Source organism: Leclercia barmai (genome assembly GCF_049312895.1).
Lineage (GTDB): Bacteria > Pseudomonadota > Gammaproteobacteria > Enterobacterales > Enterobacteriaceae > Enterobacter > Enterobacter barmai.
The window spans coordinates 459,523-516,314 of the sequence record NZ_JBMNWZ010000003.1 but is presented as its reverse complement, the minus strand read 5'-3'; the positions used below and the strand labels follow the sequence as shown (position 1 = coordinate 516,314).

The following is a 56,792-nucleotide window of genomic DNA, read 5'->3' as shown; positions in this document are numbered from 1 at the left end:
CTTATCGTTATATTTAAATGATTTATCTTTTATAGAGACAATGGTTTTGTAAAGTGCTACATCTTGCTGACCTGCACCCATGTTGACATTAGTATATTCCTGCAATTCCTGACGCGATGCTGGGACTGTTGAAATCGAGGCTATAGTGCCCGCGAACTGACCGAATTTATCTGATGGAAAAGCATCATAACGAATATTAATAGGGTCACCTACCTTCACATAAGGAATGCTGTTGTTAGGCAACCAGAGGATCAGAAAATATTCCACGTTTCCGGTTGGCTTTATTTGTGCGAGACTGCTACCACGGTCGACCATCTGGCCCGCAGTCACAGCCATGGATTCGATTTGCCCTGCGGCAGTGGCTTTAATAATGGCGTTGCCATTGGCATCATTCTCAACGAGTTGGTTTTTATAATCGTTAATCTGGTTTTTCTGACCAGAAACTTGATTGTCGAAATCAGCAGCTTTGACCATAAGATCGCTTTTTAGCTGCGTTTGTTGTGTTTCTAACTGCATTCTTTGACTTGTCAGGGACTGATAAGAGCTCTGCTGCTGAAAATAAAGTGAATGCTGATAGTTATACTGATCTTTGGTGATCAAGCCTTGCTTTAAATATCTATCGTAACTGGAAAGATTTTCTCGCATCTTTTTTAATCCAGTTTGTGTGTTGCTTAGCATGTGCTTAGTTTCATTCAAAGAATCTTCTACGCTACGTAATTGATTCTTCAATGCTTGAAGCGTCTCTGTTTTGTTATGCGATATTTTTTTAATTATTTCATTTGAGTTGTTGATTTTTTCATTGATTACCTCACCCACTTTGTCACTGACATTTCCATAAATTGTATGGCGAGAGATATCCAGTTCATACAGAGGTGTTCCCTTCGTCACCATGTCACCAGTTTTAACCAACTGGTTAACGATGAATCCCTGCTGAGGGGCAAAGACGTTGATAGAGTGGGGGAGTGTAACCACTTCACCAAAGACATTAATCCGTTGGGTGTAACGACAGAAAATAAGTGCAGATATCATTATGACTAAAAATGAAAATGCCAGAAAAGTCACCAGCCACGCAGGTATTCCAGCCAGCAGCAATGCTTTTCCCTTCCAGTGATATTTCTTATATTCGATCGCTTCCTTGCGATAGATACTTCTGGTCATGGTATTTACTTCACATCTGAGTTGAAGAGAAAAAGCTCTGTTCAGAACTTAAATGATGAGGCCGCGCATGTTCACCAGACTACAAATGCATCGTAGAAGCTAATGGCAACATGTGGGCAACAATCGTACCGCCCATGAGAAGGGATGCATCATTCGTGATCAATACTAATAATTCTTTCATGTCTCTTTCCTTGAGGACTGTTGAACTTCCATTGTATTAAAAGTTGGAGGCCTTTTCTTGTATGAAAACTAAATTAAGAATGAAGCTTCTGTAATTTATTATTCGGTGTAAATATTTATGTGCTATAACTAAATGAATTTATAAAAAATAAGGAGAAAATGTTTTTAAAAGTTATGTACTTTAGCGAGGGTTGGCATTTGTTACAAACTAATCTTGCAATTTTAAGGTTTTTAATAATAAAAATGTTTTGGGGGGTATGGTATATTTCCTTTCAATATGTTCATTAAAATTTGATAAATGAAGCACTATCCTTAACTTTATTTAAAATTATAATGTTTATCTGGTGAAAAAGAAGGCCCGTTTCCGAGCCTTAATTATTAAATCGACAGACGATTACCAGAATACCAGTGAACCGTTGAAGCCTGAATACAGTACATCACCAGCAATCTGAGCAACATAGTCAAAGCCGCCAAAGACACCAGCAGTCACACCACCAACAAATCCAGCTACGCCACCTACGATAGCGCCACCCAGGGATCCAATCAGACCAAAGCCAAGCAGGCCGCCGCCGTTATCCGCAATTGCTGCACCCGTAGCCATACCGCCTAAGGTACCGCCAACGCCGCCTACAATGGCACCTGCAACGAGCTGGAAGGCATCAGTCGCAAGTGAAGTAATGGTGCTCTGGGTAGAGCTGAAATCCCAGACATAACCAGTGCCCCACTGTGGAGGAGTGGCTGCGCCGGATACATGATTCATTTCTAATACGGTTAATTCTTTCATTTCTATTTCCTTAATAAATAACTTCCCTTTTTTATGAGTAGGAAGGTGGCTCATTTATACCCAGAAGTTAATTTAAAATGATTAATTTCTGGATGAACTTCTTCAGGTCCGAGGCAATAGTTATTTTGCTGATCGTTTCCTGTGTCTGTAATATGATGATAATTTAATTGTTCACATATTAAATTGCAATCCAAGATAATGGATTTAATATTTAAGAAAATCTAATGTGATGATCTTTGCTTTTTCTATTTTTGAAATGAATATAATTTTTTACTTAAGTTGGTATGTCGCCGCTTCAAATTTTATGTCTGATACACTGTTCGCTGATTGACTTTCTAATTTATGATAAAGTCATACTTATCATTAGGCGCCTGTACCCTTTCCTGCTCTATAAAAAAGGCCCTGAACAGGGCCATTTTTATAGAGCAGGAAAATGATTACAAAAGCACCAGAACAGCAGAGAAACTTTGACGCCTAATACAATACATCGCTTGCAACTTGGGCAACATAATCAAATCCATCAAAGATGTCAGCAGTCGTGCCGCCAACACATTAACAATTGTTCTTATAATCCTGGAAGGCATCAGTCTCGAGTGAAGCAAAGGGTTCAGGACAGAGCTGAAATCCTAGACATAACTAGTACCCTTATACTGAAGGAGTTGCTGCACCGAATTCGTGATTCATTTACGATACTATTAATACTTTAAGTTTATTAATTTAGTAAATATACAGTTTGCATTTCCAACAGCTTAAAAATAAATCATTAATCTAATGAATTTTATTAAAATCAAAACACGCTATCAAATGATAGCGAGAATATGCTTGAGATAACCTAGTGTTTAGCTCCTTAGTTAAATTTTAAATTCGGTTTCATTATTTTTATGCAGTAAGATAGAGCGTTACTCAATGTTTGTATATTGATTGTTATTCTAGTAATTTCAGAAAAGCTCCCTGGAGAGCTTCTCTTTGTTAGAAATCAGTCTTGGTTAATCGTGATCGTCATAGCTGTGTTTGCTGTGCCTGGATTGATGTTTCCGACAGTTGTCGAGGCCTTATATCGAGCAGTCATAGGAATAATAATTTGATCATTAATTACATTTGCAGATGTATAGGTGTAATCATGGGCGAACTGCAGGAGACTATTCTTGGCGTCCCTGACTTCGACCCCAACGTATGCTGCTGCGTCTGCGACTGTTGAGTCGATATCCATAAAACCATCTGTATTGCCGGACGTCATCCTGTCATAGCTAATACGAATTGGCGAGTCGCCCGGAATGCCATCCGGACAATTAATTGTAATTTTAAATGTCTTCACGGGACCATAACCTGAACTATCAAAATCGCTTTTACTCAGAGAGCCCATCGGAATTATCTGGTCACGTTTTGCGTTATCGATAGTGCAGCTTTTTATAGTCCAACCTCCATTGGGGACACTGGTAATAACGATTTCATAAATTTTCGATGCACCTACAGATGTAGTTCGTGAGTTAACTTTTGCGGTCATTAATGTGCCAGTTTTAAATTTTCCTTTATTAGCTGAACTGATTTCTCCGGTTTTTATCAATTCAATTGTCACTGTATTATTTGCAGTCCCACCGTTCCACGTACCTGGTGCCGGTGATTGGGAATATGGTGCCCATTGATCACGAAAGACTACATCTTTTACACGTATTCCGATACCGGTTAACCCTGTTTCATATACTCCAGAAATGGCTGACTGAGTACTAAAAGTGCTGCCCATCTCGCTGGCATAATAGAGTGCCTGAGTACCGCAATTATAAGAGGCTGGATAAGTTCTCGTATTTACCAACTGCGAGTGTAGCACGCTGCCCACCGGAACTGTGGGATCAATTTTTAAGGAACTAATTACAGTATTAACTTTTTGATAGGCCACTGTGCAATCTGCGGCCATTGCTTTAAAGCTCACCGCAGCCAAAGTATACAGAAATAATAATTGCGGTAATAATGAACGAAATTTTTTTTTCATACTAAATATCCTTTTATCGCACAAAATTTAGCGACATTCTGCTTGTGACTGTATAATCCCAGCTTTTTTCTGAGCATTGGCTAATGAATATCTCGCTGAGCAAATCTGATTATCTTTCTTGCCCCATTGTACTTTTAAAATACCGGTGGTATCTAAGCCAGTCAGATATACCATACCGTTGTCGTTGACAATGCTGCTATAATTTTTTTGCACTTCATCAGTAACCGTCGCTCCGAACGGAATAACTTTACCAAGCGGATCGGTCAGGCGAATAATTGCGCGTTGACCAATATTTCCTTTGAACTCAGCCCTGGTGATTGCTCCTCTGGTTGGAACAACCTTTTGAGTTGTAATATCCATATCAAGATTCTCGGCAAAAGATTCGCTATCGAGCATTACCTCGTTATAGCGATAAGGTGAGCTGAACGGAATAATTGCATAGCCACGATAATCAGTTTTAACTCCGGTTTCATTCAGAATAACGGTATCTGCAACGCCCGGTGCTTTGACCAAAGTCGCAGTTTCGCCCATTTGTTGACCTAGCGTTACACCATCACGATGAACCAGAACACTTCCTGCTGCGCCATAATTTATACGCTGAGCATTATGATCATAATCATAGCTGCTAAATACCTGGCCATAAGTACCATCATAATTTACACCGGCACTACCGCTACTATACTGGCGATTGTCATAGGCTTCTTGCACATTCCAGCTTAGATTGTTTTGTTCTAATGCAGTCCCGTTTAGGCCGACAGAGTTCGTTACAGAGCCAGGGTTTGAATTATTCATGGAGTAGGTTAACCATGTGTTAGGGAGTAAAGCATTGAAGGGTACGCTAAGTGTTAGCGACAAGAGCTTTTCACTGTCATAATCGCGAGTAGAACCACTATTGATTTGTGAAGAACGGTTGTATGAATAATTTACAGAGTAGTTAATCCATTTCCATGTATTGTTATAGCCTACTATCAGAGACGTATTACGGCGTTTTTCATTCCAGTAATCTTCAATGACGCCACTCATGGTTAACGAGCCATACGCATTGCCCAAGTTCTGGCTAATAGTGGCTTCTGTTCGGTTACGTACACGGTAGTAATTATAATCACCGGTACTGTTACGATAGCTTTCTAATACATCCCCCATAGTATTATAGCCAGATGTAGAATAACGATAACCTGCAATAGAGAAGTTCGTGCCTATATTGGTCAAGTTTTTACTATAACGAATACGCCAGGATTGCCCGGAGGTTTTATCTCTGTTTTTCAGTGTTGACCAGGCTTGAATTACGTCAACAGATAATGCACCCAGTCTGCCCATGTTTTGGCCCCAGCCAAATGCCAGAGATTGGAATTTAGATGCTGTCTGGAAACCACCAAATAGCGTGACGCCTAAAGGTAAGCCATAGCTAGCGGTGCCTTGCGTAAACAATGTGTCATCTACATTATTGTTATAGGAGCGATAACGACCAGATGTCACCCCATATTTCAGGCTTCCTTCCCTGCGCAAAATGGGAAGAGAGGCATAAGGTACTATAAACTCTTGTCTGCTTCCGTCGGATTCTTCAACTGTGACCTGTAAATCACCGCTCCCGCCAGTTGAATACATATCCGAGATTTCGAAGGGTCCCGGACGCACGTACGATTGATAGATCAAATATCCGTTTTGCTTGATCAAAACTTTGGCGTTAGTTTTTGCGATCCCTCTGACGACAGGGGCATATCCTTGCATACTTTCAGCATCCATCTGATCATCAGTTGCAAGTTGCACTCCGGTATAAGGAACACTATCAAACACATCCCCAAGAGAGTTGCTTTCACCAAGTGTCAACACGCTTTTTATTGCTTGTATATTGCGTTCGGCATACGTATAAACTGCATCCCAATTACCTGAACTTGAAGATTGATCCGCTCTATTCCATGTTGTGTAATTTCGTATGCGCCATGCCCCTACGTTGAAGCCAGGTCTGAGATTGAGATTATAGTTCTCAGTATCATTACCTTGAGATCGGCGCGCGAAACTGTTTGATGCGTTGAACTGGTAGTTCATCAACAGGGCAGTTATACCATTATCGAATTTTTCGGGAGGTACGTAACCACGAATAACTGGGCTTAGGGCTGCTTGAGGCAAGTTAAACTGCAGTGTCTGCGTTGGGAAAATGAAGTCGAAAGTTGCATCAGGAATAGCTGAAATATCAGCGCATCCTTTTTCACTTGTGGACAGCTCAGGGAAGGATTCGGTGCGAACACCAAAAGCTTTGAAGTCTTGTACAGAAAAACAAGGTTTGAGTTTGTTGTTTTTATCAACTGTATTATTAAGTTTGAATTCAACATCACGCGTATCAATAAACGTATCGTTTATCAAAATATCGACGCGGTAGACACCGGGAGACTGTGAGTTTTCATTTTCGAAAGCCGAAAGGTTAGGCGCAGTGTGTGAGCCGTTAATACCATTCAGAAATGCTGGGTTGAAGAAATCGCGGGCGATTGCCTTCGAATGATAACAGGAGTAACACAGGCTGATAAATGCAAGCGAGAAAGCAGTATATTTGAAGTGTGAGGCCATTTTATTGTCCCTGTTGATAGCCATAAGCTATTTATTCCTTCCAGCAGTGCTGATGAAATAATGACTTATATGTTATATTTATGTTCCGGGCCTATCCCGCCCTGATCATTAATAATTTTCCACTCAATAGTTCCCCCTGTTACGCCAATAGGGAGTGAGTATTCAGCGCTTGAAAAAGGAGCAAGGAGAACAGGATCTTTTACACTGATGTTATTGACTTTGATTACTGAAAAATTCATGTAATAGCCAGTTGGATTGGTAACTTTAAGCTTGTTTCCAACTCGTTGCCAGGTGAGTTTACCCGTGACGTCTTCAGGAACATCGTCCACCAAGGCTTTTGGACGGAAGAACAATTTCATCCGATTTCGAACAGCGATTTGAAGCGTGTTTTTGGAGGTATCAGAACTTGCCGAAGGTATAGAGGTGACGTTAAAGTAAAAAACCGATTCACGATCAGCAGGCATATTGTCATTAGCCATAAAAATGCGCAGAACGCTTTTCTGTTGACCATCCAGACGAAAAAGTGGTGGTGTTACCATAAAGAAGCTTTCAGAATCTTCGATACTACCTTTTTCAATAAATGTTTTAATTAAATAGGGCGTGGTTTCTTTATTTTCCACTGTAATATTAATTTCCTTTTTACCCTCTGGATAAATAAGGCGAGTTCCACCAATTAATACGCCTGCATTAACAGTTGTCATAAAAATTTGAGAAACCAGTAGTGAGACAGCAAGTAGTGTAAAGGTGCGCATAATTAACTCTATTCAAAAAGGAAATGCTCCCCTGAAAGGGAGCATCGAATTACATAACTATTATTAATAGTTGATGGTGAAGGTCGCGCTTGAGTTAGCGGTACCTGCAACGATAGTTGATTCACGCTGGATATAAGCCGCTTTGAAATTAAGTTCGGTAGAGCTACCTGTGCCAACATTCAGGGTAAATGGTTCTGATGCTTCACCCAGTTTCAGGGCAGTGCCGCTTGGGTTAGACAGCAGGATCGCAACGCCTGATGCAGTTGATGCAGGATCCAGTGCCAGGTAGCTGTTGTCGCCTTTATAATAAGCACCATCAAATTTCAGGGATGCGGTGGTTGGGGTACCTGCCGGGCACTCGGTCAGGTAGATTTTAACGTTAGTTGAACCGGCTCCTTCTGCAGCAGTTGAACCAACCCCGGAGAAACTGCTTGATGGTACAGTACCCAGATTAACAGTTTCGTTGCTACCGCCGGTAACAGAACCAATGTGTGTCTGGCATGAAGCATCGGTGATAGTACCGTTGAATTTAACTGTGCCGTCTGCCGCTGCTGCCTGGCTAGAGATGATAGTAGCAACTACGAAAGTCGCCAGGAGTTTGATATTTTTTTTCATTTTTAAATCCATATATTTAGTTAATATAGCTTTGTCCTGAATAGACACTATGAAAATGATTGTCGATAGTCCATATATTAACGTTTTCCGTTATAAGATGGGCGCTGTCTAAATCCTCATTACATAGGGGCTATTTATTGTGTTGCTTTCATACATACATTTAGAGGACGCATTCTCCTGCCAGTTCCTGCCAGAAGCACATATAAAAGGCCATATATGTCATGCCCCCTTTCTCGTAGAAAGAACACCGAGGAATATACAAAATGTAAGTTATGAACACATGTGATTTTTTTTGAAATGTTAACATGTAATGCTCGAGGGATGAGTTCATCATCAAAAGTTGATCGTTCATTTGGGTATCATAAAGTATGAATTAGTATCTTTTATAAGGAATGAGCCTTGTGATATCTTGTAGGGCGGAACAGGAATGCCTCCATTGCATATCGACATTGTTTTATTATATGTGATTGAAAATATGGATTTTTTTAGTCCTTTTGATACATAAACTTATATCTAATCTTTGAATTAAATAAAAGTAAAGGAATACGCGGGGTCTAATATGGAATACGGAAATTATATTATTAATGATGAAATCATTTTCAAGGTGAATGAAGGAATTTTGCTACGATTGTCTGGTGAGGGTGATTGCGTGATTCTTAATTCTCCTACCGCACGATGTTTGCAGTTGCTACTGGAGAGTAAAGGTGAGATTATTTCACGTGATGTGTTTTTAGACATAGTATGGAGAAAAAGAGGAATTGTTGTTTCACAAAACACTTTTTACCAGAACATTTCCTTGCTACGCAAATCGCTGAAAGCAGCTGGGCTAACAAAAGAAATTATCAAAACCGAAAGGCGTAAAGGTTTCTCGCTTGCAGCAGAAACATCCGTATCACTTATTGTTGATGATGCTTCAATAAACTTAAAGAGTAATTTAAATATTGATTTAAAAAATTTAACAGATGCTTCAATTCAAAATGGTGAGGGTACCATTAATACGACAGAAAGTAATAAGAAAAATCAGGGGCTTTTCGTTTTAAAAATTCCTTTTTCAGGTGTCCTGTTAATTGCTCTATTAATTGTCATAGAGGTTATTATACTTTCCAGAAGATTACTGGAGTTTGTTCGGTAATATTACCGTTGTTTTCACTTATTAGTAAAATAACTAATAAGTGATGGCATATGATTAAAAGACAGACTGTTTTATTCTTCTGTTTATATTAAAAAGTCTGCCGGTTGATACCAGCAGGCTTTTGTTAGCATTGCTTTAAACCTAAATCTAGCGGTGTTTTGCTCGGCTCCCCGCCAATTTCACGTGCCAGCTTCGGCACCATGTAACCGGATACCAGAGTCAACAGTTCGCGCATAATGGCGCGAGCTTCATCATCACCCACCATAAAGTGCGCAGCACCCTGTACTTTATCCAGCACGTGGATGTAGTAGGGCATTACTCCGGCATCAAACAGCGCATTACTCAGATCGGCTAACGTCGCGGCATTGTCATTCACCCTACGCAGCAGGACGCTTTGGTTGAGCAGGGTCACGCCGGCCCGGCGCAGACGACCCATTGCGTCCCGGAACGTCTCGTCAATCTCGTTGGCATGGTTGATATGGTTCACTAATAAGATCTGTAACGACGAACGTTCAAATCGCTGGGTCAGCTCATCGGTAATACGCGCTGGGATAACAATCGGTAAACGGCTATGAATTCGTAACCGTTTAATATGCGGGATCGCTTCCAGCTCTGTAATCAGCCAGTCCAGTTCGTGATCTTTCGCCATCAATGGATCGCCACCGGAGAAGATGATCTCATCCAGCTCAGGATGGGAGGCAATGTAATCAAGCGCCGTCTGCCAGTTACGTTTGTTGCCCTGATTATCGGCGTAGGGGAAGTGGCGACGGAAACAGTACCGGCAATTTACCGCACAACCGCCTTTAACCAGCAGCAGGGCGCGATTTCGGTACTTGTGCAGTAAACCGGGCACCACGCTGTTCTGCTCTTCAAGGGGATCGGTGCTGAAACCGGGGGCGGCGATAAACTCTTCCTGCGAAGTAAGCACCTGTTTTAAGAGTGGATCCTCAGGATTACCTTTCTCCATACGTGCAACAAAAGCACGTGGAACACGCAGCGCAAAGAGGCGCTTCGCTTCTCGTCCGGCAAGGAGTTTTTCGTCAGCGTCTACATTTAAGAGACGCAGCAGTTCATCCGGACTGGTGATTACATCTGCAAGTTGCAATAACCAATCTTCTCTGGATGGGGTGTTTAGGGTTACAATATGCGCCATTTTGTGGCTTAGCTACCAGTTAACAATTTCAGAGGGCCTTATGGCGACTTACTATAGCAACGATTTTCGTGCCGGTCTTAAAATCATGATGGACGGCGAACCGTACGCGGTTGAAGCCAGTGAATTCGTGAAACCAGGTAAAGGCCAGGCTTTCGCACGCGTTAAGCTGCGCCGCCTGCTGACCGGTACCCGTGTTGAAAAAACCTTCAAATCCACCGACTCCGCTGAAGGCGCAGACGTAGTGGATATGAACCTCACCTACCTGTACAACGACGGTGAGTTCTATCACTTCATGAACAACTCTACTTTCGAACAGCTCTCCGCTGATGAGAAAGCGGTCGGTGACAGCGCTAAATGGCTGCTGGATCAGGCTGAATGCATCGTGACGCTGTGGAACGGCCAGCCTATCGCTGTGACCCCGCCAAACTTCGTTGAGCTGGAAATCGTTGAAACCGATCCAGGTCTGAAAGGTGATACCGCAGGTACTGGCGGCAAGCCAGCTAAGCTGTCTACCGGTGCAGTGGTTAAAGTTCCACTGTTCGTACAGACTGGCGAAGTGATCAAAGTAGACACCCGCTCTGGTGAATACGTTTCTCGCGTGAAGTAATTCATCTCGGGATGCAGGGCGCAGCAGTTTTGCTGCGCCTTTCCAACCTTAAAAAGGTTCATGGACGATGCAGCGCACAATCAAAATTGTTCTGATGATGGTGATTGCCAGCACAATGCTTTCCGGATGCAACACGGCCCGTGGCGTTGGGGAAGACATTAAAAGCCTGGGCAGTGCTATTTCGCACGCCGCCTCCTGATACTTTCTACTTTTCTTAAAAATTCTTCCTTTTCCGTCATCTGACGAAATCCTGTCCTATGCTTATGTGGCTGTACACAATAACTTTGGCTAAAAAAGGAAGACATTATGCTTAAGAAAACATTTGTAGCGATCTTTTCTGTCCTCGTGCTTTCTTCAGTTTTAACCGCCTGTAACACCACCCGTGGTGTTGGTGAGGATATCTCTCAGGGTGGTAGCGCAATCTCTGGCGCAGCAACTAAAGCACAGAACTAAAGCACAGGCATAATTTTGGGCGGTACGGTGCTAAATATCGAGTCGCCGTACCCTCAGTTTTGCTCATCACGGTAGCGACAGAAACGGCGAGTACCGCGTATCCATGTGCAATTTCATCCTGATATTGCGCTTGTAGGTATAAACCGTTTTTCCATGAATACTCAGCTTGCTGGCAATTTTCTGGTTGCTGGCTCCATCCATCCACAGCGTTAACACTTTTTCCTCCTGACGCGTCAATAATGGCGTAGCGACAGGCCCGGATTCACTACCCTCATGTGCTGCCAGCGCCTCATTAATCACTTTTGCAAGCGCCTCCAGCGGGGTCGTTTTAGGTAACGATGCGCATAAAGGAAATGTACCCGTGAAGGCTGACATTTCAGGCGTCTCATCTGTGTGAAGCAAAATGAAAGGCACGGTTTCGCTGGCGTTCATCACTGAAGAGAGTTGATAGATATCGGAGGCGAACCCCTGAAAATCTGCGATAACTAACGCTGGTTTCCACTGCAGGATATGCTCTCTGGCAAGAAAGAGGTTATTAAGGCCTGTCACCAACACAGGTGAAGGAAACAGCCCTGAATGATTGATCCACATTTCCAGGCCCATGCGGGTGTAATGACACCGGTCAATCAAGAGAATTTTGAACATGTTATTTCGCAATCGGCAAAGTGTAGTCGCTTCCTGCTATCAGGAAGTGCCTCATCATAAAGAAGTCGGATGAGTAATAAATGACTGAATTTCGCTTCGAATTGCGCCTATTTCTGGGCTTCAATGCCCCAATTGCTACCTTAAACAAACAAGTTGAAAAAAGAGTTCATGCTCTTCACAATAAGTAATTCATATATCTTGCAGGACGACCTGTAAGCATTTCTCTCACCGGGGACGGCCCCAGACTGTTATTTAAGTTAAGGAGCCTGATATGTCCTGGATCATTCTTTTTATTGCCGGTTTACTCGAAGTGGTATGGGCCATCGGCCTGAAATATACCCACGGGTTTACGCGTCTTACGCCCAGCATCATTACCGTTTCCGCCATGATTGTAAGCATTGTGCTGCTCTCGTGGGCGATGCGTTCGCTGCCTGTAGGAACGGCTTATGCCGTTTGGACGGGGATTGGTGCGGTAGGCGCAGCCATTACCGGCATTTTACTGCTGGGCGAATCTGCAAGCCTGGCGCGTATTGCCAGTCTCGCGTTGATTGTTGCCGGTATTATCGGGCTGAAGCTCAGCACCCATTAATGGGTCTGCTCAACCCAGATGAGTTTGCTGACATCAAATCCCTGACGCGTTGCAGAATTCAGTAACGTCTGTTTCATCTCATCTGAAATCGTCGGTGTGCGGGAGAGGATCCACAGGTAATCGCGATCCGGCCCGCACACCAGCGCATGGCGGTAATCTTTATCCAGCCCAATCACGTTATAGCTGCCATAAAAGGGGCCAATGAAAGAGACTTTCAGCGCTGCAGTATCAGACGCGCCGGTAAAGTACGCTTTTCCCGTCACCTTTTGCCACATGCCACGTTCAGGATTATAACCCCGGTTGATAACCTGAATGCCGCCGTCGTTCATCTGGCTGTAATTCGCCGTCACTTTTTCCAGACCACGCTCAAAACGGTGGTCAAAGCGGGCAATTTCATACCATGTGCCCAGATATCGCTGGACGTCAAAGGGATGGACAACCGTCACGCCCCGGGGTGGGGTAGGGGAGCTGCAGGCAACAACCAGAAACGCAACGGTAACTGCGGCGATGACAGGCAGGATGCGCATAGGATTATCCTTACAGGATTTTTGTTAAGTGTAGAACCTGTCAGGAATTTTGCTCTCCCACCGGTGGGCGGGAGAGCGAGGAAGCATTACATAAAGACTACGGCAACCAGCGTAACCACGCTCAGGATAGCCGCCAGACCGTAGAACACCCATTTACCGTTAGGAACGTGGATCTTCAGGTCATGCATGGCGTGATGAATACGGTGCAAACCACACCACAGCGGCAGAACAATCATCAGGAATATGAATACCCTGCCAATAAAGCTGTGGGCAAAGGCCAGCACCCGCTCGTAGCTCAGCGCATCCCCGGGATAGAGCCCCAGCGGCAGCATAATGCCCACCAGCAGAATGATGACCGGCGCGATAATGGCGCACCACATGCCGCCAGCCCCAAAGAGACCCCAGAAGACCGGCTCATCGGAACGTTTTGGATTTGGATTAATCACAATGGTCTCCTTACCAGAACAGGGCTACGCCGAGAATTACCACGGTTACCACCGCAGTCACCACCCAGAGTCCTTTGATAATTGGCTCTGGCCCAAGTTTTTCGTTTTTCACGATAATATTTGCTGCTTTTGGCGCGAGTTCAAACCAGGTTTTGGTATGCAACAGCGCCGCTGCCAGCACGATGATGTTCAGGATCACCACAATCGGGTTCTGCAGGAACCCGACAAAACCGGCCCAGGTTTCAGGGCCGTGTTTGAGGGCAAACAGGCCGTACATCAGTTCAATACTGAACCACACCGCCGGTACTGCCGTGCCTTCACGCAGCATATAGAAGCGATAAAACGGCAGATTTTTCCACCAGGTGGACGGCATCGGCCGCACATAGGCTTTGCGTTTAGTCGTCATCATGCACTCCTTAGCGTGGTTTCAGGGTGGCGATAAGAAAGTCTTTCGAGCTTTCCACTTTACCCTGCTGGATCGCGGCGGCCGGGTCGACGTGCTTCGGACAGACTTCCGAGCAGTAGCCGACAAAGGTACAGGTCCATACGCCGTTCTGACCGTTCAGCTGCGCCATACGTTCTTTCTTACCGTGATCGCGGCTGTCTTCGTTGTAGCGATGCGCCAGGGTAATGGCTGCCGGGCCGATAAACTCCGGATTCAGACCAAACTGTGGGCAGGCGGCATAGCACAGGCCGCAGTTAATACAGCCGGAGAACTGGTGATACTTGGCCATCTGCGCCGGGGTCTGCTTGTTAGGCCCTTGATCCGGCGTGCGCGGGTTACCAATGATGTACGGCTTAATGGCTTCCAGACTTTCGATAAAGTGGGTCATGTCGACCACCAGATCGCGCTCAATTGGGAAATTGGCCAGGGCTTCGACTTTCATCCCCTTCGGGTATTCACGCAGGAAGGTTTTACAGGCCAGTTTAGGCACCTTGTTGACCATCATCCCGCAGGAGCCGCAGATCGCCATACGGCAGGACCAGCGGTAGCTCAGGTCCGGTGCCAGGTTGTCTTTGATGTAGCCCAGCGCATCCAGCAGGGAGGTCTGCTCATCGTAAGGGACTTCATAGAAAGTGCTGTGCGGCGCGCTGTCCACTTCCGGGTTATAGCGCACCACTTCAACTTTCAGAGTTTGCATCTCAGCCATTCGCCGTCTCCTTCTTATCGGCTGCTTCCGCTTCTGCACCGTAAACGCGTTTCGCCGGTGGCAGCGTAGTGATCTTCACGTCGCTGTAGTCCAGACGGGTAGAGCCGTCCGCGTCGCGATAAGCGAGGGTATGCTTGAGGAAGTTAACGTCGTCACGCTCCGTGCAGCCTTCGTCCAGACGCTGGTGCGCACCGCGTGATTCTTTACGCGCCATGGCGGAGTGCGCCATACATTCGGCAACGTTCAGACCGTGTCCCAGCTCAATGGTGTAGAGCAGATCGGTGTTGAACACGCTGGAGGTGTCGCTCACCCGCACGCGTTTGAAGCGCTCCTGCAGCTCGGCCAGTTTATCGATGGTTTTCTGCATCAGCTCCGGCGTACGGTAAATCCCGCAGCCTTCTTCCATGGAAAGACCCATCTCATCACGGATCTTCGCCCAGTTTTCACTGCCTTCCTGATTAACCAGTTTTTTCAGGCGCTGCTCGACATCTGCTGCCTGCGCATCGAGCGCGGCATCGTTCGCTACCCCGGCAGTCGCGGCGCGCGCCATGGCCTGCTCACCGGCCAGACGACCAAATACCACCAGTTCCGCGAGCGAGTTTGAACCCAGGCGGTTAGCCCCGTGCAGGCCGACGGAGGAACATTCGCCCACCGCAAACAGGCCCTGAATTCGGGTTTCACACTGCTGATCCGTTTCGATACCGCCCATGGTGTAGTGCGCGGTTGGGCGTACAGGAATTGGCTCTTTAACCGGGTCGACGCCGACATAGGCCCTGGACAGCTCGCAGATGAACGGCAGACGCTCAAGCAGCTTTTTCTCACCCAGGTGACGCAGATCGAGGTAGACCACATCGCCGCGTGGAGTTGGGATAGTGTTGCCTTTGCGCCACTCATGCCAGAAGGCCTGAGAGACTTTATCGCGCGGGCCAAGCTCCATGTATTTGTTCTTCGGCTCGCCGAGCGGGGTTTCCGGGCCCATGCCGTAATCCTGCAGATAGCGGTAGCCGTCTTTATTGACCAGAATACCGCCTTCACCGCGGCAGCCTTCGGTCATCAGAATGCCGGAACCCGGCAGACCGGTTGGGTGATACTGCACAAACTCCATATCGCGCAGCGGTACGCCGTGGCTGAGCGCCATGCCCATTCCGTCGCCCGTTACGATGCCGCCGTTGGTGTTATAACGATAAACGCGACCCGCACCGCCCGTTGCCATTACCACCGCATTGGCGCGGATCTGGACCAGCGTACCTTCCATCATGTTCATTGCCACCAGGCCGCGAGCCTGACCGTCATCAACCAGAATGTCGAGGACGAAGTGCTCGTCGAAGCGCTGGATCTGGGGGAACTGCAGTGAAGTCTGGAACAGGGTGTGGAGCATATGGAAGCCGGTCTTATCGGCGGCAAACCAGGTACGCTCAATCTTCATACCGCCGAAGCGACGCACGTTGACGCTGCCGTCATCCCGGCGGCTCCACGGGCAACCCCACTGCTCCAGCTGGGTCATTTCCGTCGGGCAATGGTGGACGAAATAATCGACGACATCCTGTTCGCACAGCCAGTCACCGCCGGCCACTGTGTCGTGAAAGTGATAATCAAAGCTGTCATGATCCTGCGCAACGGCGGCGGATCCCCCCTCAGCGGCAACCGTATGGCTGCGCATAGGGTATACTTTTGAAATCAGGGCGATTTTAGCGTTTGGATTAGCCTGGGCTGCAGCTATTGCTGCGCGTAATCCCGCTCCGCCAGCGCCAATTATGGCAAGATCGGCTTGAAAGGTATGCACGACATTCCTCCAGATTTTTGATATTTCGCATCGTAACGACCTAAGGTAGTGCACGGCCCGGGAGGGCGAATGCGAAAGCGATTCCACTGCTCCTTTATGGGTAACGCAGTATAGCCGCAGGGAAAGAAGGGAAATTTGACGTGTTCGATTTTTTTGCGGTTATTTCTCTGGATTTATCACCGCAATTGATGAATTGCGTCACGTAATTATTGTCGGTTATGAAAACCCCAAAATTCACTGTGCAAAATTTGTCTCCGCCATGGGTTACGAGTAGACTTCGTCCCCTTGTCTGAAATCGGAGAAATTCTCATGAGCGAAACGGCCACCTGGCAGCCGAGCGCATCCATCCCCAATCTGTTAAAACGCGCAGCAATTATGGCGGAGATCCGCCGCTTCTTTGCCGACCGCGGTGTGCTGGAGGTGGAAACGCCCTGCATGAGTCAGGCGACGGTGACCGACATTCATCTGGTGCCGTTTGAAACCCGTTTTGTTGGCCCTGGTCACTCCCAGGGGATGAATCTCTACCTGATGACCAGCCCGGAATACCACATGAAGCGCCTGCTGGCAGCGGGGTGTGGACCGGTTTATCAGCTGTGCCGCAGCTTCCGTAATGAAGAGATGGGACGCCATCACAATCCGGAATTCACCATGCTGGAGTGGTACCGCCCGCATTATGATATGTATCGCCTGATGAACGAGGTGGACGATCTGCTGCAGCAGGTGCTGGAGTGCCCGGAAGCCGAGACGCTCTCTTATCAGCAGGCTTTCCAGCGCTATCTGGAGATTGATCCGCTCTCTGCGGACAAAACCCAGCTGCGTGAAGCGGCAGCGAAGCTGGATCTCAGCAATATTGCCGATACCGAAGAAGATCGCGACACGCTGCTGACGATGCTCTTTACCTTTGGCGTTGAGCCGCAGATTGGCAAAGATCGCCCGACCTTCGTCTATCACTTCCCGGCAAGTCAGGCGTCACTGGCGCAGATCAGCACGGAAGACCACCGCGTGGCGGAGCGTTTCGAGGTTTACTTTAAAGGTATTGAACTGGCGAATGGTTTCCATGAGCTGACCGATGCCCGTGAACAGCAGCAGCGTTTCGATCAGGATAACCGCAAGCGTGCCGCGCGCGGCCTGCCGCAGCAGCCAATCGACCACAATTTGCTGGGCGCGTTAAAAGCCGGCCTGCCGGACTGCTCCGGCGTGGCGCTGGGTGTCGATCGTCTGGTGATGCTGGCGCTGGGCGCCGAGCAGCTGGGTGATGTGATTGCGTTTACTGTAGATCGCGCCTGACGGTTTTTTTGCCCGGCGGCGCTGCGCTTGCACGGGCCTACTATTTTCGTAGGCCGGGTAAGCGAGGCGCCACCCGGCATTTGCACTACAAACTCCCCGCCGGGCGCGCCTTCGCTGCTGACGTCAAGGTTCTTCCCGTCTTACGTCCGTCCAGACTTTCCAGACGCATCTGGAACGGTGGGAACGGCAAATCAATACCGTGTTCACGGAAGCCCGCCAGAATCAGCTGGTGGATTTCATGACGCAGCGGCATACGATGCCCCATTTCCGCAGCATAAATACGCAGTTCGAAAATCTGGATACCCTGCTGTAAATCTACCAGGAAAACTTCCGGCTCTGGGGTGCTGATCACCAGCGAGCAGCGCTCGGCTGCCGTGTAAAGGATCTGCGTCACCTCTTCGCTGTTGGCATCCGACGGGGCAGGTACGGTCAGGACCACACGCGTGACGGAGTCGGACAGCGACCAGTTAATAAACTGCTCGGTGATAAACGCCTTGTTAGGGACGATGATCTCTTTACGGTCCCAGTCACTAATGGTGGTGGCACGGGTGTTGATTTTGGAGATGCTCCCGGTCAGATCGCGGATCGTCACGGTATCGCCGATACGGATCGGCTTTTCAAACAGGATAATCAGGCCAGAGATAAAGTTGGCGAAGATCTCCTGCAGCCCAAACCCGAGCCCGACACCCAGTGCGGCAACCAGCCACTGCAGCTTCGACCACTCAATCCCGATCATCGAGAAGCCCACCAGCCCGCCAAACAGCATCAGCAGGTATTTGGTGATGGTGGTGATGGCGTATCCGGTTCCGGGGGTTAAATCCAGGTGCTGCAACAGGGCCAGCTCCAGCAGCGCCGGGAAGTTACGGATCAGCTGAGTAGTGATGATGAACACCAGAATCGCAATCAGTACGGCCCCGAGCGTAATAGGTTCCAGGCTCTCCACGCCCTGTACCGTCGAGGTCACATCCCAGAGGGTGATGTTCTCGAGGAAGCCAAACGCCGAGTGAATTTCCGACCACAGCACGATAACGGAGAGCAGGGCGACCAGCATCAGGATGGAGCGCACCAGGCGCAGTGACTGGGTACTGATGGCATCCAGATCCAGCTCGGTTTCATCGACCTCTATCGCCCCTTCGGTGCTGAGCGTATGGGCTGGCTCTTCTTCACCGCGCGCACGCTGGGCGAGAATTTCGGCCCGGCGGTTCTTGGCCCGGTCAAAGGCCAGACGACGGCGCTGAATCAGCATCCAGCGGCGAATGACGTGATAGACCACCAGCAGCAGGAACCAGATCGCCACCGATGTCTCGAGGCGCGCCAGCAGCGCCTGGGCGGTGGCCAGATAGCCGACGGCTGCCGCGAGAATCGCCGCCAGCGGGGCGCTGAGCAGCAGGTTCCACAGCATACGGTTAAGCATGTTATCGCCGCTGCCCTCTTTGTCGAGGTAGAGCGGGATCCCGGCCTTCTTCAGGCTCAGCGTCACCACCGCCAGCGCACCGCAAATCAGCATAAAGCAGAGGCGACCGAGCGAGCCGGAAAACTCCCGGTCGTTCAGGTTATCGAACATGATCAGCGCCATAATCAGCGGCACGATAAGCCCGATGCTCATCAGGTAGTAGCGCATGGCTCGCGCCACGCGATTACGCGGCCAGCCAAAGTGGGCGACGAACAGCCCGTTAGGACGGGCGAAGGTGGCACAGATCATCACCACCCACAGCAGCGGCACGGTGGCCGTCACCCCGGCGCCAATGGCCACCGCCAGCGGATAAGGCCAGGCTTCGCGCAGGCCATAACCCAGCGTCATCCACAGTACCGGCAGCGGGGAAGCGACCAGAATCGACCAGAAGACCGTGCGCAGCGTGAGCCAGAAATGATCCTGCGTCACTTTGCCGACGCGCGCGCTGGAGCGATCCAGGAAGCGGGTGAAGTGGCGGCGCGAGTAAATGCTGAATCCCACCAGAATCAGCGCCCCCAGCAGCGGGAAAATCGTCTCCTTGCTGGTGAGCATCATGACGCTGGCTTTGCCGAGCTGGCTGAAGGTATCAAGCGAAATTAAGCGCCGCAGATCCTGAACAATATCAATCGGCCAGGAGAAGGAGACCGGCCGTACGTCCGAGGTCCAGAACAGATAGCGGTGCGTCGCCTCGTTGACCTCTTTTAACGCATCTTCCAGCTGGCTGTTAGAAACTTTCAGTTTGGTCAGCTCAAGAAGCAGGGTATCGCCGCCCTGCAGCAGAGAGTTCAGCAGCTCGCGCTGCGTTCGTAACTGGGCTTCCAGGATCCGGTTTTGCTCGGCGGTCAGCGGTTTGCCGTCCGGCTGGTGGACTTGTCGCAGCTGAGGCTGCTTGTTGAGCAAATCTTCAAAATGCAGACGCTGGACGCGAAGCTGCGCCATTTCGGTGTCGAGCTGCTGGGGTTTAGGCATCTCGGGCAGACGAGCCACCTGTGCGCGCAGGGCTTCGCCGAGCAGATTCGACGAACCCAGCCACTGGGACTGTTCGCGCAGGGTGTTCAGCGCCTGACGCACCTGCAGGGTCTGATTCGTGGCCTGGCGTTGCTGCGAGGCCACCAGATCCATGCGCTGCGCCTGCTGGTTCAGCGCGGCCGAAAGCTCACGGTTAACCTTGAATTGCTCAACGATGCCGGCCGGCAGGTTCTCGCTGTTTTCCGCCAGCAACTCGGTGCTTTCCAGCGCCCGTTCTGCTTCGCGCTGGCGCTGGCTGTTCAATTGATTGCGCAGCGCCTGGAGATAAGCATCCAGCTGTTCACCCTGCTTCTTCGCCAGCTCAGAGCGCATTCGCGCCAGCTCCTGACGGTTGTTGGCCGACAGTTGCGCCAGCTCCAGCTCATCCACAAGGGCTTTTAACCTGGCGGATTCCGCCTGCATGCCGAGACTCTGCGCCTGGTTAAGAGGCGTATTGCCGGTTTGCGCCCCGGCCCGGCGTTCTACCTCATTAAGCTGACGGCGGGCATCGGTTTGCTGCTGGGGCAGCTGGCTCAGAGAGTCGGCGATATCACGGGCACGTTCCTGCTCCTGCTGCGCCTGGCGGGTTTTTTCCAGTAACTGGCTGCTGACCTGCAGGATCTCCTGATTGAGTGCGTCTGAGGTCAGGCCCGCAGGCACCTGGCGCGGCTCTTCACGAATATCGCTAAGCTGCGTGCGCAGGGTCTGTGAAAGTTTGGGGAAATTATCGATAACTTGCTGATACTGCGTGGCGCGCTCAAGGGAGCCTTTCCGCTCCTCAAGGGCGTTCAGCGCAGCCTGGAGCGCCTCGACGGCTTCCGGCTGGGCGGGTTTTGCCGCCTTCGCCTGCTCCAGTTCTTGGGTGATTTGTTTGGTATCGGGGGCCGTCGCTGCGTACGCCCCCATGCTGAGGCACCAGGCCATCAGAAAAGTGATAATCAGGCGCACGTCAGTTTACCTTTACTTAGCTTTCGTCTTTCTTGTCGTCAACCAGCGGGCTGGCGTCGAGTTCGGCGGCAATTTCTTCTTCTGACAGCGGCGCAGGCTCTGCATCCGGTGTGACGAAGGGCTCTGTCGATACCGCCAGCGGCTGGCCGAGTTTGGTCACGGAGAGGCTTTCGAGCTGCTCTGCCAGCTGCACTTTACCCGGGGCAAATAGGTTGATAACGGTGGAGCCGAGCTTGAAGCGTCCCATCTCCTGGCCTTTCAGTAGCGCCACGGATCCTTCGCTTTCGCCCGCAGGCCACGTCCAGCGTTTGATGACCCCTTCACGCGGTGGCGTAATGGTGCCAGCCCAGACCGTTTCAATGCTACCAACAATGGTCGCACCCACCAGAATCTGCGCCATCGGGCCAAACTCGGTATCGAACAGGCAGATAACGCGCTCGTTACGGGCGAACAGGTTCGGTACGTTTTGCGCCGTCAGGTGGTTAACCGAGAACAGGTCGCCCGGCACGTAGATCATCTCGCGCAGGATGCCGTTGCACGGCATATGCACGCGGTGATAGTCGCGCGGCGACAGGTAGGTGGTGGCAAACGTACCGTTGCGGAACAGATCCGCCATTATGTAGTTACCGGCCAGCAGGGCCTCGAGGCTGTAGTTGTGGCCTTTAGCCTGCAAAATCTTGTCGTTTTCGATAGCGCCCAGCTGGCTGATCACGCCGTCGGCAGGCATCACCAGCACGTTCGGGTCAGTATTCAGGGGACGCACTTCGTCGCGCAGTGGGCGGACAAAGAAATCATTGAAGGTGCGGTAGCTGGCAGTATCCGGCTTCTGCGCTTCCTTCATATCGACCTTGTAGTATTTCACGAACAGATCGATTACCAGCTTCGTCAGCCAGCCCGCTCGTTTGCTCGCGCCCCAGCCCGCCAGGCGAGTGAGCCACAGTTTCGGCAGAATGTATTGAAGCGAAAGTTTAAATGAGTTTAACAAGGTAGCCTCCAGGCCATTGTTTTGTCGTTCCTGATCCGGCCGTCAGACAGCCGGAACCTGAAAAAAGGGGACGATTTTAGCGACGCTTAGCTTAGTTGTCAGTCATCAGATTCAGAAAAGCTTTTACGCGTTTTTACCTGCGCCATGCTTTCTAGAATATGGTGATAATTCGCAAAGCGGGTTTCCGCAATTTCACCGTTTTCAACCGCGGCACGAATGGCGCAGCCGGGGTCGTTATCATGCTTACAGTCGCGGTATTTACACGCGCCTAGATAGTCGAGGAATTCGACAAAGCCGTTAAAGATTTGATCGGGTTCGAGATGCCACAGACCAAATTCACGCACCCCAGGGGAGTCGATCACATCCCCGCCGTGCGGGAAATGATACAAACGTGAGGCGGTAGTAGTGTGCTGACCCAGACCCGAGTTATCAGAAACGTCGTTAGTCAGGATCTCTTGCTGCAAGCCGAGCAGGTTGTTCAGCAGGCTGGATTTACCCACCCCGGACTGGCCGGCAAAAATGCTGATGCGGTCGGTCAACGCCTCTTCGAGCGGCGTCAGCCCATCCTGCGTACGGCTTGAAACCATCAGCACGCGGTAGCCAATCTTGCGATAGATATCCATCTGCTCGTTAACGAAGCTCATGCCGTCGTCGTCGAGTAAATCAATCTTGTTCAGCACGATCAACGGTTCTACCTGCAGAGTTTCACAGGCGACGAGATAACGGTCGATAATGTTCAGCGACAGTTCCGGCAAAATGGCAGAGACAATCACGATCTGATTGATATTGGCGGCAATCGGTTTTACGCCGTCGTAGAAGTCAGGGCGCGTTAATACCGACGTGCGCTCATGCACGGCTTCCACGATCCCTTTCACCGCTACGCCTTCTGCGGCAGCTTTGCCCGGACGCCATACCACGCGGTCACCGGTGACCAGCGAGCGGATGGTGCGGCGAATGTTACAGCGGTGAACGTCGCCATCGGCAGACTCCACGTCGGCATGCATACCGAAGCGGCTAATCACGACGCCTTCCGCGGGCTCGCCAAACAGGTTGTCGTCGTAGTCGACCTTCTCCGAAGTGGTTTTAAGGCGGCGCTGATGGTTGGCTTTTACGCGGCGCTGCTGCCCTTTGGAGAGTTTATTTTTACTCAATCGTGCTGGCTCCTGGTCGCCCATATTGGGCAAAACCTCTATGATACACACTAATTAATACTAGTTAACCTGCCACGGCCGGTTATGCGAGAAGGGTGGAAAATAACATGAGTGCAGATGAAAACAATCTGATTTGGATCGATCTGGAGATGACCGGGCTGGATCCCGAGCGCGATAGCATTATCGAGATCGCCACGCTGGTGACCGACGCGAACCTGAATATCCTGGCAGAAGGGCCAACCATTGCCGTACACCAGTCTGACGAACAGCTGGCGCTGATGGATGACTGGAACGTGCGCACCCACACCGGCAGCGGGCTGGTGGATCGCGTGAAAGCCAGTACCCAGGGCGACCGCGAAGCTGAGCTGGCGACAATCGAATTTCTGAAGCAGTGGGTGCCGCAGGGCAAGTCGCCGATTTGTGGCAACAGCATCGGCCAGGATCGCCGCTTCCTGTTTAAGTACATGCCGGAGCTGGAGGCTTATTTCCATTACCGTTATCTTGATGTCAGCACCCTGAAAGAGCTGGCGCGTCGCTGGAAACCAGAAATCCTCGACGGCTTTAAGAAGCAGGGCACCCATCAGGCCATGGACGACATCCGTGAGTCAGTGGCGGAACTGGCTTACTACCGCGAACATTTTATTAATTTATAAGCACTCTTCCCGGCAGCGCTGCGTCTGCCGGGGTATTGCGCTCTAAATCTGTACAATGTGATGAATATTGCAGCGCTTGAACTAAATTTATAAAAAAACGCTTTTGAGGGGGTTGCAGGAGGAAAGATTTCTCGTATAATGCGCCTCCCGTAACGACAGAGAATTCATCGTTACGACAGCACAGATTTTGCGGGAATAGCTCAGTTGGTAGAGCACGACCTTGCCAAGGTCGGGGTCGCGAGTTCGAGTCTCGTTTCCCGCTCCAAATCTGTTTGCTGCGCAGTAAGACCACCAATCGCAGGATTTCGAGTTGCAACAAGGCGGCTTGAAAGACGAAGATTAAGCGGGAATAGCTCAGTTGGTAGAGCACGACCTTGCCAAGGTCGGGGTCGCGAGTTCGAGTCTCGTTTCCCGCTCCAAATTTTATCTCCTCCTCCAGATATCCACAGCGGAAAGCCCCGCCAGGGATGATTTGTTTCATTTCTGACAAACTCTTCTTAACAGACTTATCCACAGCTTTGTCTTTTTCTGACGATTACTCAATTACTTCGCCTGATGAATAGTAACTTTATAATTGCTTGAAAATTATAAATAAAATTTCATTTCAAATTGTTAAGCCGATCACTTGACCTGTAGCCGCACCCAGAGTACTTCTGGCTTTTAATTTTTATTCACAGCCTGTGGAAACATCATGCATCGCGCGGCAGCCCTTTTTCGATCACGCGTACCAGCCTGATTTTCTGCGGTAATTGCACCTCCACCACACAGGCGTTTCGCTTGTCTATTTGCTGCGCAACCGCCCACTCTATGTGCTCATCGAGAAGTGGGTGCTCACCCCGGCGACTTTCCAGCGCCTGAATATTGGCCTCATCCCAGGGGGCATTTCCCAGCGCAACGGCGACATTACGCAGCCAGCGCAGGTGACCAATACGGCGAATCGCCGATCCTTCTGTCACTTTCAGGAACCAGGCTTCGCTCCAGGCGAACAGTTCGATCAGCGGAGGCGCGTGCAATGCCTTGCGGGGGCTGAAGTCGTCCTCTTCCGTTAACTGCGAGTAACGGTTCCACGGGCAGATCAGCTGGCAGTCATCGCAGCCGTAGATGCGATTGCCGATTAAGGGACGAAACTCTTCCGGGATGGCCCCTTCAAGTTCAATGGTCAGGTACGAGATGCAGCGGCGGGCATCGACGGTATACGGCTCGACAATGGCCCCGGTGGGGCAGATAGTCATACAGGCCACGCAGCGGCCGCAGCCTTCTTCGACCGGTTTATCCACCGGTAAAGGGATATCAACCAGCAACTCGCCAAGGAAGAAGAAAGAGCCGGCGTCGCGGCTGAGGATAAGTGAGTGCTTACCTGTCCAGCCGAGCCCGGCTTTTTCAGCCAGCGGGCGCTCGAGAACAGGCGCAGAATCGACAAAGGGTCTAAAATTCAGCGTGGCGCACTGCTCCTGAATCCTTTCCCCAAGCTTTTTGAGTCGGTTACGCAAAAGTTTATGATAATCACGCCCCAGGGCATAACGGCTGACATAGCCCAGCGACGGATTTTTCAGCGTACTGGCAAAAGCAGCCCCGGTGGGAAGGTAGTTCATACGCACGCTGATCACGCGCAGGGTTCCCGGCAAGAGTTCATGCGGGCGGGCGCGCATCATGCCGTGGCGCGCCATCCACTCCATCTCGCCGTGGTATTGATTATCCAGCCATGCCTGCAGCTTTGGCTCGCTGGCAGAGAGATCGGTATCGGTGATACCCACGTGTTGAAAACCAAGCTCAGCGCCCCACTGTTTAATGTTTTGCGCTAACTGATTGAGATCGAGGGGCTGTGACATGACGGACCATACTGTGAAGAAAAACCCTGCAAGTATACCACACTCTGTCTGGCCCGCGGATGACCTGCGGCGCGCCGAAAAAGAGGCGGCAGACAGTCTCGGCATAACCCTTTACGAACTGATGCAGCGCGCGGGCGAGGCGGCTTTCACCGTTGCCCGCACGGCATACCCGCAGTCCCGCCACTGGCTGATCCTGTGCGGTCATGGCAATAACGGCGGCGATGGCTATGTGGTTGCCCGCCTGGCGCTTGCCGCAGGCATTACCGTCACGCTGCTGGCGCTGGAAAGCGACAAACCCCTTCCGGAAGAGGCAACCAACGCGCGGCAAGCCTGGCTGGACGCGGCGGGAATGATCCATGCCGCGGATACGCCCTGGCCGGAAGGTATCGACCTGATCGTCGACGGCCTGCTGGGAACCGGTTTACACAGCGCACCTCGCGATGAGGTCGCCGGATTAATCACCCATGCAAACCAACATAAAGCGCCCATCGTGGCGCTGGATATTCCCTCCGGGCTGGTTGCCCAGACGGGCACCACGCCGGGGGCGGTCATTCAAGCCGACCATACGTTGACCTTTATCGCCCTTAAACCCGGCCTGCTGACCGGTAAAGCGCGCGATGTGGTCGGGATGTTGCATCATAACGCTCTGGGACTGGAGGGCTGGCTCGCCGGGCAGGAGACGGGTATTACGCGCTTTGATGCCTCGCATCTGGCGCAGTGGCTGCCGCCGCGCCGTCCCACATCCCATAAGGGCGATCACGGCAGGCTGGTAATTATCGGCGGCGACCACGGCACTGCGGGCGCTATCCGCATGACTGGCGAAGCGGCGCTGCGTACGGGGGCGGGGCTGGTGCGCGTGCTGACGCGCAGCGAAAATATCGCGCCGATCGTCACCGCCCGGCCTGAACTTATGGTGCATGAACTGACGCCAGAGGCGCTGGACGACAGCCTGGATTGGGCCGATGTGGTGGTGATTGGACCTGGTCTGGGGCAGGAGTCATGGGGGAAAGAGGCATTACGCAAGGTCGGGAATTTCCGGCATGCGATGCTGTGGGACGCTGACGCGCTGAACCTTCTGGCAATCAACCCGGATAAACGTCACAATCGCATCCTGACGCCGCACCCCGGCGAAGCCGCGCGGCTGCTTAACTGCAGCGTTGCAGAAATTGAAAGCGATCGCTTACATTCTGCCCAGCGTCTGGTAAAACATTACGGTGGTGTTGTGGTTCTGAAAGGCGCCGGTACCGTCGTCGCCAGCGAGAGCGGAGTGGCAGGCATCGTGGATGTCGGCAATGCCGGAATGGCGAGCGGCGGAATGGGCGACGTGCTCTCGGGTATTATCGGAGCGTTGCTCGGACAGAAACTGGCGCTTTATGATGCCGCCTGCGCAGGCTGCGTCGCGCATGGTGCAGCTGCCGACAGGCTGGCTGACCAGTACGGCACGCGCGGCATGCTGGCAACCGATCTTTTTGACGCGCTGCGGCGTGTCGTTAACCCAAGAATAATTGACGTAGAAAATGATTAATCGAGTGATCCCTTTACCCGACGAACAGGCAACTTTAGATCTCGGCCAGCGCGTGGCGCAGGCCTGCGAGGGCGCAACCGTCATCTATCTGTATGGCGATCTTGGTGCGGGTAAGACCACCTTTAGCCGGGGCTTCTTGCAGGCGCTGGGGCATCAGGGAAATGTGAAAAGCCCAACCTACACGCTGGTTGAGCCCTACACCCTGGAAAACCTGATGGTGTACCACTTCGATCTCTATCGCCTTGCCGATCCTGAAGAGCTGGAATTTATGGGGATCCGTGACTACTTCGCCAACGATGCCATTTGCCTCGTGGAGTGGCCGCAGCAGGGTACCGGCGTCTTGCCTGAACCCGACGTTGAAATTCACCTGGAGTATCAGGCGCAAGGGCGTGAGGCCCGCGTGACTGCTGTCTCTGCATCAGGAAAATCGATACTGGCGCGTTTAGCCGGTTAAGTTAAGAGATAACGGGATGATTAATCGCGTTAAAAGTTGGTTGATAGCAGCAACGGTGCTGTTTTGTGCACAGGCCGGGGCGGCAACATTGTCCGATATTCAGGTTTCCAACGGAGACAATCAGGCCCGGATCACCTTCAGCTTTATGGGCGATCCTGAGTATGCGTTTTCGCAGGTCGATAAGCGCAGCGTTGCGCTGGATATCAAACAGACCGGCGTCATCAAAGGGCTGCCGCTCCAGTTCAGCGGCAATAACCTGGTGCAAAGCATCCGTTCAGGTACGCCAAAAGACGCGCAGTCCCTGCGTCTGGTGGTCGATTTAACCCAAAACGGCAAGACCCGGGCGGTGAAGCAGCAGAACGGTGCGAACTACATGGTGGTCTTTACCATCAATGCCGATGCGCCACCGCCGCCTCCTCCGCCACCGGTGGTGGTGAAGCGTATGGAGGAGCCTGTCGTTGCGCCGCGCCCTTCAGAGCCAGCGCGAAATCCGTTTAAATCCGGCAGCGATCGTATTACCAGCGTCACCAGCAGCAACACGGTGACCCGTCCGGCAGCGCAGGCGCGCCGTCAGGTAAACGGCGATAAAGTCATTATTGCGATTGATGCCGGACACGGTGGCGATGATCCTGGCGCCATCGGGCCGGGTGGTACGCGTGAGAAGAACGTGACCATTGCCATTGCCCGTAAGCTGCGGACCTTGCTGAACGACGACCCGATGTTTAAAGGCGTGTTAACCCGTGACGGCGATTATTTTATCTCGGTCATGGGCCGCTCAGACGTGGCGCGCCAGCAGAACGCTAATTTCCTCGTCTCTGTGCACGCCGATGCCGCTCCCAACCGCAACGCGACGGGGGCATCCGTATGGGTGCTTTCCAACCGTCGTGCTAACAGCGAAATGGCAAACTGGCTTGAGGAACATGAAAAGCAATCCGAGCTGTTAGGCGGGGCTGGTGACGTACTGGCGAACAGCCAGTCGGATCCCTACCTGAGCCAGGCGGTGCTGGATTTACAGTTCGGCCATTCCCAGCGCGTCGGGTATGATGTGGCGACTAACGTCCTGAGCCAGCTGCAAAGCGTGGGTTCCCTGCATAAGCGCCGTCCGGAACATGCCAGCCTGGGCGTGCTGCGCTCGCCGGATATTCCGTCCATCCTCGTGGAGACGGGCTTTATCAGTAATAACGGTGAAGAGCGCCTGCTGGCCAGCGACAGCTATCAGCAGCAGATTGCCGAAGCGATTTACAAGGGCCTGCGTAAGTACTTTGATGCGCATCCGCTCCAGTCTGCACCACAGGGTGGCGCGGAGCAGACCGCCATGTTACCGGGCGAGTCGTCCTCGACCCATTAAGGAGATTTCATGCCGATTCAGGTTCTGCCGCCGCAGCTTGCGAACCAAATCGCCGCCGGTGAGGTGGTGGAACGTCCTGCGTCGGTCGTGAAAGAGCTGGTGGAAAACAGTCTCGATGCGGGCGCGACCCGCATCGATATTGATATCGAACGCGGCGGTGCGAAACTCATTCGAATTCGCGATAACGGCTGCGGTATTAAAAAAGAGGAGCTGGCACTGGCGCTGGCTCGCCACGCCACCAGTAAAATTGCCTCCCTCGACGACCTTGAAGCCATCATCAGCCTCGGTTTTCGCGGCGAAGCGCTGGCCAGTATTAGCTCTGTCTCCCGCCTGACGCTCACCTCCCGCACCGCTGAACAGCAGGAAGCCTGGCAGGCTTACGCCGAAGGGCGGGATATGGACGTGACGGTGAAACCTGCCGCGCACCCGGTGGGTACAACGCTGGAAGTGCTGGATCTCTTCTATAACACTCCCGCCCGGCGCAAGTTTATGCGCACCGAGAAAACCGAATTCGGCCATATCGACGAGATCATTCGCCGTATCGCCCTGGCGCGCTTCGATGTCACCATCAATTTGAGCCACAACGGCAAGGTGATGCGTCAGTACCGCGCCGTGGCGCAGGGCGGGCAGAAAGAGCGTCGGCTTGGCGCCATCTGCGGAACCCCGTTCCTGGAACAGGCGCTGGCCATTGAGTGGCAGCATGGCGATCTGACCCTGCGCGGCTGGGTAGCGGATCCGAAAGCGAACAGTTCCGCATTTGCCGAGATCCAGTATTGCTACGTGAACGGCCGCATGATGCGTGACCGTCTCATCAACCATGCGATCCGCCAGGCGTGCGAGGATAAACTGGGCGCCGGCGAGCAGCCCGCTTTTGTGCTGTATCTGGAGATCGACCCGCATCAGGTGGACGTCAACGTCCATCCGGCGAAACATGAAGTGCGTTTTCATCAGTCGCGGCTGGTACATGACTTTATCTATCAGGGCGTGCTGAGCGTATTGCAGCAGCAGGCCGAGCCGGGCCTGCCGTTGAGCGAAGAGGTGCCTGCTCCACGTCCGATCCCGGAGAACCGTGTTGCGGCGGGCAGAAATCAGTTTGCTGAACCCGCGGTGGCGCGGGAACCTGCCGCCCCGCGTTTTTCGTCTGGCGGCTCAGCCCCCCGGGCGTCTGGCGCGAATTATCCTCATGCCCAGCCGGGCTACCAGAAGCAGGCGGGAGCGGTATATCGCACCTTGCTCGACACTCCGGCTCCGGCGCAAAAAGCGGATGAGGTCGTCCCCACGACGCCAGCGCTGGCGAGCCATAGCCAGAGTTTTGGCCGGGTGCTGACCATCGTCGCGCCCGATGCGGCGCTGCTGGAGCGTGACGGTCAGCTGGCGCTGCTCTCCCTGCCGGTCGCGGAACGCTGGCTGAAACAGGCGCAGCTGGCGCCTGGTCCGCATCAGGCCTGTGCACAGCCGTTGCTGATCCCGGTGCGGATAAAAATCTCACCGCAGGAGACGCAGGTTGTGCAGCGTCATCAGGCTGCCCTTGCTGAAATGGGTATTGAAATGGTGCAGGAGTCGCATCATGTCACGCTTCGTGCCGTGCCTTTACCCTTACGCCAACAAAATTTACAAAACTTGATTCCTGAACTGATAGGCTACCTGGCGCAGCAGACAACGTTTGATGCCGCCAATACCGCGCAGTGGATCGCCCGCCAGCTGGCAAGCGACCACCCGACGTGGAGCATGGCGCAGGCTATCACCGTGCTGGCAGAGGTCGAACGTCTCTGTCCGCATCTGGTGAAAGCGCCGCCGGGTGGTTTGTTGCAACTTATAGATTTACAACCGGCAAAGACCGCCCTGAAAAATGAGTGACTTGAGTAATACCAGCCTGCCAAAGGCGATATTTTTGATGGGGCCAACGGCCTCGGGCAAAACTGCGTTAGCCATTGAGTTACGTAAAGTTTTGCCAGTAGAGTTGATTAGCGTTGATTCCGCCCTTATTTATCAGGGGATGGATATTGGTACGGCTAAGCCTAACGCAGACGAGTTACGCGCGGCACCGCACCGATTACTGGACATTCTCGACCCGGCGCAGGCTTATTCGGCGGCTGATTTTCGTCGCGATGCGCTGGCGCATATGGCTGAGATCACAGCAGCAGGACGTATCCCGCTGCTGGTGGGCGGAACAATGCTGTATTTCAAAGCCTTACTGGAAGGGCTGTCACCGTTACCTTCGGCCGATCCCGCAGTAAGAGCAAAGATTGAGCATCAGGCAGCAGAGCAGGGGTGGGGTGCGCTGCATGAGCAACTGGCAGAGATCGATCCGGTTGCTGCAGCACGTATTCATCCAAATGATCCGCAAAGGCTTTCCCGGGCACTGGAAGTTTTTTTCATTTCGGGTAAAACTTTAACGGAACTGACGCAAACGTCAGGAGAGGCTCTGCCGTATCAGGTGCATCAGTTCGCCATCGCCCCGGCGAGCCGTGAACTGCTCCATCAGCGAATTGAGCAGCGTTTTCATCAGATGTTGGCTTCAGATTTTGAAGCAGAAGTGCGGGCGCTATTTGCCCGTGGAGATTTGCATACGGACATGCCTTCCATTCGTTGTGTGGGTTATCGCCAGATGTGGTCATACATTGAAGGTGAAATATCACATGATGAAATGGTTTATCGAGGTATTTGCGCCACGAGACAGTTGGCGAAGCGCCAGATAACCTGGTTGCGCGGTTGGGACGGGGTTCACTGGTTAGACAGTGAAAAGCCGCAACAGGCGTTACACGATGTATTACAGGTTGTTGGTGATATCGCAGACTGAATGTGTACAATTAAGCCGTATCGTGCGCAATTTTTCAGAATCGCAAGGTTCTAAGTACAAAACAAGCATATAAGGAAAAGATAGAATGGCTAAGGGGCAATCTTTACAAGATCCGTTCTTGAACGCACTGCGTCGGGAACGTGTTCCAGTTTCTATTTATTTGGTGAATGGTATTAAGCTGCAAGGTCAGATTGAATCTTTCGATCAGTTCGTGATCCTGTTGAAAAACACGGTCAGCCAGATGGTCTACAAGCACGCGATTTCTACTGTTGTTCCGTCTCGCCCGGTATCTCATCACAGCAATAACGCTGGCGGCGGCTCCAGTAACTACCATCACGGCAGCAACGCACAGGGCTCTTCAGCGCCTGCGCAGGACAGCGAAGAAACCGAATAAGGTTACTGGCTGTTATTTCCATATCGGGGAGCCAGGTTTTCTGCGTTCCCCGCTGATCTTTTTTGAGGGGTTTACGCTTGTTTGACCGTTACGATGCCGGTGAGCAGGCGGTGCTGGTACACATCTATTTTTCGCAAGACAAAGATATGGAAGATCTCCAGGAGTTTGAATCTCTGGTCTCTTCCGCCGGTGTCGAAGCAATGCAGGTGATTACCGGTAGCCGTAAAGCGCCGCACCCAAAGTATTTTGTTGGTGAAGGTAAAGCAGTAGAGATTGCGGATGCCGTTAAAGCGACTGGCGCATCAGTCGTGCTGTTCGATCACGCTCTGACACCGGCCCAGGAACGCAACCTGGAACGTCTGTGCGAATGCCGGGTTATCGATCGGACGGGTTTGATTTTAGACATTTTTGCCCAACGTGCACGTACCCATGAAGGGAAACTGCAGGTTGAGCTGGCGCAGCTGCGCCATCTGGCGACGCGCCTGGTGCGTGGCTGGACACACCTTGAACGACAAAAGGGCGGGATTGGTTTGCGCGGCCCGGGTGAAACCCAGCTCGAAACCGACCGTCGCTTGCTGCGTGGCCGTATTACCCAGATCCTCTCACGACTGGAAAAAGTTGAGAAGCAACGCGAGCAGGGGCGCCGCTCCCGACAGAAAGCTGACATCCCGACGGTGTCGCTGGTCGGTTATACCAACGCCGGTAAATCCACCCTGTTTAACCAGATAACCGAAGCCCAGGTATATGCCGCAGACCAGCTGTTTGCGACCCTGGATCCGACGCTGCGCCGCATAGACGTGACGGACGTCGGTGAAACCGTGCTGGCGGATACCGTTGGGTTTATCCGTCATCTGCCGCACGATCTGGTGGCCGCGTTTAAAGCGACTTTGCAGGAGACCCGTCAGGCGACGTTGCTGTTACACGTCATTGACGCTGCGGATGTCCGCCTGCAGGAAAATATTGATGCAGTGAATATCGTGCTGGAAGAGATTGATGCCCACGAGATCCCGACGCTGCTGGTAATGAACAAGATCGATATGCTGGACGGTTTTGAGCCACGTATCGACAGGAATGAAGAGAACATACCGATTCGGGTCTGGCTATCTGCTCAGACCGGTGTTGGTGTACCACTGCTTTTCCAGGCCTTAACAGAACGCCTTTCCGGTGAAGTGGCTCAGCACACGCTGCGTCTCCCGCCAGAAGAAGGCCGACTGCGCAGCCGTTTTTATCAGCTTCAGGCGATAGAAAAAGAGTGGATGGAGGATGACGGCAGCGTGGGGTTGCAGGTACGTATGCCAATCGTTGACTGGCGTCGCCTCTGTAAACAAGAACCTGCGCTGGTCGACTACGTCGTCTGACCGGAAAGGAGATGCCTGAAGGATTTTGCCCTTTGGGATACCCGCATCGCTGCACAGGCGTTTGAGGGTATATCACCGCATAACAAATATGGAGCACATACATGGCGTGGAATCAGCCCGGTAATAACGGACAAGACCGCGACCCGTGGGGGAGCAGCAATAATCAAGGCGGCAACTCCGGGGGAAATGGCAACAAAGGTGGTCGCGAGCAGGGGCCACCCGATCTGGATGATATCTTCCGCAAGCTGAGTAAAAAGCTGGGCGGACTTGGCGGTGGTAAAGGCACTGGCGGTGGTACTGGCCAGGGGCCGCGTCCTCATATGGGCGGTCGCGTGGTGGGCATTGTTGCAGCAGCAGCGGTGATCATCTGGGCAGCCAGCGGATTCTACACAATCAAAGAAGCCGAGCGCGGTGTTGTCACCCGTTTTGGTAAATTCAGCCATCTGGTTGAGCCTGGCCTGAACTGGAAGCCAACCTTTATCGATGACGTCACGGCGGTGAACGTTGAATCGGTACGTGAACTGGCGGCTTCTGGCGTGATGCTGACGTCCGATGAGAACGTCGTGCGCGTTGAGATGAACGTGCAGTATCGCGTAACCGATCCGCAACACTATCTGTTCAGCGTGACCAGCGCAGATGACAGCCTGCGTCAGGCTACCGACAGCGCCCTGCGTGGCGTAATCGGCAAATACACCATGGATCGCATTCTGACCGAAGGTCGTACCGTTATTCGTAGCGATACCCAGCGCGAGCTGGAAGAGACCATTCGTCCGTACAACATGGGTATCACCCTGCTGGACGTCAACTTCCAGGCCGCTCGTCCGCCGGAAGAGGTGAAGGCCGCGTTTGATGATGCGATTGCTGCACGTGAAAACGAACAGCAGTACATCCGTGAAGCGGAAGCGTACATCAACGAAGTACAGCCGCGTGCTAACGGTCAGGCACAGCGTATCCTCGAAGAGGCGCGCGCCTATAAGACTCAGACCATCCTCGAAGCACAGGGTGAAGTGGCGCGTTTTGCGAAGCTGCTGCCTGAATATAAAGCCGCACCGGAAATTACCCGTGAGCGTCTGTATATCGAGACCATGGAGAAAGTGCTGAGCCACACCCGTAAGGTGCTGGTCAATGACAGCAAAAATGGCAACCTGATGGTTCTGCCGCTGGATCAGATGCTGAAAGGCGGTAACGCCGCGGGCGCGAAGAACGACAACAGCGGGGCGAATAACCTGCTGCGTCTGCCACCTGCGTCAACGGGTAACTCCAGCGCGAACACCAGCTCTTCTTCAAGCGATGGTGACATCATGGACCAACGCCGCGCCAACGCGCAGCGTAACGACTACCAGCGTCAGGGGGAATAACGATGCGTAAGTCAGTTATTGCGATCATCATCATCGTGCTGGTCGTGCTTTATACCTCTATTTTTGTCGTAAAAGAGGGTGAGCGCGGTATTACCCTGCGTTTTGGCAAAGTTCTGCGTGACAGCGAAAACAAACCGCTGGTTTACGAGCCGGGTCTGCACTTTAAGATCCCAATGATCGAATCGGTAAAAACGCTGGATGCCCGTATCCAGACCATGGATAACCAGGCCGATCGCTTTGTGACCAAAGAGAAGAAAGACCTGATCGTCGACTCCTATATCAAATGGCGTATCAGCGACTTCAGCCGTTACTACTTGGCGACAGGCGGTGGCGATGTTTCACAGGCAGAAGTGCTGCTGAAACGTAAGTTCTCTGACCGTCTGCGTTCGGAAATCGGTCGTCTGGATGTGAAAGACATCGTTACCGACTCCCGCGGTCGTCTGACCCTGGAAGTGCGCGATGCGCTGAACTCCGGCTCTGCGGGCACGGAAGATGAAGTGACAACCCCAGCGGCTGACGATGCAATCGCCAAAGCGGCGGAGCGCGTTCAGGCTGAAACCAACGGTAAAGTCGCGGTCATTAACCCGAACAGTATGGCGGCGTTAGGTATTGAAGTAGTTGACGTGCGTATCAAGCAGATCAACCTGCCGACTGAAGTGTCTGAAGCGATCTACAACCGTATGCGTGCAGAACGTGAAGCGGTAGCGCGTCGCCATCGTTCACAAGGTCAGGAAGAGGCAGAGAAACTGCGTGCGACCGCGGACTATGAAGTGACCAAAACGCTGGCAGAAGCGGAGCGTCAGGGTCGTATCCAGCGTGGTGAAGGCGATGCCGAAGCCGCGAAACTGTTCGCCGATGCGTTCAGCCAGGATCCGGACTTCTACGCCTTTATCCGTAGCCTGCGTGCTTATGAGAGCAGCTTTAAGAGCAATCAGGACGTGATGGTTCTAAGCCCGGACAGCGATTTCTTCCGCTATATGAAGTCACCGACAACCACTCGCTGATTTCCCGGCTTCAAAAAATGATAATGGCGCCTCTCTGAGGCGCCATTTTTTTGCATGCTACTGTGTCACTCAGTTGCCAAGCCATTTATTCAGCAGGTTACCGACAACCGGAAGATTTGCCAGGGTAGATTCAATGGTTCCGCCCACGGTTTTGCCAACAGAAGTACCCAGGTTTTTGCCCAGATCCGGGGCAACAGTGGCAAGATTGATGGTACCAAACAGCGGCAGCTCAACTGTCAGCTGATCAGAGCTCATTGACCACGCTTTTTCACCAATTTTACCGCCCAGAGATGCCAGTCCATCCTGCAGCCAGCCCGCACCACCAACGTATTCCATTTCTACGATTGTTAATTCTTTCATTTTAATCATCCTAATTAATGAGTTTATTTCGCCCCCTCATGGAGCGCGACAGGATCCTGACAACCTTTTAAATATTCAGCAATACCAGTGGGTTATGAATTTTACTTCATCATAAAGAATCATATAAAGTGGTAACCGGAAGGGGTAATATCCAGCGATGAAATAAAGTTGATATCACTTTAACATGCTCCGCTGCCGTTTTTACCGCACCGCTTGTGATGAAAATCGGCACGTCACACAAGATATTGAGGTAATCGTTTAACTGGCGAGGAACCCGCCAATTTCGCCGAAATTTGTATACAAAAAAAGCTGAACATCATCAAAACCGATGGTAGAATCCATTTTTAAGCAATCGGTGATTTTGAAAATGGGTAACAACGTCGTCGTACTGGGCACCCAATGGGGTGACGAAGGTAAAGGGAAGATCGTCGATCTTCTGACTGAACGTGCTAAATTTGTTGTACGCTATCAGGGTGGTCATAACGCTGGCCATACTCTCGTAATCAACGGTGAAAAAACCGTCCTCCATCTTATTCCATCAGGTATTCTTCGTGACAATGTGACCAGCATCATCGGTAACGGTGTTGTGCTGTCTCCTGCCGCGCTGATGAAAGAGATGAAAGGCCTGGAAGACCGTGGCATCCCGGTTCGCGAGCGTCTGCTGCTCTCCGAAGCCTGTCCGCTGATCCTCGACTACCACGTTGCGCTGGATCTGGCGCGTGAAAAAGCGCGCGGCGCGAAAGCGATCGGTACAACCGGTCGTGGTATTGGCCCGGCTTACGAAGATAAAGTTGCCCGTCGCGGCCTGCGCGTTGGCGACCTGTTCGACAAAGCCACCTTTGCTGAAAAACTGAAAGAAGTGATGGAATATCACAACTTCCAGCTGGTGAATTTCTACAAAGTTGACGCTGTTGACTACCAGAAAGTGCTGGATGATGTCATGGCAATCGCTGACATCCTGACCGGTATGGTTGTTGATGTGTCCGATCTGCTGGACCAGGCGCGCAAACGTGGCGATTTCGTCATGTTCGAAGGTGCGCAGGGTACGCTGCTGGATATCGACCACGGTACCTATCCCTACGTAACCTCCTCCAACACCACTGCGGGTGGCGTGGCAACCGGCTCTGGCCTGGGTCCGCGTTATGTGGATTACGTTCTGGGGATCATCAAAGCTTACTCCACTCGCGTGGGTGCCGGTCCATTCCCGACCGAGCTGTTTGATGAAACCGGCGAGTTCCTGTGCAAGCAAGGTAACGAGTTTGGCGCGACCACCGGTCGTCGTCGTCGTACCGGCTGGCTGGATGCAGTTGCTGTGCGCCGTGCGGTGCAGATCAACTCCCTGTCTGGCTTCTGCCTGACCAAGCTGGACGTGCTGGACGGCCTGAAAGAAGTGAAAATCTGTGTTGCCTACCGTATGCCGGATGGCCGCGAAGTGACGACCACTCCGCTGGCTGCAGACGACTGGCAGGGTATTGAGCCAATCTACGAAACCATGCCTGGCTGGTCTGAGACCACCTTTGGCGTGAAAGAGCGTAGCGGCCTGCCGCAGGCGGCGCTGGACTACATCCAGCGTATTGAAGAACTGACCAGTGTGCCGATTGATATTATCTCTACCGGCCCGGATCGTTCTGAAACGATGATCCTGCGCGACCCGTTCGACGCATAATCTTCGTGAATACTGGCCTGCGGGGTGACCCGTAGGCCGGATAAGCGTAGCGCCATCCGGCGACCGCTTCTGGATCCCCGCTTTTTCGCCCCGTCTGTCAAATAAATTCGCCGTTGACTATCTGGCTGGTTTATCATCATTAATGAATATCTCTGCGGAACTCCCGCGTTTTACCCTTTCCTGAGGTTGATGTGCAGTTAACAAGTTTCACCGATTACGGATTACGCGCGCTGATCTACATGGCGTCGTTACCCGATGGGAAAATGACCAGTATCTCTGAGGTGACAGAGGTGTACGGTGTGTCCCGTAATCATATGGTCAAAATAATCAATCAACTTAGCCGTGCCGGATACGTTGCTGCCGTCCGCGGGAAAAATGGCGGCATCCGCCTGGGTAAACCGGCACAGAGTATTCGTGTTGGTGATGTGGTGCGCGAACTGGAGCCATTGTCTCTGGTGAACTGCAGCAGCGCGTTCTGCCACATTACCCCCGCCTGTCGACTGAAACAGGCGCTTTCTAAGGCCGTGCAAAGTTTTCTCATGGAGCTGGATAACTACACGCTGGCCGATTTGGTTGAAGAGAATCAACCGCTGTATAAATTATTGCTGGTGGAATGAAGAAAACGTCCACCGGAGATGACAACGGAGGAACCGATATGTCACAAGATCCTTTCCAGGAACGCGAAGCTGAAAAATACGCGAACCCTATCCCCAGCCGCGAGTTCATCATTGAACACCTCACAAAACGCGAAAAGCCTGCCAACCGTGAAGAACTTGCCGTTGAATTAAACATTGAAGGCGAAGAGCAAATCGAAGCCCTTCGCCGTCGTCTGCGCGCCATGGAGCGCGATGGACAACTCGTCTTTACCCGCCGCCAGTGCTATGCCCTGCCAGAACGTCTCGATCTGCTGAAAGGCATGGTGATTGGCCACCGTGATGGTTTCGGTTTCCTGCGCGTCGAAGGCCGCAAGGACGACCTGTACCTCTCCTCTGAACAGATGAAGATGTGCATTCACGGCGACCAGATCCTGGCCCAGCCGCTGGGTGCAGACCGCAAAGGCCGTCGTGAAGCGCGCGTCGTGCGCGTGCTGGTGCCAAAAACCAGCCAGATTGTGGGCCGCTACTTCACCGATGCCGGTGTAGGTTTTGTGGTACCGGACGACAGCCGCCTGAGCTTTGACATCCTTATTCCACCTGAAGAGGTGATGGGCGCGCGAATGGGCTTTGTGGTGGTCGTTGAGCTGACCCAGCGTCCAACCCGCCGTACCAAAGCGATCGGTAAGATTGTCGAGGTGCTGGGCGATAACATGGGTACCGGCATGGCCGTGGATATGGCGCTTCGCACCCATGAAATCCCACACGTCTGGCCAAAAGCGGTTGAAGAGCAGGTTGAAGGCCTGAAAGAGCAGGTGCCGGAGTCGGCAAAAGCGGGCCGCGTGGATCTGCGCAGCCTGCCGCTGGTTACCATTGATGGCGAAGACGCCCGCGACTTTGATGACGCCGTGTACTGCGAGAAAAAACGCGGTGGCGGCTGGCGTCTGTGGGTAGCCATTGCCGATGTGAGCTACTACGTCCGTACCGGTACGCCGCTGGACGGTGAAGCGCGTAACCGCGGCACCTCGGTTTACTTCCCGTCGCAGGTAGTGCCGATGCTGCCGGAAGTGCTCTCTAACGGTCTGTGCTCGCTCAACCCGCAGGTTGACCGTCTGTGCATGGTTTGTGAAATGACCATCTCCAACAAAGGGCGTTTAACCGGTTACAAATTCTATGAAGCGGTGATGAGTTCACATGCGCGTCTGACCTACACCAAAGTGTGGCATATGCTGCAGGGTGACCAGGATCTGCGTGAGCAGTATGCTCCGCTGGTGAAGCACATCGAGGAGTTGCACAACCTCTATAAGGTGCTGGATCAGGCACGTGAAGAGCGCGGCGGTATCTCATTTGAGAGTGAAGAGGCGAAGTTCATCTTTAACGCCGAGCGTCGTATTGAGCGTATCGAACAGACCCAGCGTAACGATGCTCACAAGCTGATTGAAGAGTGCATGATCCTGGCGAACATCTCTGCGGCACGCTTTGTTGAGAAAGCCAAAGAGCCTGCGCTGTTCCGTATTCACGATAAACCGACCACCGAGGCAATCACCTCCTTCCGCACCGTACTGGCGGAGCTGGGCCTTGAGCTGCCCGGCGGCAATAAGCCGGAGCCGCGCGATTACGCCGAGCTGCTGGAATCTATCGCCGATCGTCCTGACGCAGAAATGCTGCAAACCATGCTGCTGCGCTCTATGAAGCAGGCGATTTACGATCCTGAAAACCGCGGTCACTTTGGTCTGGCGCTGCAGTCGTATGCGCACTTCACCTCGCCTATCCGTCGCTATCCGGATCTCTCCCTGCACCGTGCCATTAAGTATCTGCTGGCGCATGAGCAGGGGCATAAGGGCAACACCACGGAGACCGGTGGTTACCACTACTCCATGGAAGAGATGCTGCAACTGGGCCAGCACTGTTCAATGACCGAACGCCGTGCTGATGAAGCGACGCGCGACGTTGCTGACTGGCTGAAGTGTGACTTCATGTTGGATCAGGTTGGAAACGTGTTTAAAGGCGTGATTGCCAGCGTCACCGGCTTTGGCTTCTTTGTCCGCCTTGATGAACTGTTTATTGATGGCCTGGTTCATGTTTCATCCCTGGACAACGACTACTACCGGTTTGACCAGGTCGGTCAGCGCCTCATTGGCGAATCTGGCGGTCAAACGTATCGCCTGGGCGATCGCGTTGAAGTGAAGGTTGAAGCCGTCAACATGGACGAGCGTAAAATCGACTTTAGCCTGATCTCCAGCGAACGTGCGCCGCGCAACGTGGGTAAAACCGAGCGCGAGAAAGCGAAGAAAGGGGCCGCCGGCAAAACCAGCGGTAAACGCCGTCAGGCCGGTAAGCGAGTAAACTTCGAGCCGGATAGTGCGTTCCGCGGCGAGAAAAAACAGAAGCCGAAGGCCGCGAAGAAAGAGGCCAGAGCGGCGAAAAAACCGTCGGCAAAGACCCAGAAAATAGCTGCCGCGACCAAAGCGAAGCGGGCAGCGAAGAAAAAAGTGGCGGAGTAATTCTCCCCTGACCATGATCCTCTCCCGGCAGGGAGAGGTGAACAGTAATTAATGAGAACCATCAATGAGTGAAATGATTTACGGCATCCACGCGGTGCAGGCCCTGCTGGAGCGCGCACCGGAGCGTTTTCAGGAAGTGTTTATTCTGAAAGGGCGTGAAGACAAACGCCTGATGCCGCTGATCCACGCGCTGGAAGCGCAGGGCGTGGTGATCCAGCTGGCGAACCGTCAGTATCTGGATGAGAAAAGCGAAGGCGCGGTACACCAGGGGATCATCGCCCGCGTGAAGCCGGGCCGCCAGTATCAGGAGAACGATCTGCCGGATCTCATTGCCGCGCTGGATAACCCGTTCTTCCTGATCCTCGACGGCGTGACCGATCCGCACAACCTCGGTGCCTGCCTGCGTAGCGCCGATGCGGCGGGCGTCCATGCGGTGATCGTGCCGAAAGACCGCTCCGCGCAGCTCAACGCGACGGCCAAGAAAGTGGCCTGCGGCGCGGCGGAGAACGTGCCGCTGATCCGCGTGACCAACCTGGCGCGCACCATGCGTCAGCTGCAGGAAGAGAACATCTGGATTGTCGGCACCGCGGGTGAAGCGGACCATACCCTGTTCCAGAGCAAAATGACCGGCCGTCTGGCGCTGGTGATGGGTGCTGAAGGGGAAGGCATGCGCCGCCTGACGCGCGAGCACTGCGACGAGCTGATCAGCATTCCGATGGCGGGCAGCGTCTCGTCCCTGAACGTCTCCGTAGCAACCGGCATCTGCCTGTTTGAAGCGGTGCGCCAGCGCGGGTAAGGCTTTGTGGTTTTGCCGGGTGGCGGCTACGCCTTACCCGGCCTACAAAACATAGACCTGGCACAACAATATGCACGGTCCCATAGGCCGGGTAAGCGCAGCGCCACCCGGCACTGTCACTCCTCCAGCGACCGCAAATGGTCATCCTTCTTCAGCGTCATCAGCGCAAAAATACTTACCACCGCCGTCGCCATTACGTAATACGCCGGAATATCCAGGTTCCCCGTCTCTTTAATCAGCCCGGTAATGATTAACCCCGCACAGCCCGAGAAAATAGCGTTCGACAGGGAATAGGCCAGCCCCAGCCCGGTATAGCGCACCCGCGTCGGGAACATCTCTGACAGCATGGCCGGTCCTGGTCCTGCCAGCATCCCCACCAGACCACCGGCAATGAGCACCACTATCGCTTTCACCGCCAGCGTGCTGGACTCCGCCTGCAGAATTTTCAGCAGCGGCAGGGCGAGGATCAGCAGCAGCGCGGCGGCAATCACCATCACCGTCCGGCGTCCGATGCGGTCGCTGAGCATGCCCGACGGGATAATGGTCAGCGCAAAGCCGATATTCGAGATCACCGCAATCAGCAGCGCCTGGTTAAAACCGGTATGCAGGGCTGATTGCAGATAGGCGGGCATGATCACCAGATAGGTATAGCCCGCGGCGGACCACACCATCACCCGGCCGATGCCCATGACAATGGCCTTCAGCGTGTCGCGGGTGCGCGCCTTTACGGCCACCGGTTTGGTTTGCTGCTTCACGAAGCTCGGCGTCTCTTCCATGCTCACCCGCAGCCACAGGGCCACCGCCCCCAGCGGCAGGGCGATAAAGAACGGAATGCGCCAGCCCCAGTCGTGCAGAGCTTCTGGCGTCAGCAGCGCAGAGAGCAGCGCCACGATGCCCGCTCCGGCGAGCAGGCCCAGCGCAACGGTAAAGGACTGCCAGGCACCATACAGCCCGCGTTTACCGCGCGGGGCGAACTCGGTCATCAGCGACACCGCCCCGCCGTATTCGCCGCCAGCGAAAAGCCCCTGCAGGATCCGCAGGCCGGTGATTATCAGCGGTGCGGCAATGCCGATGCTGGCATACACCGGCACGAGGCCGATTGCCGCCGTTGCCAGCGTCATCATCACCAGCACGATAATCAGCGTGGGCTTGCGTCCTATACGATCGCCAATCCGGCCAAATACGATGGCACCCAGCGGGCGGAAGAAAAAGGCGATGGCGAACGAAGCGTAGGTGAGGATCAGGCTGGTCAGCCCCGCTTCACCGCTGAGCTGAAAGAAGTTTTTCGCAATCACGGTGGCCAGAAAACCGTACACCGCAAATTCGTACCATTCTATGAAGTTGCCGATGGAGCCAGCAATCAAAGCGCGTTTGTGGGCATCCGGCGCCCGTTGTGTGTTGTGCATTGTTATTCTCTCCATGAGTCGAGAATAAATTATTCACCATAATATCCCATAAGAAATTTATTATTCGCTCATTGTGTGACCATGTTCACGCTTGAGAGTGGCGGTAATGTGGCCCGGTCTGTCCATACTTACTCCGTTGCCACAGATGGAGGGATACACTATGCACTGGCAGACACACACTGTTTTTAATCAGCCTGCGCCACTCACCAACAGCAACCTTTTTCTTTCCGATCGTGCCCTGTGTGAAGCGGTCAATCGTGAAGGTGCCGACTGGGACGCTGACCTGCTCGCCAGCATCGGCCAACAGCTGGGGACGGCAGAATCTCTGGAGCTTGGCCGCCTGGCTAACGTCAATCCGCCCGAACTGCTGCGCTATGATGCCAGCGGAACCCGGCTGGACGATGTGCGCTTTCACCCCGCCTGGCACCTGCTGATGCAGGGGCTCTGCGCCAACCGGGTACATAACCTGGCGTGGGAAGAGGAGGCGCGAAAAGGGGCCTTCGTGGCCCGGGCGGCACGTTTTATTCTGCATGCCCAGGTGGAAGCCGGCACGCTCTGCCCGATCACCATGACCCATGCCGCCACGCCGCTGTTGCAGCAGGCCCTACCGCGGGCGTTTCACGACTGGCTGACGCCGTTGCTGAGCGACCGCTACGACTCGCATCTCGCGCCGGGCAACCAGAAGCGCGGCCTGTTAATCGGGATGGGGATGACGGAGAAGCAGGGCGGGTCGGATGTCCTGAGCAACACCACCCGGGCAGAGCGCTGCAGCGACGGTAGCTACCGGCTGGTGGGGCATAAGTGGTTTTTCTCGGTGCCGCAAAGCGATGCGCACCTGGTGCTGGCCCAGGCCAAAGGCGGCCTGTCGTGCTTCTTCGTTCCCCGTTTTCTGCCCGACGGCCTGCGCAATGCCGTGCATCTGGAGCGTCTGAAAGACAAGCTGGGGAACCGCTCGAACGCCAGCAGCGAAGCCGAGTTTCTCGACGCCACCGGCTGGCTGCTGGGGGAAGAGGGGGAAGGGGTGCGCCAGATCCTGAAGATGGGCGGCCTCACCCGTTTCGACTGCGCCCTCGGCAGCCACGGCCTGATGCGCCGGGCCTTCTCGGTGGCGCTGTACCACGCCCACCAGCGACAGACCTTTGGTAAAAACCTGATCGATCAGCCGCTGATGCGCGACGTGTTAAGCCGCATGGCGCTACAACTGGAAGGCCAGACGGCGTTTCTGTTCCGCCTGGCGCGGGCCTGGGATCGCCGGGATAACGAGCACGAGGCGCTGTGGGCGCGGCTGTTTACCCCGGCCGCGAAGCTGGCGATCTGTAAAGCGGGCATCCCGTTCGTTGCGGAAGCGATGGAGGTGCTGGGGGGGATCGGCTATTGCGAAGAGAGCGAGCTGCCGCGCCTGTACCGCGAGATGCCGGTCAACAGCATCTGGGAAGGCTCGGGCAATATTATGGGACTGGACGTGCTGCGGGTGCTGGCGAAGCAGCCAGGCGTGCTCGATCTGCTCGCGGCGGATTTTGCCGAGGTCAAAGGCCAGGATCGCCATTTCGATCGCAGCTGGCGGCAGCTCCAGCAGAAACTGCGCAAACCGCAGGAGGCGCAGGGCAGGGAGATCGCCCGGCAGATTTACCTGCTGGGCGCGGGTGCGCAGATGCTGCGCCATGCTTCCCCACCGCTGGCACAGGCCTGGTGCCGAGAAATGCTCGACGCCCGGGGCAGATCCCTGCTCAGCGAGCAGGTACAGGACGACCTGCTGCTGCGCGCCACGGGCGGCGTGGCCTGAGTGTTACAGGCGGAACAGACTGACCAGGTTGGTGAGGTGCGAACCCTTCTCCCGCAGGGTTTGCGCCGTCTGTTCGCTGCGCGAGACGCGATCGGCGTTGATGTGCGACGCTTCGCCGATGTGCGTCATCGCCAGATTCACCTGGCCGATACCTGCCGACTGCTCGCGGGAGGCGTGGTTAATCTCCGTGACCAGCTGGTTGATGTTGTCGATGTGCTCGATGATGCTCTCCATCGCCTGGCGGGTCTGCTCCGACAGGGCGTGGCCCTCGCTTACCTTACTGAGCGTATCGCCAATCAGCTGTTCAATCTCCTTCACCGCGTTGGCGCTGCGTGCCGCCAGGGCGCGAACTTCCTGGGCGACCACGGCGAAGCCTTTACCGTGCTCACCTGCCCGGGCCGCTTCTACGGCGGCGTTCAGCGCCAGAATATTGGTCTGGAAGGCAATGCTCTCAATCACCCGCGTGATGGCTTCGATACGTTTCGATGCCTCGCGAATATCATCCATGGTGGAGACAGCATTGCTGACGGTCTCCCCGCCCTGATGCACCGCCCGTGAGGTTTCGCCTACTAACTGCTGGGTCTGCTCCATATTGGCCGCGTTCTGCTGCACGGTGGCCGCCAGCTGCTCCATACTGGCAGAAGTCTCCTCCACGCTGCTGGCCTGCTTGTTGATCTGCTCGGAGATCTCGCCGGTATCCACCGCCAGGGCGTTGGTTCCCAGATGAATATCCCCCGCGGCTTCCCGCACCTGCAGCACGATTTTTTGCAGGCCGCCGCCAATGCCGTTGATGGCGTTGATCAGCTGGCCCACCTCATCCTGACGGGTGGCAGGCAGGGTGGCGCGCAGATCGCCTGCGGCATACTGTTCCGCCAGACCAATGACATCGCGCAGCGGGCGTGACAGCCAGCGGCGGATAATAAACACGAACAGCATGGCAAAGAGCACCGACAGCGCCACACCTGCCAGCAGGAAGCGATCGCGCAGGCGGGTCACGTCGGCCAGCAGTACGCTTTTATCCACTTCTCCCACTATCGTCCAGTTCCAGCCCGGCAGCGGCGTCCAGGCCATAATCAGGGTGCGGCCATCAGCGCTCTTGCGCTCCAGGGTACCGGAGCGATCCCCCAGCAGCTGTTGCTGAACGGCGTTATCCCACTTCGGCAGTTGCCCCTCTTCGGCGCTATGAAACAGATACTGGCCGTGATTTTTGCCATTGCTGCGGTCCAGCACAAAAAAGTGACCGCTTTCGCCCAGACGGCGGCTGAGGATCTTCTCGCGCATGACGTTCCATGAGTGGGTGATGTCGACCCCGACGAATATAATGGCGATCACTTGCCCGCCCGCGTCTTTTACCGGCTGATACTGGGTGATATAGCGTTTGCCGAACAGCAGGGCGAGGCCGCGATAGACCTCGCCTGTGTTGACCACCGCCCAGGCCGGGCTGGCACGATCGAGAACGGTGCCGATAGCCCGGTCGCCGTTCTCTTTACGCAGCGAGGTCGCCACGCGGACAAAATCGTCGCCGCTGCGAACAAACAGCGTCGAGATGGCCCCGGTGCGACTCAGAAAATCATCCGGCGTGGCGTTGTTCTCGTGGAGTTCCGTATCGCCGCCCTTCAGCAGAGGAACGTTCTGACCGTTAATCGCGCGGGTCTGGCTGGCATCAAGGTTCAGCGGCTGCGGCAAGAAGGTGGTGAACAGGCGGGTATAGCTCTCCACCTCTTCGGTGAGGCTGGTATTGAACATCTGCACCATATCCACCACGCCGGTGGATTGATTATGCAGGTCTTCAATGGCCAGCGATTCGAGTTTTTGACTGGTGTTGTAGCTCAGGAGAAAAGTGAAAAGCAGAAAGAGCGTGGCAACGCTCAAGCCGGTAAGCAGCGACAGCTTAGTGCCCAGACCTGCACGGCGAAAAAAATTGATCATAAATTGCTCATTGTTAAAAAGGTATCGCTTTTCAACGGCAGAGCGGGGATAACATTTATTTGGTTTATGTAACAAAATGTTACAAAGATGTCTCTGGGCAGTAACGGCAAGGATAATAAAATTGTAAATATTAAAAAGCCACTCTTTTTTAGTGGCTTTTTATTGGCGCTTTTCAGGCATAGATAATGGCCTGTGCCCGCCAGCGATCGACATGGCTCTCTTCCTGCATTTTAATGATGCGATACCAGGAGGCACCCTGCTCATCAGCTTTTAGCGCAATCATGCGCTCTACGTCCTGCGGGCTCCCTGAGATATCACTCACGGAGATCAATCCAATTTCATTTAAACCTGTCACACAATCCGCGCTGGCAAATTCAGCTGACTGTGCAGCCGTACTCAGCAGACCCGCTGAGAGCAGCAGTGAGGTCAAAGCAAGAGATCGTTTCATCGTTAGCTCCATTTTACGTATCCCCGGAATCCGCCGGGCAATCCTTCGCTAATAAACTCACTTCCATTGTCACAGGCATGGAGTTTATTGTGGACAGGAAAACGTCTATGGACGCAAAGCAGTGTAAATGTCGTTTAAATACCGCGCGTTATTTACGGTATAAAATGGCCTGCGAATACCATTGCCCTGTTACGATAGTTTCATCGATAAGGGTAATGACGTAATAATCTGCATTCGCGGCGACAGCTTTTGCTTTAATGGCATCTTCCACATCGTCGGGAGAGCCGCGCTCAAGTGCGGTCACGGTACCCATTCGCTGTAATCCTTCCGTCTGATTACGACGAATTTCCTGGGGGTGATCGGCGACCGGTGGTGCGGGCTGTGGCGTACCTTCCAGCACGCTACATCCGGCTAACAGCAGCATCAGCGTTAAAGCAGCAACCCTTCGCATAACCATATCTCGTTTCCTGATAGCCATAGTGTAGATCTCTGTTGATTTGACATTGGGGGAATGTTCCCAAATTGTTATCTGAGACGTAAATTTCGAATGAAAATTGTGTGAAAACGTAAGCCAGTTCTCAACATTATGATTCACCCTAAAGTATGAGGCCCACTGATGATTGAAATTGAAGTCCGGCAGCTTGGCGACCATGAGATTGTACATGCCGTTCCGGCGGGAAAACGGTCTGAACCGTTGCCGGTTGTTATTTTTTATCATGGTTTTACCTCCTCAAAGCTGGTCTACAGCTATTTTGCGGTGGCGCTGGCACAGGCAGGTTTCAGAGTGGTGATGCCGGATGCGCCCGACCACGGCGCGCGCTTTACGGGTGATGAGCAGGCCCGTCTGGGGCAGTTCTGGCCGATCCTGCATGGCAGCCTCACCGAGTTTGCCGCGCTGCGGGATGCCCTGTATCAGGCCGGGCTGGTGGCCGATGAACGCCTTGCGGTGGCCGGGGCCTCGATGGGCGGCATGACCGCGCTGGGGATTATGACGCGCCACCCTGAGGTGAAGTGTGTGGCAAGCCTGATGGGCTCTGGCTACTTTACGTCGCTGGCCCGGACGCTGTTTCCGCCGCTGCAGCCTGAGGCATTCGCGGCGATGGTCTCTCCGCTTGCCGACTGGGAAGTGACAACCGCGCTACCGCGTCTGGCTGACCGCCCGCTGCTGCTGTGGCATGGTGAGGAAGATGATGTAGTGCCTGCCGGAGAAACATTCCGTCTGCAGCAGGCATTACGGCAGGAAGGGCTGGATAAAAATCTGACCTGTCTGTGGGAGGCGGGGGTGAAACACCGCATTACCCCGACCGCGCTCGATGCCACGGTGGCGTTTTTCCGCCAGCACCTTTAAACGCGCAGGATCGTCACGCCCTGATCTTCCAGTTTCTGGAGGATCTGCGGGTTGGCATTTTTGCCGGTGATCACCATGTCTATCTGCTCGGCACGGCTGAACAGCATGCCCGCACGCTCGCCGACCTTGCTGCTGTCCACCAGCACCACCAGCTTGCCGACCACGTTCAGCATGTTCTGCTCCGCCATCGCCGTCAGCATATCGGTTTTATACAGCCCTTCGGCGGTGAGCCCTTTGCCGCTGGTAAACATCCAGTGCCCGGCATAGAGCGTGTTCTCGCTGTCCTGCGGACTTAAGGTGATGGACTGGCTCTTATTGTACTGGCCGCCCATGATCACCACGCTTTCATGCTCCTGATCGATCAGGTAGTTGGCCAGCGGCAGGTAGTTAGTGATGATCTGCACCGGTTTGCCGCACATTTCACGGCCCAGCAGGAAAGCGGTGGAACCGCAGTTAATCACCACGCTTTCGCCGGGATTGACCAGCTGGGAGGCGGCTCTGGCGATACGCACTTTCTCGTCGTGGTTCTGCGCCTGATGAATATTCATCGGCGACCAGCGTGGGCGCTGCTGGCTGATCCCTTCGGCGCCGTTGCGCACCTTTTTCAGCTTGCCGCTTTCATCAAGTTTGTTGATATCCCGGCGTGCGGTGGCGGGAGAAACGCCCAGCCGGGCAATCACCTGCTCAACGGTGACAAACCCGGTTTGCGCCAGGAGATCCAGTAAAATTTGATGCCGCTGTGCTTCCGTCATGAGCTATTCCGAAATAAATTGATGTTAAAAGATGATATTTGAAATAGCCTGAAAATACTAAGCAAAATGTTCTATCGCCAGGCAAGGCGCCTGGCGATCGCCTGAAAGATTACAGGAATGATTTGAACGGCAGGTCGGGCTCAATGGTGAAGCAATCATCAAAGCCGCGCGGGTAGTGATACTCAAAATTGTCTTTATCCAGCGGCCAGGTAAATTTGCCGCCCACCTGCCAGATAAACGGCTTAAAGCCATACTTCAGCCGGTCTTTTTTCATCTCCCACAGCACGCGGATCTCCTGCGGATCGGCCTGGAAGTTTGACCAGATATCGTGATGGAACGGGATCACCACCTGGGTGTTCAGCGCTTCCGCCATGCGCAGAATGTCGGCGCTGGTCATCTTGTCGGTGATGCCGCGTGGGTTCTCGCCGTAAGAGCCCAGCGCCACGTCGATATGGTGCTCATTACCGTGTTTGGCGTAGTAGTTGGAGTAGTGTGAGTCACCGCTGTGGTACAGCGTGCCGCCCGGGGTTTTGAAAAGATAGTTCACCGCGCGCTCGTCCATCCCGTCCGGTAACACGCCGGCTGCCTTCCGTTCGGCCGGCAGGGTAATCAGTGCGGTGCGGTCAAACGCGTCAAGGGCATGAATTTCGATGTCTTTGATTTTTACCACGTCGCCCGGTTTCATGACGATGCAGCGCTCTTTTGGCACGCCCCAGCCGATCCATAAATCGACACAGGTTTGTGGCCCGATAAAGGGCACGTCTTGCGGACAGTTCTGCATTACCGCTGCCGCAACGTTGACGTCGATATGATCGTTATGATCGTGGGTCGAAAGAACGGCGTCGATCTGACGAATCGCAAAAGGATCGAGGACAAACGGCGTGGTGCGAAGGTTCGGCTGCAGTTTCTCGACACCTGCCATACGCTGCATCTGATGGCCTTTTTTCATCAGCGGGTTGCCATGGCTCTGTTTGCCGGTGCCGCACCAGAAATCAACGCAGACATTGGCGCCGCCCTGAGACTTCAGCCAGATGCCGGTACAGCCCAGCCACCACATCGCGAATGTGCCCGGCGCGACCTGCTCCTGTTCGATCTCTTCATTCAGCCAGCTACCCCATTCCGGGAAAGTGCTCAGGATCCATGATTCGCGGGTAATGGTATTCACTTTACTCATTGTCAGACTCCCTATCTATCAAAAGTAATCATTTGGTGATGTAGTTTGATTTATATTGTCACCGATGAATCAGCAATGCAATGCCGTTTTGCGAGGTTTGCGGCAAACTCAGGCGACTACCCTGAAAATTCCTGAATGTGATTTTGTTACTTATATTTATATAATTTATTGATTTAGAATGAATTTATAGAGTGGATGTGAATGCATATAAAGGCATTAATCTTTAAGGGGAAATAATTTGCGTGATGCGTCACAAATAATCAAAATCAATCTTGTGGTGATTATTTGTGATTAATAGAGTGGGGGCTGTTGTACGAGCATTACGCATCGTACTGCCTTTACCGGAGAGTGTTATGGAGATCCTCTACAGCGTCTTTACCGTCTTTTTTAATCAGGTAATGACCAATGCCCCGCTGCTGCTGGGTATCGTGACCTGCCTGGGTTATATCCTGCTGCGTAAAAGCGTGAGCGTGATAATCAAAGGCACCATCAAAACCATCATCGGTTTTATGCTGCTTCAGGCAGGTTCAGGCATTTTAACAAGCACCTTTAAGCCCGTTGTCGCCAAAATGTCGGAAGTTTATGGCATCAACGGCGCGATTTCAGACACCTACGCCTCAATGATGGCCACCATCGAACGCATGGGCGATGCCTATAGCTGGGTGGGATACGCCGTCCTGCTCGCCCTGGCGCTGAACATCATTTACGTTCTGCTGCGTCGGATCACCGGCATCCGCACCATCATGCTGACCGGCCACATCATGTTCCAGCAGGCCGGGTTGATTGCGGTTTCCCTCTATATTTTCGGCTATTCGATGTGGACCACCATTATCTGTACGGCAGTGCTGGTCTCACTCTATTGGGGGATCACCTCCAATATGATGTACAAACCCACACAGGAAGTGACCGACGGCTGCGGTTTCTCCATCGGCCACCAGCAGCAGTTTGCCTCATGGATTGCCTATAAGGTTGCCCCGTATCTGGGTAAAAAAGAGGAGAGCGTTGAGGATCTGAAGCTGCCCGGATGGCTGAATATCTTCCACGACAACATCGTCTCTACGGCGATTGTGATGACCATCTTCTTTGGCGCCATCCTGCTCTCCTTCGGCATTGACGTTGTGCAGGCCATGGCGGGTAAAACCCACTGGACCATCTACATCCTGCAAACCGGCTTCTCCTTCGCCGTAGCGATTTTCATCATCACCCAGGGCGTCCGCATGTTCGTCGCCGAGCTGTCTGAGGCCTTCAACGGTATCTCTCAGCGTCTGATTCCCGGCGCGGTGTTAGCGATTGACTGTGCGGCGATTTATAGCTTCGCGCCGAACGCGGTGGTGTGGGGCTTTATGTGGGGCACCATCGGCCAACTGATTGCGGTTGGCATCCTGGTGGGCTGCGGCTCGTCCATCCTGATTATTCCTGGCTTTATCCCGATGTTCTTCTCTAACGCCACCATCGGCGTGTTTGCTAACCACTTCGGCGGCTGGCGCGCGGCGCTCAAGATCTGCCTGGTGATGGGCATGATTGAAATCTTCGGCTGCGTGTGGGCGGTCAAGCTCACCGGTATGAGCGCCTGGATGGGGATGGCGGACTGGTCGATTCTGGCGCCGCCGATGATGCAGGGCTTCGCCTCTGTCGGCCTGATCTTTATGGGCGTCATCATTCTGATTGCACTGGCTTATATGTTCTTCGCTGGCCGTTCGCTGCGCGCTGAAGAAGATGCGGAACAACAAACAGCAGAAGTTTCTGCTCACTAAGGAGTTTTGATTATGACCGTACGTATCCTGGCCGTGTGTGGCAATGGGCAAGGGAGCTCCATGATCATGAAGATGAAAGTGGACCAGTTTTTAACCCAGTCAAAAATTGACCACACGGTGAACAGCTGCGCGGTGGGTGAATACAAAAGTGAACTGAACGGCGCGGACATCATCATCGCCTCAACCCACATCGCCGGTGAGATTAACGTGACTGGCAATAAATACGTGGTGGGCGTGCGCAACATGCTGTCGCCTGCGGACTTTGGCCCAAAACTGCTGGAAGTGATCAAAGCGCATTTCCCGCAAGACGTGAAGTAAAGAGGCTTTATGAAACTACGTGATTCGCTGGCAGAGAATAACTCCATCCTTTTACAGGCCGAGGCCAGTACCTGGCAGGAGGCGGTAAAGCTGAGCGTCGATCTGCTGGTTAAGGCTGACGTTGTAGAGCCGCGTTATTACCAGGCCATTCTTGATGGCGTCGAGCAGTTCGGGCCGTACTTTGTGATTGCCCCGGGGCTGGCCATGCCGCATGGCCGTCCGGAAGAGGGCGTCAAAAAAACCGGTTTCGCCTTGGTCACCCTGAAAACGCCGCTGGTGTTTAACCATGAAGATAACGACCCGGTGGACATCCTGATCACCATGGCCGCCGTGGATGCCAACACCCATCAGGAAGTGGGCATTATGCAGATCGTCAATCTGTTTGAAGATGAAGCCAATTTTGACCGTTTACGCGCCTGCCGCACCGCGCAGGAAGTGCTGGATTTAATCGACAACGCCACAGCGGCGGCAGTTTAAGAGGGATTTGAAAATGTCATTACCTATGTTACAGGTTGCCCTGGATAACCAGACCCTGAACCACGCTTACGAAACCACGCGTCTTATCGCCGAAGAAGTAGACATCATCGAAGTAGGCACCATCCTGTGTGTCGGCGAGGGGGTTCGCGCCGTCCGCGACCTGAAAGCCCTCTACCCGCATAAAATTGTGCTGGCCGACGCCAAAATTGCCGATGCGGGCAAAATCCTGTCGCGGATGTGCTTCGAAGCCAACGCCGACTGGGTCACGGTGATCTGTTGCGCGGATATCAACACCGCCAAAGGCGCGCTGGAAGTGGCAAAAGAGTTTAACGGTGACGTGCAGATCGAACTTACCGGCTTCTGGACCTGGGAGCAGGCCGAAGAGTGGCGCGCCGCAGGCATTCAGCAGGTGGTCTATCACCGCAGCCGCGATGCGCAGGCCGCGGGCGTTGCCTGGGGCGAAGCGGATATTAGCGCCGTTAAGCGTCTGGCGGAGATGGGCTTTAAGGTGACGGTTACCGGCGGGCTGGCGCTGGAAGATCTGCCGCTGTTCGCGGGGATCCCGATTCACGTCTTTATCGCCGGTCGCAGCATCCGCGATGCCGCCTCGCCGGTGGAAGCGGCACGCCAGTTCAAACGTTCCATCGCCCAACTGTGGGGATAAGGAGCGGCTATGTTAAGCAAACAGGTGCCGCTTGGCATCTATGAAAAGGCGCTCCCCTCGGGGGAGTGCTGGCTCGAACGACTGAAACTGGCGCAGTCGCTGGGGTTCGATTTCGTCGAGATGTCGGTGGATGAGACGGACGAGCGCCTCTCCCGTCTCGACTGGAGCCGCGAACAGCGTCTGGCGCTGGTGAACGCCGTCGCCGAAACCGGCGTGCGCGTGCCATCAATGTGCCTGAGCGCCCACCGTCGCTTCCCGCTCGGCAGTGAAGATGACGCCGTGCGGACACAGGGCCTTGAGATCATGCGTAAAGCGATTCGCTTCGCCCAGGACGTGGGGATCCGCGTTATCCAGCTGGCCGGTTATGACGTCTACTATCAGGAAGCCAATGACGAAACGCGCCGTCGTTTCCGGGATGGGCTGAAAGAGAGCGTGGAAATGGCCAGCCGTGCGCAGGTGACGCTGGCGATGGAGATCATGGATTACCCGCTGATGAACTCCATCAGCAAGGCGCTGGGCTATGCCCACTACCTGAATAATCCGTGGTTCCAGCTCTATCCCGATATCGGCAATCTCTCGGCGTGGGATAACGACGTGCAGATGGAACTGCAGGCAGGCATCGGCCATATCGTGGCGGTCCATGTGAAAGACACCCGCCCCGGCGTCTTCAAAAACGTGCCTTTCGGCAGCGGGATAGTCGATTTTGAACGCTGCTTCCAGACGCTAAAACAGAGCGGCTACTGCGGGCCTTATCTGATCGAAATGTGGAGCGAAACCTCAGCCGATCCGGTTCGCGAAGTGGCGCTGGCGCGCGACTGGGTGCGTGAGCGGATGGCGCGAGCCGGGCTCGGAGAGGATCAGCATGAAGCAGCTTAAACAGCAGGTATTTGAGGCAAACATGGATTTGCCGCACTACGGTCTGGTCACTTTCACCTGGGGAAACGTCAGCGCCATCGATCGGGAGCGTGGGCTGGTGGCGATCAAACCCAGCGGGGTCGCCTACGAGACCATGCGCGTCGATGACATGGTGGTGGTGGACCTCAGCGGCAACGTGGTGGAAGGGCAATGGCGCCCTTCGTCTGATACCGCGACCCATCTGGCGCTGTACCGGCGTTACCCCTCTCTTGGCGGGGTGGTGCATACCCACTCGACCCATGCGACCGCCTGGGCGCAGGCAGGGCTGGCGATCCCGGCGCTCGGCACTACCCATGCCGACTACTTCTTTGGCGATATCCCCTGTACCCGGGCCCTAACCGAAGCAGAAGTGCAGGGCGAGTACGAGCTCAACACCGGCAAGGTGATCATTGAAACGCTGGGAGAGGGTGAACCGCTGCACAGACCGGGCATTGTGGTGTATCAGCATGGCCCCTTTGCCTGGGGAAGCGATGCTCACGATGCCGTGCATAATGCCGTAGTCATGGAAGAGGTTGCGAAAATGGCGTGGATAGCTCGCGGCATTAATCCGCACCTGAAGCCCGTCGACAGCTATCTGATGAACAAACATTTTATGCGCAAGCATGGTGCCAATGCCTATTACGGCCAGAAGTAAGAGAAGTAAAAGAAGAAAAAAAGCCCCCGGGCAGGGGGCTAATCAGACTATGACAATTTTTTCGTTGTTGGCTTTCCTGGTGCTAGCGTCAAAGCGTTACCGATAGATATCTGCGCTGACGTGCATATTGCCGTTGCTGCCCGGTTCACGGGTGAGCATGACGTGATAGTAGCGGGCATCCCGCGCATCGGCTTCTGCATTAATTGCTTCAGTCGCTTCACTTTCCGTGGCGAAGTTATGGTTGATATAAATGACGCCCAGGCTTTGCACATCATCCATATTTCTGGCCTGTCGGCCGTCAACCTGAATGGCTGCAGTCGCGTTTGCACTCAGCAAAAGCGCAGCCAGAAGGGCAATGGTGATCTTTTTCATGATATGCGCTCCACGACAAACTACGGTGCGACGATATTCACGGCTGTCTTTTGTCCTGAGACAGGGTCTGATTAAAGTGTAAGCATGAATCTCACAGGCTATGGCGACCATTTCTGATGCTGTTGTTCAAAAAAACGCCGCGATCGTCCGTGAGCAATGGTAAATCACCCACTTAGACCCGCTTTGCGCTTTGTGCGAATTATTTGCGCAATCAGCTTGAGTTTCCTGGGGGGCGCAAGTATTATGACGCGTCAATTTTTCAGCCGACCTTTAACACGTTCCTTGCCTCCCCGGGCCTCGGCTGACCCAGACAGGAGGCTGAATAATCCGTAAGGAGCAATTCGATGCGTCATTACGAAATCGTTTTTATGGTCCATCCTGACCAGAGCGAACAGGTTCCGGGTATGATCGAGCGCTACACTGGTGCAATCACTGCAGCAGAAGGCACGATCCACCGTCTGGAAGACTGGGGCCGCCGTCAGCTGGCTTATCCGATCAACAAACTGCACAAAGCTCACTACGTTCTGCTGAACGTTGAAGCGCCGCAGGAAGCGATCGATGAGCTGGAAACTAACTTCCGCTTCAACGATGCCGTTATCCGCAGCATGGTTATGCGTACCAAAAACGCAGTGACCGAAGCATCTCCGATGGTTAAAGCGAAAGACGAGCGCCGTGAGCGTCGCGATGATTTCGCAAACGAAACCGCAGATGATTCTGATGCTGGGGATTCTGAAGAGTAATTTCTGATGACCAACCGTCTGGTGTTGTCCGGTACCGTGTGCAGGACCCCACTTCGCAAGGTCAGCCCATCAGGAATTCC

55 protein-coding genes and 2 tRNA genes (2 of these 57 only partly in view) are annotated in these 56,792 nt (G+C 53.4%); 32 read left to right on the top strand and 25 right to left on the bottom strand.

What is annotated here, in order from left to right; all coding sequences use genetic code 11:
- From ACOYA6_RS15105 to ACOYA6_RS15080, 6 genes are all read right to left on the bottom strand, one after another.
- Positions 1-1,158 carry the 5' portion of an HlyD family secretion protein gene (locus ACOYA6_RS15105; protein ID WP_422654940.1) on the bottom strand. 129 nt of this gene lie to the left of the window's left edge, so only the first 1,158 of its 1,287 coding nucleotides appear in the window; its start codon is at positions 1,156-1,158; the stop codon falls past the left edge of the window.
- A 574-nt stretch (positions 1,159-1,732) separates the two neighbouring features.
- Positions 1,733-2,176 (bottom strand): hypothetical protein, encoded by a 444-nt coding sequence (locus tag ACOYA6_RS15100; protein ID WP_156126857.1) that lies wholly within the window; start codon positions 2,174-2,176, stop codon positions 1,733-1,735.
- Positions 2,177-3,098: 922 nt separating this feature from the next.
- Positions 3,099-4,109: a fimbrial protein gene (locus ACOYA6_RS15095; RefSeq protein ID WP_422654939.1), complete on the bottom strand. Its 1,011-nt coding sequence runs from the start codon at positions 4,107-4,109 to the stop codon at positions 3,099-3,101.
- Between the two features lie 27 nt (positions 4,110-4,136).
- Positions 4,137-6,695 (bottom strand): fimbria/pilus outer membrane usher protein, encoded by a 2,559-nt coding sequence (locus tag ACOYA6_RS15090; protein WP_422654938.1) that lies wholly within the window; start codon positions 6,693-6,695, stop codon positions 4,137-4,139.
- Between the two features lie 41 nt (positions 6,696-6,736).
- Entirely contained in the window at positions 6,737-7,423 is a 687-nt protein-coding gene (locus ACOYA6_RS15085) for a fimbrial biogenesis chaperone (protein WP_039028418.1), read from the bottom strand.
- A gap of 63 nt (positions 7,424-7,486) precedes the next feature.
- Positions 7,487-8,038 carry a fimbrial protein gene (locus ACOYA6_RS15080; RefSeq protein ID WP_039028419.1) on the bottom strand — a complete coding sequence of 184 codons (552 nt, stop codon included), beginning with the start codon at positions 8,036-8,038 and terminating at the stop codon, positions 7,487-7,489.
- A gap of 559 nt (positions 8,039-8,597) precedes the next feature.
- On the opposite strand from ACOYA6_RS15080, the gene ACOYA6_RS15075 reads away from it, so the two are divergent.
- Positions 8,598-9,170 (top strand): winged helix-turn-helix domain-containing protein, encoded by a 573-nt coding sequence (locus tag ACOYA6_RS15075; protein WP_422654937.1) that lies wholly within the window; start codon positions 8,598-8,600, stop codon positions 9,168-9,170.
- A gap of 124 nt (positions 9,171-9,294) precedes the next feature.
- Here the strand turns inward: ACOYA6_RS15075 and epmB are convergent, their stop codons facing one another.
- The gene (epmB, locus tag ACOYA6_RS15070; protein ID WP_422654936.1) at positions 9,295-10,323 is read right to left on the bottom strand and encodes an EF-P beta-lysylation protein EpmB; all 1,029 of its coding nucleotides are present in this window, start codon (positions 10,321-10,323) and stop codon (positions 9,295-9,297) included.
- A 40-nt stretch (positions 10,324-10,363) separates the two neighbouring features.
- Between epmB and efp the strand changes: the two genes are divergently transcribed.
- The 3 genes from efp to ecnB all read left to right on the top strand — a co-directional run bounded on the left by efp (position 10,364) and on the right by ecnB (position 11,383).
- A complete protein-coding gene (efp, locus tag ACOYA6_RS15065) occupies positions 10,364-10,930 on the top strand; it encodes an elongation factor P (protein WP_010427766.1) in 567 nt (188 codons plus the stop codon).
- Between the two features lie 94 nt (positions 10,931-11,024).
- Entirely contained in the window at positions 11,025-11,129 is a 105-nt protein-coding gene (locus ACOYA6_RS15060) for an entericidin A/B family lipoprotein (RefSeq protein WP_422654979.1), read from the top strand.
- A 107-nt stretch (positions 11,130-11,236) separates the two neighbouring features.
- Complete coding sequence (gene ecnB, locus ACOYA6_RS15055; protein WP_072036606.1) at positions 11,237-11,383, top strand: lipoprotein toxin entericidin B; 147 nt, start codon at positions 11,237-11,239, stop codon at positions 11,381-11,383.
- Between the two features lie 66 nt (positions 11,384-11,449).
- On the opposite strand, the gene ACOYA6_RS15050 is transcribed toward ecnB, so the two are convergent.
- Complete coding sequence (locus ACOYA6_RS15050; protein ID WP_422654935.1) at positions 11,450-12,028, bottom strand: helix-turn-helix transcriptional regulator; 579 nt, start codon at positions 12,026-12,028, stop codon at positions 11,450-11,452.
- A gap of 271 nt (positions 12,029-12,299) precedes the next feature.
- Between ACOYA6_RS15050 and sugE the strand changes: the two genes are divergently transcribed.
- Complete coding sequence (gene sugE, locus ACOYA6_RS15045) at positions 12,300-12,617, top strand: quaternary ammonium compound efflux SMR transporter SugE (RefSeq protein WP_032616159.1); 318 nt, start codon at positions 12,300-12,302, stop codon at positions 12,615-12,617.
- On the opposite strand, the gene ACOYA6_RS15040 is transcribed toward sugE, so the two are convergent.
- From ACOYA6_RS15040 to frdA, 5 genes are all read right to left on the bottom strand, one after another.
- Positions 12,614-13,144, bottom strand: a complete 531-nt coding sequence (locus ACOYA6_RS15040; protein WP_422654934.1) for a lipocalin family protein — start codon at positions 13,142-13,144, stop codon at positions 12,614-12,616. The genes sugE and ACOYA6_RS15040 overlap by 4 nt on opposite strands.
- Before the next feature lie 86 nt (positions 13,145-13,230).
- Entirely contained in the window at positions 13,231-13,590 is a 360-nt protein-coding gene (gene frdD, locus ACOYA6_RS15035) for a fumarate reductase subunit FrdD (protein WP_039028426.1), read from the bottom strand.
- A gap of 10 nt (positions 13,591-13,600) precedes the next feature.
- Complete coding sequence (gene frdC, locus ACOYA6_RS15030; RefSeq protein WP_039028427.1) at positions 13,601-13,996, bottom strand: fumarate reductase subunit FrdC; 396 nt, start codon at positions 13,994-13,996, stop codon at positions 13,601-13,603.
- Between the two features lie 10 nt (positions 13,997-14,006).
- A complete protein-coding gene (locus ACOYA6_RS15025; RefSeq protein WP_039028428.1) occupies positions 14,007-14,741 on the bottom strand; it encodes a succinate dehydrogenase/fumarate reductase iron-sulfur subunit in 735 nt (244 codons plus the stop codon).
- Positions 14,734-16,524, bottom strand: coding sequence for a fumarate reductase (quinol) flavoprotein subunit (gene frdA / locus ACOYA6_RS15020; RefSeq protein WP_422654933.1), 1,791 nt, complete (start codon positions 16,522-16,524; stop codon positions 14,734-14,736). The genes ACOYA6_RS15025 and frdA overlap by 8 nt, the downstream gene beginning before the upstream one ends.
- 309 nt (positions 16,525-16,833) lie before the next feature.
- Here frdA and epmA point away from each other — a divergent pair, with 309 nt between their 5' ends.
- Positions 16,834-17,811: an elongation factor P--(R)-beta-lysine ligase gene (gene epmA / locus ACOYA6_RS15015; protein ID WP_138370079.1), complete on the top strand. Its 978-nt coding sequence runs from the start codon at positions 16,834-16,836 to the stop codon at positions 17,809-17,811.
- A gap of 85 nt (positions 17,812-17,896) precedes the next feature.
- Here epmA and mscM read toward each other — a convergent pair whose 3' ends face one another.
- From mscM to rsgA, 3 genes are all read right to left on the bottom strand, one after another.
- A complete protein-coding gene (gene mscM, locus ACOYA6_RS15010) occupies positions 17,897-21,220 on the bottom strand; it encodes a miniconductance mechanosensitive channel MscM (RefSeq protein ID WP_039028431.1) in 3,324 nt (1,107 codons plus the stop codon).
- Between the two features lie 16 nt (positions 21,221-21,236).
- A complete protein-coding gene (gene asd, locus ACOYA6_RS15005) occupies positions 21,237-22,205 on the bottom strand; it encodes an archaetidylserine decarboxylase (protein ID WP_139564035.1) in 969 nt (322 codons plus the stop codon).
- Between the two features lie 98 nt (positions 22,206-22,303).
- On the bottom strand, positions 22,304-23,356 hold the full coding sequence (gene rsgA / locus ACOYA6_RS15000; protein ID WP_176556493.1) for a small ribosomal subunit biogenesis GTPase RsgA: 1,053 nt from the start codon (positions 23,354-23,356) through the stop codon (positions 22,304-22,306).
- Positions 23,357-23,463: 107 nt separating this feature from the next.
- Between rsgA and orn the strand changes: the two genes are divergently transcribed.
- The 3 genes from orn to ACOYA6_RS14985 all read left to right on the top strand — a co-directional run bounded on the left by orn (position 23,464) and on the right by ACOYA6_RS14985 (position 24,428).
- Positions 23,464-24,009 carry an oligoribonuclease gene (orn, locus tag ACOYA6_RS14995; protein ID WP_422654932.1) on the top strand — a complete coding sequence of 182 codons (546 nt, stop codon included), beginning with the start codon at positions 23,464-23,466 and terminating at the stop codon, positions 24,007-24,009.
- A 189-nt stretch (positions 24,010-24,198) separates the two neighbouring features.
- Positions 24,199-24,274, top strand: a tRNA-Gly gene (locus tag ACOYA6_RS14990).
- A gap of 78 nt (positions 24,275-24,352) precedes the next feature.
- Positions 24,353-24,428 (top strand) — tRNA-Gly (locus ACOYA6_RS14985).
- A gap of 270 nt (positions 24,429-24,698) precedes the next feature.
- On the opposite strand, the gene queG is transcribed toward ACOYA6_RS14985, so the two are convergent.
- A complete protein-coding gene (gene queG / locus ACOYA6_RS14980; RefSeq protein ID WP_039028435.1) occupies positions 24,699-25,838 on the bottom strand; it encodes a tRNA epoxyqueuosine(34) reductase QueG in 1,140 nt (379 codons plus the stop codon).
- Here queG and nnr point away from each other — a divergent pair.
- From nnr to hflC, 9 genes are all read left to right on the top strand, one after another.
- Positions 25,837-27,363 (top strand): bifunctional ADP-dependent NAD(P)H-hydrate dehydratase/NAD(P)H-hydrate epimerase, encoded by a 1,527-nt coding sequence (nnr, locus tag ACOYA6_RS14975; protein WP_422654931.1) that lies wholly within the window; start codon positions 25,837-25,839, stop codon positions 27,361-27,363. The two genes, queG and nnr, sit on opposite strands and share 2 nt — an antisense overlap.
- Complete coding sequence (tsaE, locus tag ACOYA6_RS14970; protein ID WP_039028437.1) at positions 27,356-27,817, top strand: tRNA (adenosine(37)-N6)-threonylcarbamoyltransferase complex ATPase subunit type 1 TsaE; 462 nt, start codon at positions 27,356-27,358, stop codon at positions 27,815-27,817. The genes nnr and tsaE overlap by 8 nt, the downstream gene beginning before the upstream one ends.
- A 16-nt stretch (positions 27,818-27,833) precedes the next feature.
- Positions 27,834-29,165: an N-acetylmuramoyl-L-alanine amidase AmiB gene (gene amiB, locus ACOYA6_RS14965; RefSeq protein WP_039028438.1), complete on the top strand. Its 1,332-nt coding sequence runs from the start codon at positions 27,834-27,836 to the stop codon at positions 29,163-29,165.
- Positions 29,166-29,174: 9 nt separating this feature from the next.
- Positions 29,175-31,022 carry a DNA mismatch repair endonuclease MutL gene (gene mutL / locus ACOYA6_RS14960; RefSeq protein WP_039028439.1) on the top strand — a complete coding sequence of 616 codons (1,848 nt, stop codon included), beginning with the start codon at positions 29,175-29,177 and terminating at the stop codon, positions 31,020-31,022.
- Positions 31,015-31,965, top strand: coding sequence for a tRNA (adenosine(37)-N6)-dimethylallyltransferase MiaA (gene miaA / locus ACOYA6_RS14955; RefSeq protein WP_138370085.1), 951 nt, complete (start codon positions 31,015-31,017; stop codon positions 31,963-31,965). The genes mutL and miaA overlap by 8 nt, the downstream gene beginning before the upstream one ends.
- A gap of 85 nt (positions 31,966-32,050) precedes the next feature.
- Positions 32,051-32,359, top strand: a complete 309-nt coding sequence (gene hfq, locus ACOYA6_RS14950) for an RNA chaperone Hfq (RefSeq protein WP_032616179.1) — start codon at positions 32,051-32,053, stop codon at positions 32,357-32,359.
- A 77-nt stretch (positions 32,360-32,436) separates the two neighbouring features.
- Positions 32,437-33,717 carry a ribosome rescue GTPase HflX gene (gene hflX / locus ACOYA6_RS14945; RefSeq protein ID WP_039028441.1) on the top strand — a complete coding sequence of 427 codons (1,281 nt, stop codon included), beginning with the start codon at positions 32,437-32,439 and terminating at the stop codon, positions 33,715-33,717.
- Between the two features lie 101 nt (positions 33,718-33,818).
- Complete coding sequence (gene hflK / locus ACOYA6_RS14940; protein ID WP_039028442.1) at positions 33,819-35,075, top strand: FtsH protease activity modulator HflK; 1,257 nt, start codon at positions 33,819-33,821, stop codon at positions 35,073-35,075.
- Positions 35,076-35,077: 2 nt separating this feature from the next.
- Positions 35,078-36,079: a protease modulator HflC gene (gene hflC, locus ACOYA6_RS14935; protein ID WP_039028443.1), complete on the top strand. Its 1,002-nt coding sequence runs from the start codon at positions 35,078-35,080 to the stop codon at positions 36,077-36,079.
- A gap of 69 nt (positions 36,080-36,148) precedes the next feature.
- On the opposite strand, the gene ACOYA6_RS14930 is transcribed toward hflC, so the two are convergent.
- Positions 36,149-36,439: a hypothetical protein gene (locus ACOYA6_RS14930; protein ID WP_138370086.1), complete on the bottom strand. Its 291-nt coding sequence runs from the start codon at positions 36,437-36,439 to the stop codon at positions 36,149-36,151.
- A gap of 367 nt (positions 36,440-36,806) precedes the next feature.
- On the opposite strand from ACOYA6_RS14930, the gene ACOYA6_RS14925 reads away from it, so the two are divergent.
- The 4 genes from ACOYA6_RS14925 (at position 36,807) to rlmB (ending at position 41,998) form a co-directional block, all read left to right on the top strand.
- Positions 36,807-38,105, top strand: coding sequence for an adenylosuccinate synthase (locus tag ACOYA6_RS14925; protein ID WP_422654930.1), 1,299 nt, complete (start codon positions 36,807-36,809; stop codon positions 38,103-38,105).
- Positions 38,106-38,296: 191 nt separating this feature from the next.
- A complete protein-coding gene (nsrR, locus tag ACOYA6_RS14920; protein WP_039028444.1) occupies positions 38,297-38,722 on the top strand; it encodes a nitric oxide-sensing transcriptional repressor NsrR in 426 nt (141 codons plus the stop codon).
- 38 nt (positions 38,723-38,760) lie between these two features.
- The gene (gene rnr / locus ACOYA6_RS14915; protein ID WP_039028445.1) at positions 38,761-41,202 is read left to right on the top strand and encodes a ribonuclease R; all 2,442 of its coding nucleotides are present in this window, start codon (positions 38,761-38,763) and stop codon (positions 41,200-41,202) included.
- Between the two features lie 64 nt (positions 41,203-41,266).
- The gene (rlmB, locus tag ACOYA6_RS14910) at positions 41,267-41,998 is read left to right on the top strand and encodes a 23S rRNA (guanosine(2251)-2'-O)-methyltransferase RlmB (RefSeq protein ID WP_039028446.1); all 732 of its coding nucleotides are present in this window, start codon (positions 41,267-41,269) and stop codon (positions 41,996-41,998) included.
- A 116-nt stretch (positions 41,999-42,114) separates the two neighbouring features.
- Here the strand turns inward: rlmB and ACOYA6_RS14905 are convergent, their stop codons facing one another.
- Positions 42,115-43,404, bottom strand: coding sequence for an MFS transporter (locus tag ACOYA6_RS14905; protein WP_341932567.1), 1,290 nt, complete (start codon positions 43,402-43,404; stop codon positions 42,115-42,117).
- A 160-nt stretch (positions 43,405-43,564) separates the two neighbouring features.
- Between ACOYA6_RS14905 and ACOYA6_RS14900 the strand changes: the two genes are divergently transcribed.
- Positions 43,565-45,187: an isovaleryl-CoA dehydrogenase gene (locus ACOYA6_RS14900; protein ID WP_422654929.1), complete on the top strand. Its 1,623-nt coding sequence runs from the start codon at positions 43,565-43,567 to the stop codon at positions 45,185-45,187.
- A 3-nt stretch (positions 45,188-45,190) separates the two neighbouring features.
- Here ACOYA6_RS14900 and ACOYA6_RS14895 read toward each other — a convergent pair whose 3' ends face one another.
- The 3 genes from ACOYA6_RS14895 to bsmA form a co-directional block, all read right to left on the bottom strand.
- The gene (locus ACOYA6_RS14895) at positions 45,191-47,116 is read right to left on the bottom strand and encodes a methyl-accepting chemotaxis protein (RefSeq protein ID WP_422654928.1); all 1,926 of its coding nucleotides are present in this window, start codon (positions 47,114-47,116) and stop codon (positions 45,191-45,193) included.
- A gap of 172 nt (positions 47,117-47,288) precedes the next feature.
- Positions 47,289-47,576, bottom strand: coding sequence for a DUF1471 family protease activator YjfN (yjfN, locus tag ACOYA6_RS14890; protein WP_039028450.1), 288 nt, complete (start codon positions 47,574-47,576; stop codon positions 47,289-47,291).
- Positions 47,577-47,712: 136 nt separating this feature from the next.
- Positions 47,713-48,042 carry a biofilm peroxide resistance protein BsmA gene (gene bsmA, locus ACOYA6_RS14885; protein WP_072036607.1) on the bottom strand — a complete coding sequence of 110 codons (330 nt, stop codon included), beginning with the start codon at positions 48,040-48,042 and terminating at the stop codon, positions 47,713-47,715.
- Between the two features lie 138 nt (positions 48,043-48,180).
- Between bsmA and yjfP the strand changes: the two genes are divergently transcribed.
- The gene (yjfP, locus tag ACOYA6_RS14880; protein WP_422654927.1) at positions 48,181-48,912 is read left to right on the top strand and encodes an esterase; all 732 of its coding nucleotides are present in this window, start codon (positions 48,181-48,183) and stop codon (positions 48,910-48,912) included.
- On the opposite strand, the gene ulaR is transcribed toward yjfP, so the two are convergent.
- Complete coding sequence (ulaR, locus tag ACOYA6_RS14875) at positions 48,909-49,664, bottom strand: HTH-type transcriptional regulator UlaR (RefSeq protein WP_039028453.1); 756 nt, start codon at positions 49,662-49,664, stop codon at positions 48,909-48,911. The genes yjfP and ulaR overlap by 4 nt on opposite strands.
- Before the next feature lie 109 nt (positions 49,665-49,773).
- Positions 49,774-50,838 (bottom strand): L-ascorbate 6-phosphate lactonase, encoded by a 1,065-nt coding sequence (ulaG, locus tag ACOYA6_RS14870; protein WP_422654926.1) that lies wholly within the window; start codon positions 50,836-50,838, stop codon positions 49,774-49,776.
- Between the two features lie 353 nt (positions 50,839-51,191).
- Between ulaG and ulaA the strand changes: the two genes are divergently transcribed.
- Genes ulaA through ACOYA6_RS14840 form a run of 6 tightly spaced genes read left to right on the top strand, consistent with a single transcriptional unit; the run spans position 51,192 to position 55,600 of the window.
- Entirely contained in the window at positions 51,192-52,592 is a 1,401-nt protein-coding gene (gene ulaA / locus ACOYA6_RS14865) for a PTS ascorbate transporter subunit IIC (RefSeq protein WP_138370092.1), read from the top strand.
- A 12-nt stretch (positions 52,593-52,604) separates the two neighbouring features.
- Positions 52,605-52,910: a PTS ascorbate transporter subunit IIB gene (gene ulaB, locus ACOYA6_RS14860; RefSeq protein ID WP_138370093.1), complete on the top strand. Its 306-nt coding sequence runs from the start codon at positions 52,605-52,607 to the stop codon at positions 52,908-52,910.
- Positions 52,911-52,919: 9 nt separating this feature from the next.
- Positions 52,920-53,387, top strand: coding sequence for a PTS ascorbate transporter subunit IIA (gene ulaC, locus ACOYA6_RS14855; protein WP_039028457.1), 468 nt, complete (start codon positions 52,920-52,922; stop codon positions 53,385-53,387).
- A gap of 13 nt (positions 53,388-53,400) precedes the next feature.
- Complete coding sequence (locus tag ACOYA6_RS14850) at positions 53,401-54,051, top strand: 3-keto-L-gulonate-6-phosphate decarboxylase UlaD (protein WP_039028458.1); 651 nt, start codon at positions 53,401-53,403, stop codon at positions 54,049-54,051.
- A gap of 9 nt (positions 54,052-54,060) precedes the next feature.
- Complete coding sequence (locus tag ACOYA6_RS14845; RefSeq protein ID WP_422654925.1) at positions 54,061-54,927, top strand: L-ribulose-5-phosphate 3-epimerase; 867 nt, start codon at positions 54,061-54,063, stop codon at positions 54,925-54,927.
- Complete coding sequence (locus tag ACOYA6_RS14840; RefSeq protein WP_139564050.1) at positions 54,914-55,600, top strand: L-ribulose-5-phosphate 4-epimerase; 687 nt, start codon at positions 54,914-54,916, stop codon at positions 55,598-55,600. Before ACOYA6_RS14845 ends, ACOYA6_RS14840 begins: the two co-directional genes overlap by 14 nt.
- A gap of 96 nt (positions 55,601-55,696) precedes the next feature.
- Here the strand turns inward: ACOYA6_RS14840 and yjfY are convergent, their stop codons facing one another.
- Positions 55,697-55,972, bottom strand: a complete 276-nt coding sequence (gene yjfY / locus ACOYA6_RS14835; protein WP_039028461.1) for a DUF1471 family protein YjfY — start codon at positions 55,970-55,972, stop codon at positions 55,697-55,699.
- A gap of 344 nt (positions 55,973-56,316) precedes the next feature.
- On the opposite strand from yjfY, the gene rpsF reads away from it, so the two are divergent.
- Together rpsF and priB are read left to right on the top strand one after the other, a co-directional pair.
- Positions 56,317-56,712 carry a 30S ribosomal protein S6 gene (gene rpsF, locus ACOYA6_RS14830; RefSeq protein WP_011915632.1) on the top strand — a complete coding sequence of 132 codons (396 nt, stop codon included), beginning with the start codon at positions 56,317-56,319 and terminating at the stop codon, positions 56,710-56,712.
- A gap of 6 nt (positions 56,713-56,718) precedes the next feature.
- On the top strand, positions 56,719-56,792 hold the 5' end (the start) of the coding sequence (gene priB, locus ACOYA6_RS14825) for a primosomal replication protein N (protein ID WP_039028462.1). Its footprint extends 241 nt past the window's final position; only the first 74 of its 315 coding nucleotides appear in the window; the start codon lies at positions 56,719-56,721; the stop codon falls past the right edge of the window.

Bases quoted from the DNA above. Each gene is read 5' to 3' on its own strand.
- miaA (WP_138370085.1), top strand. From the start codon at position 31,015: ATGAGTGACTTGAGTAATACCAGCCTGCCAAAGGCGATATTTTTGATG.
- ecnB (WP_072036606.1), top strand. From the start codon at position 11,237: ATGCTTAAGAAAACATTTGTAGCGATCTTTTCTGTCCTCGTGCTTTCT.
- epmB (WP_422654936.1), bottom strand. From the start codon at position 10,323: ATGGCGCATATTGTAACCCTAAACACCCCATCCAGAGAAGATTGGTTA.
- orn (WP_422654932.1), top strand. From the start codon at position 23,464: ATGAGTGCAGATGAAAACAATCTGATTTGGATCGATCTGGAGATGACC.
- nnr (WP_422654931.1), top strand. From the start codon at position 25,837: ATGACGGACCATACTGTGAAGAAAAACCCTGCAAGTATACCACACTCT.
- epmA (WP_138370079.1), top strand. From the start codon at position 16,834: ATGAGCGAAACGGCCACCTGGCAGCCGAGCGCATCCATCCCCAATCTG.
- ulaG (WP_422654926.1), bottom strand. From the start codon at position 50,838: ATGAGTAAAGTGAATACCATTACCCGCGAATCATGGATCCTGAGCACT.
- ACOYA6_RS14930 (WP_138370086.1), bottom strand. From the start codon at position 36,439: ATGAAAGAATTAACAATCGTAGAAATGGAATACGTTGGTGGTGCGGGC.
- sugE (WP_032616159.1), top strand. From the start codon at position 12,300: ATGTCCTGGATCATTCTTTTTATTGCCGGTTTACTCGAAGTGGTATGG.
- bsmA (WP_072036607.1), bottom strand. From the start codon at position 48,042: ATGGCTATCAGGAAACGAGATATGGTTATGCGAAGGGTTGCTGCTTTA.
- ACOYA6_RS14905 (WP_341932567.1), bottom strand. From the start codon at position 43,404: ATGCACAACACACAACGGGCGCCGGATGCCCACAAACGCGCTTTGATT.
- rlmB (WP_039028446.1), top strand. From the start codon at position 41,267: ATGAGTGAAATGATTTACGGCATCCACGCGGTGCAGGCCCTGCTGGAG.
- ACOYA6_RS15095 (WP_422654939.1), bottom strand. From the start codon at position 4,109: ATGAAAAAAAAATTTCGTTCATTATTACCGCAATTATTATTTCTGTAT.
- hflK (WP_039028442.1), top strand. From the start codon at position 33,819: ATGGCGTGGAATCAGCCCGGTAATAACGGACAAGACCGCGACCCGTGG.
- ACOYA6_RS14850 (WP_039028458.1), top strand. From the start codon at position 53,401: ATGTCATTACCTATGTTACAGGTTGCCCTGGATAACCAGACCCTGAAC.
- yjfY (WP_039028461.1), bottom strand. From the start codon at position 55,972: ATGAAAAAGATCACCATTGCCCTTCTGGCTGCGCTTTTGCTGAGTGCA.
- ulaA (WP_138370092.1), top strand. From the start codon at position 51,192: ATGGAGATCCTCTACAGCGTCTTTACCGTCTTTTTTAATCAGGTAATG.
- queG (WP_039028435.1), bottom strand. From the start codon at position 25,838: ATGTCACAGCCCCTCGATCTCAATCAGTTAGCGCAAAACATTAAACAG.
- ACOYA6_RS15080 (WP_039028419.1), bottom strand. From the start codon at position 8,038: ATGAAAAAAAATATCAAACTCCTGGCGACTTTCGTAGTTGCTACTATC.
- ulaR (WP_039028453.1), bottom strand. From the start codon at position 49,664: ATGACGGAAGCACAGCGGCATCAAATTTTACTGGATCTCCTGGCGCAA.
- rpsF (WP_011915632.1), top strand. From the start codon at position 56,317: ATGCGTCATTACGAAATCGTTTTTATGGTCCATCCTGACCAGAGCGAA.
- yjfN (WP_039028450.1), bottom strand. From the start codon at position 47,576: ATGGAGCTAACGATGAAACGATCTCTTGCTTTGACCTCACTGCTGCTC.
- ACOYA6_RS15060 (WP_422654979.1), top strand. From the start codon at position 11,025: ATGATGGTGATTGCCAGCACAATGCTTTCCGGATGCAACACGGCCCGT.
- ACOYA6_RS15025 (WP_039028428.1), bottom strand. From the start codon at position 14,741: ATGGCTGAGATGCAAACTCTGAAAGTTGAAGTGGTGCGCTATAACCCG.
- hflC (WP_039028443.1), top strand. From the start codon at position 35,078: ATGCGTAAGTCAGTTATTGCGATCATCATCATCGTGCTGGTCGTGCTT.
- amiB (WP_039028438.1), top strand. From the start codon at position 27,834: ATGATTAATCGCGTTAAAAGTTGGTTGATAGCAGCAACGGTGCTGTTT.
- rnr (WP_039028445.1), top strand. From the start codon at position 38,761: ATGTCACAAGATCCTTTCCAGGAACGCGAAGCTGAAAAATACGCGAAC.
- ACOYA6_RS15050 (WP_422654935.1), bottom strand. From the start codon at position 12,028: ATGTTCAAAATTCTCTTGATTGACCGGTGTCATTACACCCGCATGGGC.
- yjfP (WP_422654927.1), top strand. From the start codon at position 48,181: ATGATTGAAATTGAAGTCCGGCAGCTTGGCGACCATGAGATTGTACAT.
- hfq (WP_032616179.1), top strand. From the start codon at position 32,051: ATGGCTAAGGGGCAATCTTTACAAGATCCGTTCTTGAACGCACTGCGT.
- ACOYA6_RS15100 (WP_156126857.1), bottom strand. From the start codon at position 2,176: ATGAGCCACCTTCCTACTCATAAAAAAGGGAAGTTATTTATTAAGGAA.
- ulaB (WP_138370093.1), top strand. From the start codon at position 52,605: ATGACCGTACGTATCCTGGCCGTGTGTGGCAATGGGCAAGGGAGCTCC.
- ACOYA6_RS15085 (WP_039028418.1), bottom strand. From the start codon at position 7,423: ATGCGCACCTTTACACTACTTGCTGTCTCACTACTGGTTTCTCAAATT.
- efp (WP_010427766.1), top strand. From the start codon at position 10,364: ATGGCGACTTACTATAGCAACGATTTTCGTGCCGGTCTTAAAATCATG.
- ACOYA6_RS15090 (WP_422654938.1), bottom strand. From the start codon at position 6,695: ATGGCTATCAACAGGGACAATAAAATGGCCTCACACTTCAAATATACT.
- ACOYA6_RS14895 (WP_422654928.1), bottom strand. From the start codon at position 47,116: ATGATCAATTTTTTTCGCCGTGCAGGTCTGGGCACTAAGCTGTCGCTG.
- tsaE (WP_039028437.1), top strand. From the start codon at position 27,356: ATGATTAATCGAGTGATCCCTTTACCCGACGAACAGGCAACTTTAGAT.
- frdC (WP_039028427.1), bottom strand. From the start codon at position 13,996: ATGACGACTAAACGCAAAGCCTATGTGCGGCCGATGCCGTCCACCTGG.
- ACOYA6_RS15075 (WP_422654937.1), top strand. From the start codon at position 8,598: ATGGAATACGGAAATTATATTATTAATGATGAAATCATTTTCAAGGTG.
- ACOYA6_RS14925 (WP_422654930.1), top strand. From the start codon at position 36,807: ATGGGTAACAACGTCGTCGTACTGGGCACCCAATGGGGTGACGAAGGT.
- ACOYA6_RS14900 (WP_422654929.1), top strand. From the start codon at position 43,565: ATGCACTGGCAGACACACACTGTTTTTAATCAGCCTGCGCCACTCACC.
- ACOYA6_RS15040 (WP_422654934.1), bottom strand. From the start codon at position 13,144: ATGCGCATCCTGCCTGTCATCGCCGCAGTTACCGTTGCGTTTCTGGTT.
- ACOYA6_RS14840 (WP_139564050.1), top strand. From the start codon at position 54,914: ATGAAGCAGCTTAAACAGCAGGTATTTGAGGCAAACATGGATTTGCCG.
- ACOYA6_RS14845 (WP_422654925.1), top strand. From the start codon at position 54,061: ATGTTAAGCAAACAGGTGCCGCTTGGCATCTATGAAAAGGCGCTCCCC.
- mutL (WP_039028439.1), top strand. From the start codon at position 29,175: ATGCCGATTCAGGTTCTGCCGCCGCAGCTTGCGAACCAAATCGCCGCC.
- ulaC (WP_039028457.1), top strand. From the start codon at position 52,920: ATGAAACTACGTGATTCGCTGGCAGAGAATAACTCCATCCTTTTACAG.